Annotated in this window: 54 protein-coding genes (1 of these 54 only partly in view); 33 read left to right on the top strand and 21 right to left on the bottom strand. The window is 68.2% G+C overall.

Annotated features, from left to right (window positions below):
* Positions 1-133 precede the first annotated feature (133 nt).
* The 4 genes from AB0I34_RS31860 (at position 134) to AB0I34_RS31845 (ending at position 4,590) form a co-directional block, all read left to right on the top strand.
* Complete coding sequence (locus AB0I34_RS31860; protein WP_360452260.1) at positions 134-1,102, top strand: amidohydrolase family protein; 969 nt, start codon at positions 134-136, stop codon at positions 1,100-1,102.
* A gap of 180 nt (positions 1,103-1,282) precedes the next feature.
* Entirely contained in the window at positions 1,283-2,623 is a 1,341-nt protein-coding gene (locus AB0I34_RS31855) for an N-acetylmuramoyl-L-alanine amidase (protein WP_360452258.1), read from the top strand.
* 108 nt (positions 2,624-2,731) lie between these two features.
* A complete protein-coding gene (locus tag AB0I34_RS31850) occupies positions 2,732-3,961 on the top strand; it encodes a histidine kinase (protein WP_360452256.1) in 1,230 nt (409 codons plus the stop codon).
* On the top strand, positions 3,952-4,590 hold the full coding sequence (locus AB0I34_RS31845; RefSeq protein WP_360452254.1) for a response regulator transcription factor: 639 nt from the start codon (positions 3,952-3,954) through the stop codon (positions 4,588-4,590). The genes AB0I34_RS31850 and AB0I34_RS31845 overlap by 10 nt, the downstream gene beginning before the upstream one ends.
* Before the next feature lie 9 nt (positions 4,591-4,599).
* Here the strand turns inward: AB0I34_RS31845 and AB0I34_RS31840 are convergent, their stop codons facing one another.
* Together AB0I34_RS31840 and AB0I34_RS31835 are read right to left on the bottom strand one after the other, a co-directional pair.
* Positions 4,600-5,949, bottom strand: coding sequence for an SPFH domain-containing protein (locus tag AB0I34_RS31840; RefSeq protein WP_360452252.1), 1,350 nt, complete (start codon positions 5,947-5,949; stop codon positions 4,600-4,602).
* A gap of 27 nt (positions 5,950-5,976) precedes the next feature.
* Positions 5,977-6,171, bottom strand: a complete 195-nt coding sequence (locus tag AB0I34_RS31835; protein ID WP_360452250.1) for a hypothetical protein — start codon at positions 6,169-6,171, stop codon at positions 5,977-5,979.
* A 120-nt stretch (positions 6,172-6,291) separates the two neighbouring features.
* Between AB0I34_RS31835 and AB0I34_RS31830 the strand changes: the two genes are divergently transcribed.
* A complete protein-coding gene (locus tag AB0I34_RS31830) occupies positions 6,292-6,675 on the top strand; it encodes a hypothetical protein (protein ID WP_360452248.1) in 384 nt (127 codons plus the stop codon).
* Between the two features lie 3 nt (positions 6,676-6,678).
* Positions 6,679-9,099, top strand: coding sequence for a caspase family protein (locus AB0I34_RS31825; protein WP_360452246.1), 2,421 nt, complete (start codon positions 6,679-6,681; stop codon positions 9,097-9,099).
* Here the strand turns inward: AB0I34_RS31825 and AB0I34_RS31820 are convergent.
* Genes AB0I34_RS31820 through AB0I34_RS31805 form a run of 4 tightly spaced genes read right to left on the bottom strand, consistent with a single transcriptional unit; the run spans position 9,065 to position 13,054 of the window.
* A complete protein-coding gene (locus AB0I34_RS31820; protein WP_360452244.1) occupies positions 9,065-9,889 on the bottom strand; it encodes a carbohydrate ABC transporter permease in 825 nt (274 codons plus the stop codon). The genes AB0I34_RS31825 and AB0I34_RS31820 overlap by 35 nt on opposite strands.
* Complete coding sequence (locus AB0I34_RS31815; RefSeq protein ID WP_360452242.1) at positions 9,886-10,818, bottom strand: sugar ABC transporter permease; 933 nt, start codon at positions 10,816-10,818, stop codon at positions 9,886-9,888. Before AB0I34_RS31815 ends, AB0I34_RS31820 begins: the two co-directional genes overlap by 4 nt.
* A complete protein-coding gene (locus tag AB0I34_RS31810; protein WP_360452240.1) occupies positions 10,815-12,101 on the bottom strand; it encodes an extracellular solute-binding protein in 1,287 nt (428 codons plus the stop codon). The genes AB0I34_RS31815 and AB0I34_RS31810 overlap by 4 nt, the downstream gene beginning before the upstream one ends.
* 5 nt (positions 12,102-12,106) lie before the next feature.
* A complete protein-coding gene (locus tag AB0I34_RS31805) occupies positions 12,107-13,054 on the bottom strand; it encodes a PfkB family carbohydrate kinase (protein WP_360452238.1) in 948 nt (315 codons plus the stop codon).
* 204 nt (positions 13,055-13,258) lie between these two features.
* On the opposite strand from AB0I34_RS31805, the gene AB0I34_RS31800 reads away from it, so the two are divergent.
* From AB0I34_RS31800 to AB0I34_RS31750, 11 genes are all read left to right on the top strand, one after another.
* Positions 13,259-14,011: a DeoR/GlpR family DNA-binding transcription regulator gene (locus AB0I34_RS31800; protein ID WP_131355030.1), complete on the top strand. Its 753-nt coding sequence runs from the start codon at positions 13,259-13,261 to the stop codon at positions 14,009-14,011.
* On the top strand, positions 14,008-15,351 hold the full coding sequence (locus AB0I34_RS31795) for a 6-phospho-beta-glucosidase (protein WP_360452236.1): 1,344 nt from the start codon (positions 14,008-14,010) through the stop codon (positions 15,349-15,351). The genes AB0I34_RS31800 and AB0I34_RS31795 overlap by 4 nt, the downstream gene beginning before the upstream one ends.
* 172 nt (positions 15,352-15,523) lie before the next feature.
* On the top strand, positions 15,524-16,057 hold the full coding sequence (gene rpsP, locus AB0I34_RS31790) for a 30S ribosomal protein S16 (protein WP_360452234.1): 534 nt from the start codon (positions 15,524-15,526) through the stop codon (positions 16,055-16,057).
* A 5-nt stretch (positions 16,058-16,062) separates the two neighbouring features.
* Positions 16,063-16,314, top strand: coding sequence for an RNA-binding protein (locus AB0I34_RS31785; protein WP_131356518.1), 252 nt, complete (start codon positions 16,063-16,065; stop codon positions 16,312-16,314).
* A 93-nt stretch (positions 16,315-16,407) separates the two neighbouring features.
* Positions 16,408-16,956 carry a ribosome maturation factor RimM gene (gene rimM / locus AB0I34_RS31780; RefSeq protein WP_360452232.1) on the top strand — a complete coding sequence of 183 codons (549 nt, stop codon included), beginning with the start codon at positions 16,408-16,410 and terminating at the stop codon, positions 16,954-16,956.
* The gene (gene trmD, locus AB0I34_RS31775; protein WP_360452230.1) at positions 16,956-18,155 is read left to right on the top strand and encodes a tRNA (guanosine(37)-N1)-methyltransferase TrmD; all 1,200 of its coding nucleotides are present in this window, start codon (positions 16,956-16,958) and stop codon (positions 18,153-18,155) included. Before rimM ends, trmD begins: the two co-directional genes overlap by 1 nt.
* A 187-nt stretch (positions 18,156-18,342) precedes the next feature.
* Positions 18,343-18,702 carry a 50S ribosomal protein L19 gene (gene rplS / locus AB0I34_RS31770; RefSeq protein WP_131355015.1) on the top strand — a complete coding sequence of 120 codons (360 nt, stop codon included), beginning with the start codon at positions 18,343-18,345 and terminating at the stop codon, positions 18,700-18,702.
* 144 nt (positions 18,703-18,846) lie between these two features.
* A complete protein-coding gene (gene lepB, locus AB0I34_RS31765) occupies positions 18,847-19,476 on the top strand; it encodes a signal peptidase I (RefSeq protein WP_360452228.1) in 630 nt (209 codons plus the stop codon).
* Positions 19,473-20,237, top strand: a complete 765-nt coding sequence (gene lepB / locus AB0I34_RS31760) for a signal peptidase I (RefSeq protein ID WP_131355009.1) — start codon at positions 19,473-19,475, stop codon at positions 20,235-20,237. The genes lepB (AB0I34_RS31765) and lepB (AB0I34_RS31760) overlap by 4 nt, the downstream gene beginning before the upstream one ends.
* 66 nt (positions 20,238-20,303) lie before the next feature.
* Positions 20,304-21,002 carry a ribonuclease HII gene (locus tag AB0I34_RS31755; protein WP_131517714.1) on the top strand — a complete coding sequence of 233 codons (699 nt, stop codon included), beginning with the start codon at positions 20,304-20,306 and terminating at the stop codon, positions 21,000-21,002.
* 76 nt (positions 21,003-21,078) lie between these two features.
* Complete coding sequence (locus tag AB0I34_RS31750) at positions 21,079-21,402, top strand: DUF2469 domain-containing protein (RefSeq protein WP_012922325.1); 324 nt, start codon at positions 21,079-21,081, stop codon at positions 21,400-21,402.
* A gap of 28 nt (positions 21,403-21,430) precedes the next feature.
* On the opposite strand, the gene dprA is transcribed toward AB0I34_RS31750, so the two are convergent.
* The 4 genes from dprA to AB0I34_RS31730 all read right to left on the bottom strand — a co-directional run bounded on the left by dprA (position 21,431) and on the right by AB0I34_RS31730 (position 26,469).
* On the bottom strand, positions 21,431-22,510 hold the full coding sequence (dprA, locus tag AB0I34_RS31745; RefSeq protein ID WP_360452226.1) for a DNA-processing protein DprA: 1,080 nt from the start codon (positions 22,508-22,510) through the stop codon (positions 21,431-21,433).
* 320 nt (positions 22,511-22,830) lie between these two features.
* Positions 22,831-24,408 carry a YifB family Mg chelatase-like AAA ATPase gene (locus AB0I34_RS31740; RefSeq protein ID WP_360452224.1) on the bottom strand — a complete coding sequence of 526 codons (1,578 nt, stop codon included), beginning with the start codon at positions 24,406-24,408 and terminating at the stop codon, positions 22,831-22,833.
* Positions 24,408-24,764 (bottom strand): YraN family protein, encoded by a 357-nt coding sequence (locus AB0I34_RS31735; protein WP_360452222.1) that lies wholly within the window; start codon positions 24,762-24,764, stop codon positions 24,408-24,410. Before AB0I34_RS31735 ends, AB0I34_RS31740 begins: the two co-directional genes overlap by 1 nt.
* Before the next feature lie 76 nt (positions 24,765-24,840).
* Positions 24,841-26,469 carry an amino acid permease gene (locus tag AB0I34_RS31730; protein WP_360452220.1) on the bottom strand — a complete coding sequence of 543 codons (1,629 nt, stop codon included), beginning with the start codon at positions 26,467-26,469 and terminating at the stop codon, positions 24,841-24,843.
* A 136-nt stretch (positions 26,470-26,605) separates the two neighbouring features.
* Here AB0I34_RS31730 and AB0I34_RS31725 point away from each other — a divergent pair, with 136 nt between their 5' ends.
* The 3 genes from AB0I34_RS31725 to AB0I34_RS31715 all read left to right on the top strand — a co-directional run bounded on the left by AB0I34_RS31725 (position 26,606) and on the right by AB0I34_RS31715 (position 28,561).
* Positions 26,606-27,547, top strand: coding sequence for a tyrosine recombinase XerC (locus AB0I34_RS31725; RefSeq protein ID WP_360452218.1), 942 nt, complete (start codon positions 26,606-26,608; stop codon positions 27,545-27,547).
* A gap of 63 nt (positions 27,548-27,610) precedes the next feature.
* Complete coding sequence (locus AB0I34_RS31720; protein ID WP_360452216.1) at positions 27,611-28,090, top strand: Rrf2 family transcriptional regulator; 480 nt, start codon at positions 27,611-27,613, stop codon at positions 28,088-28,090.
* A gap of 69 nt (positions 28,091-28,159) precedes the next feature.
* Positions 28,160-28,561 (top strand): VOC family protein, encoded by a 402-nt coding sequence (locus AB0I34_RS31715; RefSeq protein WP_360452214.1) that lies wholly within the window; start codon positions 28,160-28,162, stop codon positions 28,559-28,561.
* Positions 28,562-28,568: 7 nt separating this feature from the next.
* Here AB0I34_RS31715 and AB0I34_RS31710 read toward each other — a convergent pair whose 3' ends face one another.
* Positions 28,569-29,210 (bottom strand): M23 family metallopeptidase, encoded by a 642-nt coding sequence (locus tag AB0I34_RS31710; protein WP_360452212.1) that lies wholly within the window; start codon positions 29,208-29,210, stop codon positions 28,569-28,571.
* A 299-nt stretch (positions 29,211-29,509) separates the two neighbouring features.
* Here AB0I34_RS31710 and rpsB point away from each other — a divergent pair, with 299 nt between their 5' ends.
* The 6 genes from rpsB to AB0I34_RS31680 all read left to right on the top strand — a co-directional run bounded on the left by rpsB (position 29,510) and on the right by AB0I34_RS31680 (position 34,371).
* The gene (rpsB, locus tag AB0I34_RS31705) at positions 29,510-30,514 is read left to right on the top strand and encodes a 30S ribosomal protein S2 (protein ID WP_360452210.1); all 1,005 of its coding nucleotides are present in this window, start codon (positions 29,510-29,512) and stop codon (positions 30,512-30,514) included.
* A gap of 84 nt (positions 30,515-30,598) precedes the next feature.
* Positions 30,599-31,417, top strand: a complete 819-nt coding sequence (tsf, locus tag AB0I34_RS31700; RefSeq protein WP_131354969.1) for a translation elongation factor Ts — start codon at positions 30,599-30,601, stop codon at positions 31,415-31,417.
* Positions 31,418-31,472: 55 nt separating this feature from the next.
* Entirely contained in the window at positions 31,473-32,234 is a 762-nt protein-coding gene (gene pyrH / locus AB0I34_RS31695) for a UMP kinase (protein ID WP_238163420.1), read from the top strand.
* A gap of 139 nt (positions 32,235-32,373) precedes the next feature.
* Positions 32,374-32,928, top strand: coding sequence for a ribosome recycling factor (gene frr / locus AB0I34_RS31690; RefSeq protein ID WP_360452262.1), 555 nt, complete (start codon positions 32,374-32,376; stop codon positions 32,926-32,928).
* Positions 32,928-33,776, top strand: coding sequence for a phosphatidate cytidylyltransferase (locus tag AB0I34_RS31685; protein ID WP_360452207.1), 849 nt, complete (start codon positions 32,928-32,930; stop codon positions 33,774-33,776). The genes frr and AB0I34_RS31685 overlap by 1 nt, the downstream gene beginning before the upstream one ends.
* Before the next feature lie 4 nt (positions 33,777-33,780).
* Complete coding sequence (locus tag AB0I34_RS31680) at positions 33,781-34,371, top strand: GNAT family protein (protein WP_360452205.1); 591 nt, start codon at positions 33,781-33,783, stop codon at positions 34,369-34,371.
* On the opposite strand, the gene AB0I34_RS31675 is transcribed toward AB0I34_RS31680, so the two are convergent.
* Entirely contained in the window at positions 34,361-35,362 is a 1,002-nt protein-coding gene (locus AB0I34_RS31675; RefSeq protein ID WP_360452203.1) for an LLM class flavin-dependent oxidoreductase, read from the bottom strand. The genes AB0I34_RS31680 and AB0I34_RS31675 overlap by 11 nt on opposite strands.
* A gap of 31 nt (positions 35,363-35,393) precedes the next feature.
* Complete coding sequence (locus AB0I34_RS31670; protein ID WP_360452201.1) at positions 35,394-35,798, bottom strand: MarR family transcriptional regulator; 405 nt, start codon at positions 35,796-35,798, stop codon at positions 35,394-35,396.
* A gap of 61 nt (positions 35,799-35,859) precedes the next feature.
* Between AB0I34_RS31670 and AB0I34_RS31665 the strand changes: the two genes are divergently transcribed.
* Together AB0I34_RS31665 and AB0I34_RS31660 are read left to right on the top strand one after the other, a co-directional pair.
* On the top strand, positions 35,860-36,774 hold the full coding sequence (locus AB0I34_RS31665; RefSeq protein WP_360452199.1) for an LLM class flavin-dependent oxidoreductase: 915 nt from the start codon (positions 35,860-35,862) through the stop codon (positions 36,772-36,774).
* 201 nt (positions 36,775-36,975) lie between these two features.
* Complete coding sequence (locus tag AB0I34_RS31660; RefSeq protein ID WP_360452197.1) at positions 36,976-37,659, top strand: C39 family peptidase; 684 nt, start codon at positions 36,976-36,978, stop codon at positions 37,657-37,659.
* A gap of 36 nt (positions 37,660-37,695) precedes the next feature.
* On the opposite strand, the gene AB0I34_RS31655 is transcribed toward AB0I34_RS31660, so the two are convergent.
* Positions 37,696-38,550 carry an oxidoreductase gene (locus AB0I34_RS31655; RefSeq protein ID WP_360452195.1) on the bottom strand — a complete coding sequence of 285 codons (855 nt, stop codon included), beginning with the start codon at positions 38,548-38,550 and terminating at the stop codon, positions 37,696-37,698.
* A 71-nt stretch (positions 38,551-38,621) separates the two neighbouring features.
* Here AB0I34_RS31655 and AB0I34_RS31650 point away from each other — a divergent pair, with 71 nt between their 5' ends.
* Both AB0I34_RS31650 and rlmN read left to right on the top strand, forming a co-directional pair.
* Entirely contained in the window at positions 38,622-39,524 is a 903-nt protein-coding gene (locus AB0I34_RS31650; RefSeq protein ID WP_360452193.1) for a LysR family transcriptional regulator, read from the top strand.
* 67 nt (positions 39,525-39,591) lie between these two features.
* Positions 39,592-40,713 carry a 23S rRNA (adenine(2503)-C(2))-methyltransferase RlmN gene (gene rlmN, locus AB0I34_RS31645; RefSeq protein ID WP_360452191.1) on the top strand — a complete coding sequence of 374 codons (1,122 nt, stop codon included), beginning with the start codon at positions 39,592-39,594 and terminating at the stop codon, positions 40,711-40,713.
* 5 nt (positions 40,714-40,718) lie between these two features.
* On the opposite strand, the gene AB0I34_RS31640 is transcribed toward rlmN, so the two are convergent.
* On the bottom strand, positions 40,719-41,423 hold the full coding sequence (locus AB0I34_RS31640) for an alpha/beta fold hydrolase (RefSeq protein ID WP_360452189.1): 705 nt from the start codon (positions 41,421-41,423) through the stop codon (positions 40,719-40,721).
* Positions 41,424-41,462: 39 nt separating this feature from the next.
* Between AB0I34_RS31640 and AB0I34_RS31635 the strand changes: the two genes are divergently transcribed.
* Positions 41,463-41,924, top strand: a complete 462-nt coding sequence (locus AB0I34_RS31635; protein WP_360452187.1) for a GNAT family N-acetyltransferase — start codon at positions 41,463-41,465, stop codon at positions 41,922-41,924.
* Here the strand turns inward: AB0I34_RS31635 and AB0I34_RS31630 are convergent.
* Positions 41,917-43,032, bottom strand: a complete 1,116-nt coding sequence (locus tag AB0I34_RS31630; RefSeq protein WP_360452185.1) for an LOG family protein — start codon at positions 43,030-43,032, stop codon at positions 41,917-41,919. The two genes, AB0I34_RS31635 and AB0I34_RS31630, sit on opposite strands and share 8 nt — an antisense overlap.
* A gap of 45 nt (positions 43,033-43,077) precedes the next feature.
* Between AB0I34_RS31630 and AB0I34_RS31625 the strand changes: the two genes are divergently transcribed.
* Positions 43,078-44,367 (top strand): aspartate aminotransferase family protein, encoded by a 1,290-nt coding sequence (locus AB0I34_RS31625; RefSeq protein ID WP_360452183.1) that lies wholly within the window; start codon positions 43,078-43,080, stop codon positions 44,365-44,367.
* Positions 44,368-44,428: 61 nt separating this feature from the next.
* Here AB0I34_RS31625 and AB0I34_RS31620 read toward each other — a convergent pair whose 3' ends face one another.
* The 5 genes from AB0I34_RS31620 to AB0I34_RS31600 form a co-directional block, all read right to left on the bottom strand.
* Positions 44,429-45,340: an amino acid ABC transporter permease gene (locus AB0I34_RS31620; protein ID WP_360452181.1), complete on the bottom strand. Its 912-nt coding sequence runs from the start codon at positions 45,338-45,340 to the stop codon at positions 44,429-44,431.
* Positions 45,337-46,026 (bottom strand): amino acid ABC transporter permease, encoded by a 690-nt coding sequence (locus AB0I34_RS31615; RefSeq protein ID WP_360452179.1) that lies wholly within the window; start codon positions 46,024-46,026, stop codon positions 45,337-45,339. The genes AB0I34_RS31620 and AB0I34_RS31615 overlap by 4 nt, the downstream gene beginning before the upstream one ends.
* A gap of 80 nt (positions 46,027-46,106) precedes the next feature.
* Positions 46,107-46,949: a glutamate ABC transporter substrate-binding protein gene (locus AB0I34_RS31610; RefSeq protein ID WP_360452177.1), complete on the bottom strand. Its 843-nt coding sequence runs from the start codon at positions 46,947-46,949 to the stop codon at positions 46,107-46,109.
* 50 nt (positions 46,950-46,999) lie between these two features.
* On the bottom strand, positions 47,000-47,761 hold the full coding sequence (locus AB0I34_RS31605; RefSeq protein ID WP_360452175.1) for an amino acid ABC transporter ATP-binding protein: 762 nt from the start codon (positions 47,759-47,761) through the stop codon (positions 47,000-47,002).
* A gap of 121 nt (positions 47,762-47,882) precedes the next feature.
* Positions 47,883-49,433, bottom strand: a complete 1,551-nt coding sequence (locus tag AB0I34_RS31600) for an amidohydrolase family protein (protein WP_360452173.1) — start codon at positions 49,431-49,433, stop codon at positions 47,883-47,885.
* A gap of 101 nt (positions 49,434-49,534) precedes the next feature.
* On the opposite strand from AB0I34_RS31600, the gene miaB reads away from it, so the two are divergent.
* Positions 49,535-49,784, top strand: the 5' portion of a protein-coding gene (gene miaB / locus AB0I34_RS31595; protein ID WP_360452171.1) for a tRNA (N6-isopentenyl adenosine(37)-C2)-methylthiotransferase MiaB. 1,223 nt of this gene lie beyond the right edge of the window; the window shows 250 of its 1,473 coding nt (coding positions 1-250); it begins with the start codon at positions 49,535-49,537; its stop codon lies beyond the right edge, outside the window.

The raw sequence follows: 49,784 nt of genomic DNA, 5'->3' as shown, positions 1-49,784 counted from the left end.
TGGGCGGGTGTGGTCCCCCCCCTCGGGCGACCACACAACCGCCCCCCGGGGGCGCCCGCCCGGCTAGACCAAACACCAACACCTCGGCGGTGGGCTGGTCGTCGACCGGCCCACCGCTGCTGATGTCACCACCGTGCACACCGGTGGCTGGATCGTGCCCGGTCTGGTCGACGCCCACTGCCACATCGGCCTGGACCAGCGCGGGGCGGTCGACAAGGAGACGCAGGAGGAGCAGGCGATCGCGGACCGTGCGGCCGGTGCGCTGCTGGTCCGCGACGCCGGTTCGGCCGCGGACACCCGCTGGATCGACGAGCGCGAGGACCTGCCCAAGATCATCCGGGCCGGTCGGCACATCGCCCGCTCGAAGCGGTACATCCGCAACTACGGCTGGGAGATCGAGCCGGACGAGTTGGTCGCGTACGTCGAGCAGGAGGCCCGCCGTGCCGACGGTTGGGTGAAGCTCGTCGGCGACTGGATCGATCGGGATGCCGGTGACCTCACCGCCTGCTGGCCGGCCGAGGCGCTCGACGCGGCGATCGCCCGCGCCCACGAGCTCGGCGCGCGCGTCACCGCGCACGTGTTCGGCGAGCACGCCCTGCCCGATCTGCTTGCCGCCGGCATCGACTGCATCGAGCACGGCACCGGCGTACTGCCGGACATGCTCGACCAGATGGCCGCGCACGGTGTCGCGGTGGTGCCGACGCTCATCCAGCTGGAGAACTTCCCGGAGTACGCCGATCAGGCCGCCGCGAAGTTCCCGGTGTACTCGGCCCACATGCGCGACCTCTACGACCGCCGTCTCGAGCGGCTCCGGGACGCGTTCGAGGCCGGCGTACCCGTGTATGCCGGGACCGACGCGGGCGGGGTCCTCGGGCACGGCCTGGTGGCGCAGGAGATCCAGGCGCTGACCGAGATCGGGATGTCGGGGGAGCAGGCGCTGGCCGCTGGTTCGTGGGCGGCCCGCGAGTGGTTGGGTGCCCCGAGCACCTTTCAGCCGGGCGATCCGGCCGACCTGGTGGTGTACGACGAGGATCCGCGGGCGAACCCGGCGGTGCTGACCCATCCGCGGCTGATCGTCCTGCGCGGCCGGGTGGTGAGCTGATCGGGTGGCATGATCGCGTGATCGGCCGAATTCACGCCGTGACGGGAAAAAATTTACCTGACCCCTGGTCTCGGCGGAAGATTTTGGCTTAGCGTGAGCCCGGGACCGCCGACGCCCCTCGGCGGACCGACCAAGGGAAGGAACCGCCCGATGGGGAAAACCGCCCGAGTACCCAGACACGTGTCCACAACGCTCCTGGCCGTCGCGGCCGCCGGCGCACTCGCGCTGGGCGCCCTGCCGAGCACCGCGGCCGAACCGACGCAACCCTCCGGCTCCGCGGGCCTGTCGTCCGCGTTCGACACCGCCGCCGCGAAGTACGACGTACCGCGTGAACTGCTCGTCGGCGTCGGGTACGCCGAATCGCACCTGGACGGCCACAACGGCCAACCCAGCCAGGCGAACGGCTATGGCGTCATGCACCTGGTCAGCAACGACAAGAACCAGACGATGTCCGAGGCAACCAAGCTCACCGGCCTGCCGGTCGCGCAGTTGTCCAAGGACAACGCGTCGAACATCCTCGGCGCCGCCGCCGTCCTGGACTCGTACGCCGACCAGGCCGGTCTGACCGATCGGTCCAACCTCGGCAAGTGGTACGGCGTGGTCGCGGAGTACTCGCACTCCGCCGACGGGCCGACCGCCCGGCTGTACACCGACGAGGTCTACCGGATCATCGGCGCGGGCGTCCGCGCCGCGGGGGTGACCACCGAGCCGAAGAAGGTCATGCCGGTCCTCGGCGGCTACGCCAAGGTCGCCCCGCTCGGCACCCGCACACCGGCCTCGGTCGCGGCGGTCGACTACCCGGGCGCGATCTGGAACGCGGCCAGCACCAGCAACTACCGGGTCGGCCGGAACGCCGCGATCTCGACCATCGTCATCCACGTGACGCAGGGGTCGTATGCGGGCACGATCAGCTGGTTCAAGAACCCGTCGGCGCAGGTCAGCTCGCACTACGTGATCCGGTCGAGCGACGGCCAGGTCACCCAAATGGTGGCCGAGAAGGACACGGCCTGGCACGTGGGCTCCGAGAACGGCTACACGATCGGCATCGAGCACGAGGGCTTCGTCGATCAGCCCTCCTGGTTCACCGACGCGATGTACCGCTCGTCGGCCGCGCTGACCCGAAACATCGCGGATCGCCGGGGTATCCCGAAGGACCGGGCTCACATCAAGGGCCACGTCGAAATGCCGAACCAGACCCACACCGACCCAGGTCCGAACTGGAACTGGGACTACTACATGGAGCTGGTGAACGGCGGGAACCCGAACCCGCCGGAGTACAACTTCACCACCTACGGCAGCGGCGTCCGGGTCCGCTCGGCCCCCAGCCTCACCGCCTCCATCATCACCGAGCTGCCCGGGCCGACCCAGGTGTTCGTCACGTGCCAGGTGCAAGGCGACCCGGTGACGGCCGAGGGCACCACCAACGACTGGTGGGCCAAACTCCGCGACCAGGGCGGCTACATGAGCAACATCTACATCCAAGACCCGAACCCGAAGCTCCCCGGCGTCCCTGAGTGCTGATCACGACAGGAGGCCCGGGGGATCACCCCGGGCCTTGTGGTGTGCTGGAGCCCGAACAGTAGAGCCTGCTGTACCGACCACGGCGTCCGGTTGGCGCACGATTGAGACATGGTGACCAAGATCCTGTCCCGGGGCATGCCGGCCAGCGGCTATCTGATGGTCCGCTTCCTGAAGTCGCTGGTGCTGCTTCCTACGCTGCCGATCGGCCTGCTGCTGGGCTGGATCATTCCGGACCTCACCGCCGGTCTGGTGCGGCTGGCCAACATCGAGCGGTACCGCGCCGCGTGGTACCTCGGTGTGCCGGAGCCCGAGCTGCTGCCACGGGCAGCGCGCCGCCGGCCGGGCGATGTCGTCGCGCTGTTCAAGGACAAGTCGTTCAAGCGCAGTCTGCGGTGTCTGCTGATGCCGCTGGTGATGATCCCCGAACTGGTGGTTGCGGTCGTCTCGGTGGCCGGAGCGCCCTCGGCACTCATCAGCATGGCAACGTGGCAGTTCAACAACGGCGCCAGCCTGATGGGGCTCGACGTCGACAGCTGGACCAGGGCATTGACGCTCGGTCCGCTGCAAGTGCTGGTCAGTCTGAGCTTCCTCTGGTGGGTAGCGCCGGCCCTGGCGCGCGGCCATGCGAAGGCCGCACTCCACCTGCTTGCGCCGACCGAGTCCCAGTTGGAGACGGCCAGGCTGGAGCAGCGGGTGGAGGAGCTGACCAAGAGCCGGGCTGGTGCGGTGGATTCGCATGGTGCCGAGTTGCGGCGCATTGAGCGGGATCTGCATGACGGTACGCAGGCGCAGTTGGTGTCGCTGGCGATGCGGATCGGGCTCGCCAAGAAGACCATGGCGGACGACCCGGAGAAGGCCGCGAAGCTGCTCGACGACGCCCGCGACGGCGCGGAGCAGGCCATGCACGAGCTGCGCGGCGTACTGCGGACCATGTACCCGCCGATCCTCGCCGACCGCGGTCTGGCCGGTGCCGTCTCCGCACTGTGCGCCCGCTGTCCGCTACCCGTCGACCTCCGGCTGGGTGAGCTCGGTCAAGTGCCCGCGCCTGTCGAGGCGGCGGCGTACTTCGTCGTCGCCGAGTCGCTCACCAACATCACCAAGCATTCTGCCGCTGGACACGTCGACGTACTGATGGAACGGCGGGATGCGGAGCTGTACCTGGTGATCACCGATGACGGGATCGGGGGAGCACGAATCAACGACCGGTCCGACCTGCTCGGCCGGGGGAGTGGTCTGCATGGCATGCTCCACCGGGTGCAGGCGATCGACGGTCAGCTGGAGCTGCGGAGCCCGATCGGTGGGCCGACCACCGTCGAGGTGATCCTCCCGTGCGGGTGATGATCCTCGAGGACAACCCGATCCTTGCCGAGGGCCTCGGTTTGCTACTGGGCAACTCCGGCTTCGAGGTGGCCGCGGTCGCCGCCGACGCGGACGGGTTCGCGAAGGCGATCGCGGAGCACGAGGTGGATATCGCGGTGGTCGACGTACGGCTGCCGCCCACCTTCACCGACGAGGGTCTGCGGGCCGCGATCGAGGCCCGCCGGGTGCGGCCCGGCCTGCCCGTACTGGTGTTCTCGCAGTACGTCGAGGAGGTCTACGCGGCCGAACTACTCGCCGGCGGGAGTGAGGGCGTCGGGTACCTGCTCAAGGACCGCGTCTCCCGGGTCGACGAGTTCCTCGAAGCAGTACGCCGGGTCGCCGCCGGAGGAACCGTGCTGGACCCCGAGGTGGTGAGCCAGTTGATGATGAAGCGGAGCAGTCCGCTGGACCGGCTCACCCCTCGGGAACGCGAGGTACTCGCACTGATGGCGCAAGGACTGGGTAACACGGCGATCGCCGACCGCCTGGTCGTCACCGAAGGTGCCGTCCACAAACACGTCGGCAACGTCTTCCTCAAGCTCGACCTGCCGCCAACGGACGCCTGCCACCGCCGCGTCCTCGCCGTCCTCGCCTACCTCGGTCTCTGACCCAGCCGATCAGGCCGGCTGGTCGGGCACCGACTCGAGCGCCGGCTTGTGGTCCTTCGGGGTGCTGAGGGAGTCGATCAGCTGCTTGGCCAGGGCGAAGCCGGAGCCGCCCATCGTGATCGTCTTGACCAGGGTGTCCTCGATGCCCTGGGCACCGTTCAGCACGACCATGTTGCCGACCTTCTCGAACGAGCCTGCTGCCGCGGCGACGATCTCCGGGTAGGCCTCGGCCAGCTGCTGCGCGACGACCGCGTCGGTGTTGGTGGCCAGTGCCTCGGCCCGGGCCTTGATACCGGCCGCCTCGGCCATCGCCTTCGCCTGGACGGCGGCGGCCTCGGCCTTACCGGTCAGCTCGGTGGCCTTCGCCTGGGCCTCACCGCGGAGCTGGACCTCCTTGGCGTTCGCCTCCGCGGCCGCGATCTGAGCGTCACGGGCAGCCTGGGCCAGCGTGCGCTGCCGGTACGCCTCGGCGTCGGCCGGCTTCAGCACCGACGACTCCAGTTGCTTCTCGGCCAGTGACGCGTTCAGCTTCGCGGTCCCCGTCTCGGCGACGACGACCTCCTGCCGGGCCAGCGCCTCGGCCAGGGGACCGGACTGTGACGCCTTCGAGTTCGCCTGGTCGACCTCGGCCTGGTAGCCGGCCTGGGCGATCGAGCTCTCCCGCACCGCCGCGGCCTTCTTCGCCGCCGCGGCCTGCTCGCGCTCGGTCGCCTCCCGGTCCCGCTCGGCCTGCGCGATCCGGGCCGCGGCCTCGACCGCGGCGGCCTGCGGGCGGCCGAGGTTCTTGATGTAGCCGGACTCGTCGTCGATCTCCTGGATCTGCAGCGAGTCGACCACCAGGCCGAGCTTTTCCATGTCGCCGGCCAGCGAGCCGCGGATGTTCGTGGTCAGCGTCTCCCGGTCGTGCAGCATCTCCTCGACCGTCGTCGAGCCGACGATCGCGCGCAGATGACCCGCGAACAGCTCGTGGATCGTGCTCATCACCTGCTCGTCGCTCTGCTCCAGGAACCGCCGGGCCGCGTTCGCGATCGAGCCGTAGTCGTCACCGACCTTGTACGCCGTCACACCCTTGATGTGCAGCGGGATGCCCTGGCTGGACACGCAGGTGACGGTCAGCGGCGTCGCGCGGATGTCCAGCGGCAACCGCCGTACGGTCTGGAATCCCGGTAGTACCGCGGTGCCGCGGCCCACGACGATCTTGAAGCCGAGGGTCTCGTTGACCTGCTCCTGGCTCGAGTGCGCGCCGAGACCGGAGATGATCAGCGCCTCGTTCGGCTCCGCCACCCGCCAGACCATCCGGAACACGATCAGAAGGACGACCACCGCCACCGCGGCGATGATCACGTACGTCCAGAGCATTTCCCCTCCAGGGAACAGAACGATGAATCAGATGGCGCGAGCGACGTAGACAGTGCGCGGCGGGTCGTAGTCGACGACCACCACCTGCGTGCCCACCTCGATCACCTCGTCGGTCGCGGGGTAAGCGTAGAAGGCCTCGGTGGCACCCCGGACCGGCAGCATGACCTCGCCGACGATCCCAGGTGCGATCCGCCCGATCACGCGCCCCCGTTTGCCTACCATGACGCCCCTCCGACGTACCGCGGCTGCTCTGGGTTCCGCAGCTTAACGCCTTGTGGCCCGGACGCTCGCGGGCGCATGGTGGAGGCATCGACGCGCGGCCTGGGGGCGGGGGGAGGGGTCATGGGCGCGGAGGTACAGCTGGGGGTCGTCGAAGAGGGGTCGGACGACGCACGGCTCGAGGAACTGGCGTTGCTGCTCCGGGAGGAGTTGCTGACGCTCGACGTACGGTCGGTCGAGCCGTACTACGAAGGCGAAGCACCGGAGGGATCGCGGAGTGCTCTCGCCGCGATCGCCGGCATGCTCAGCGTCTCGGTGGCGCCAGGGGTGCAAGCGGTCGGTGCGATCGTGGCGGTGGTCCGCGGCTGGCTGCGCCGGTCCGGCAACGAGCGGACGGTGAAGCTCACGATCGACGGCGACGTGATCGAGCTGACCGGCGCCAGCGACCAGGCCCAGCAGCAACTGGTGGATGCGTTCGTCCGAAGGCACTCCATGGCGGACGGGTGAGAGATGGACGGCAAGAGGGTCGCGCTCGTCATCGCCAACGATCAGTACGACGATCCCGGTCTGCGCAGGCTTGTCGCGCCCGCCCAGGACGCGGCCGCACTGGCGGAGGTGCTGGCGGATCCGTCGGTCGGTGGGTTCGCGGTGCAGGTCCTGCACAACGAGTCCGCCCAGGAGATCCGGTTCGCGGTCGAGGACTTCTTCGCCGATCGCGCGCCGGAGGACCTACTGCTACTGCATTTCTCCTGCCACGGTCTGAAGAACTCTGCGGGGGAGTTGTTCCTGGCTGTCGCCGACACCAAGCCGACCCGGCTCGCGTCGACCGCGCTGGCCGCGGACTTCGTCAACCGGCAGATGGCGGACAGTCGCGCGCAGCGGATCGCACTGTTCCTCGATTGTTGCTACGGCGGCGCGTTCCCGCGTGGCATGGTCGTGCGCGCGTCCGGTGAGGCGCAGGTACGCGACGCCTTCGTCGGTCAGGAAGAGGTCGGCGGTGGTCGTGGACGCGTGGTGGTGACGGCCTCCAGCGCGATGGAGTACGCCTTCGAGGGCGGGCAGCTGGCGACCGCCGCCGCCACGCCGGCGCCGTCGGTGTTCACCAGCGCCGTGGTGGACGGCCTGACGACCGGCGAAGCGGATCGGGACGGCGACGGGTGGGTCGGGCTCACGGAACTGGTCGGGTTCGTCACCGATCGGGTCCATCGGGTCACTCCGAATCAGAACCCGCAGATGTGGACGTTCGGATCGCAGGGCGAGCTGCTGATCGCGCGCAGCCGGGTCCGCCGGATCACGCCGACGCCGCTTGCGCCGGCTCTGCTCGAGGCGATGGAGAGTCCGTTGCCGGCGGCAAGGTTCGGCGTGGTCGACTACCTGCGCGAACGGTTGGACGGCGACGACCTCGGGCAGGCGTACGCCGCTTGGCAGGCACTGCACCGGATGGTCGCCGACGACAGCCGCAAGGTGTCCGAGGCCGCCGGCGAGGCGATCGCCTCAGCCGTCCCGCGGGTCACGCCTGGCGAGGTCGAACTCGGCGAAGATGTGCCGAGCGTTGTGCTTCAGGTCGAGGGGCCGCCGATCGCCCGAACTGCCGTGGCGTCGCCCGGTGCCGCGTGGGTCCGGGTCGAGCAGGACGGCGCGACCGTCCGAGTGAGCGCCGACCCTGCCGACCCCGGCACCCACGATTCCTCGCTCATCGTCGCCGGCCCAACCGGCGAATGCACGGTCCCCGTCCACCTAACCCTCCCCGAAACCAAGCCCGAGCCACCACCACCCCGTCCCGAGCCGGCTGCCGCGTCCGGCGTGGCACCCATCGCCGAGCCTGCCCCGGTTGCCGCGTCCAAGACGGCACCTGTTGCGGAGCCAGCGCCAGCGTCCGAGCCGGAGCTTGAGCCGGCTGCCGCGTCCAACGTGGCACCTGGTGCCGAGCCGGCCCCTGTGTCCGCGCCGGGGCTTGAGACGGCCTCTGCACTGAAGGCGGCACCTGTTGCCGAGCCGGCCCCTGTGTCCGCGCCGGGGCTTGAGACGGCCTCTGCACTGAAGGCGGCACCTGTTGCCGAGCCGGCCGCTCTGTCTGAGCCGGAGCCTGAGGCGGCTGCCGCGTCCACGCCAGTTCCTGTTGCCGAGACGGTGCCCGAGCCGACAGCCAAACCCGTGCCACCGTCTGTACCCTCCGCGGAAGCCGGGCCTGGATCTGCGCCTCCGTGGTGGGCGGTTGCCGTACTGGCGCTTGGTTCGGTGGCGCTCGTCTACCTGAACTGGCCCGGTCCTCTGCATTCGCAGTACCTGTGGAGCGACAGCGATACCGGGTGGTGGGTGTACCGCAGCTGGGGCGACGCTGCGATCCTGGCGTCGGTCTGTGCGGTGGTGGCGAGCCTGGTCGCTCGGTGGTCCGGACCGCTGGCACTCGGTGTCGTCGCCGGGTGTGCTCTCTCGGTACTCGAGGACGGCGTGGTCATCCTCGGCGGAGGCATCTCGGCGGACGAGACCACGCCGTGGGCTCTCTCGACGGTCATCACGGCCGCGATGGTCGCCGTACTGCTGATTGTGCTCCGACCGACCAGTTGGCGGTACTGGCCCGTCCCGCTGGCGGCCGCGGCGCTGGTCGTTGCCGGCGGCGTCTTGATACTGGTCAGCGCCCTGATCCACCACCCCGACGGCTATTCCTGGTTCACGGTCACGAAGCTGGCTCTGATCGAGCCCGTCCTCACAGCGGGGCTGGGTTGGCTCGCTGTGGCCGCGACCGACAAGCGAAGCCGGATCTGGCTGGGTGCGGCGGTGACGACGGTCGCAGTGATGAGTTGCATCTCCGTCATCCCCGCCCTGACCCAGGGCAGCTCGCCGCCGGCCTTCATCACCGCCGTCCTCGGGAACGTGTTGGTCGTGGCCGGCGTGCTCAGCCGCGAACTGCGCCTTCAGTCGCGCCCTTGATGAACTGGCGGGCGAAGAGTGCGAAGACGATGATCAGCGGAATCATCGCCAGCAGTGCACCGGTCATCACCATGCTGTAGTCGACACCGTGGGACCGATTCAGCTGCGACAACGCCACCTGGAGCGTGAGGTGGTCGGGGTTGGTGAGCACGATCAGCGGCCAGAGGTAGTCGTTCCAGGACGCGACGAACGTGAAGATGCCCAGGAACGCCAGCGCCGGCCGGGCCGACGGGAGCGCCACGTGCCAGTACGTCCCCATGAACCCGCAGCCGTCCAGCGTCGCCGCCTCGACCAGCTCGTCGTGGATGGAGCGCTGGAAGTACTGCCGCATCCAGAAGATGCCGAACGCGTTCGCCGCACCCGGGATGATCAGCGCCTTCAGCGAGCCCACCCAGCCGAGCGCGACCATCGTCTGGAACTGCGGGATGGTCGCCAGCTGTGCGGGCAGCAGCATCGTCGCCAGCAGGATCACGAACAACGCGTTCCGGCCCGGGAACCGGAACTTCGCGAACGTGAACGCGGCCAGCGAGTCGAAGAACAGCACCAGCACCGTGGCCGAGACCGCCACGATCGCCGAGTTGCCCATCGACTGGAAGAACGCGATGTTCGTCAGCACATGATGGATGTTGTCGTCGAGCTGCGAGCCGAAGGTGAACTTCGGCGGGAACCGGTAGATGTCCGCCGTGGTGTTGGTTGCCATCACCAACGACCAGTAGAACGGGAACAGCGAGACCAGTGCCGTCACCGCCAGGCCCGCGTGCAGCAGGATCCGTCCACGTCGCCTGATCATGAATCACTCCTGCCCCGGAACAGCCGCCAGTTGATCGCCGTCACCAGCAGCACGAGCATGAAGATGCTCAAGGCAACGGCTGCCGCGTAGCCGTAGTCGTTGGCGACGAACGCCTGGGTGTAGAAGTACATGACCGCGGTCAGACCGCTCTGGCCCGCGCCACCGCTGGTACCGACCATCACCTGCGGTTCGGTGAACGTCTGCAGACCGCCGATCGTCGACATGATCACCGTGAACAACACCACCGGCCGCAGCTGCGGCAGTGTGATCGAGAAGAACGTCCGGACCGGTCCGGCGCCGTCCACCTTGGCCGCCTCGTACTGCTCGGTCGGGATCGCCTGCAATCCGGCCAGGTAGATGATCGTGTTGTACCCGGTCCACTGCCACACGATCATCGTCGAGATCGCGATCTTGATGCCCCACGGCTGCCCGAGCCAATCCTCGGTGGGCAGACCCAGCGACCGCAGGCCGGCGTTGATCAGACCGAAGTTCGTACTGAAGATCGCGCCGAAGAAGATCGCCGCCGCGACCAGCGAGGTGATGTTCGGGACGAAGTACGCGAACCGGTACACGCTGCTGAACCGCACCGCCGAGTGCAGCATCACCGCCAGCAGGAGTGCCAGGCACAGCGTCGGTGCGGTCGACATGACGAACAACACCAGCGTGTTCCACAGCGACAGCCAGAACGTGTTGTCCTCGATCAGGAACTTGAAGTTCTGCAGCCCGACCATCTGCCGCGCCCCGAGCCCGTCCCACTTCTGGAACGCGAGCAGGATCGTGGACGCGACCGGGTACAGCCCGAAGACGACGAACAGGATGTAGAACGGCGACAGGGCCAGGTAGAACCGCCAGTACGACCGGACCGGACGTTTCCGCCCGGATCCCGTCGTACCGACGTCGCTGCGGGGCGCCGTGGCGGTCAGGGTCACTGCACGCCCTGACGTTTGCCGATCTGCTTCGCCTGCGCGACCGCGTCCTTCCAGGCCTGCTCCGAGGACTTGCTGCCGGACTGCACAGTCTTCAGCTGGGTCCCGTACGGCGCTCCGACCGCGGAGTCGAGCGGTGCTTCGTACGCGATCGGGATGGCCTTGGCGGCCGGACCGAACACGTCGATCGGGACCTGACCGCCGAAGAACGGGTCGGCTGCCTTCAACTGCGGCATGTCGTACGCCTTCGGGGCGGCCGGGAAGATCTGAGCGTCGGCGAACGCCTTGGCCTGGTTGTCCGCGCTGAGCATGTACTTGATCACCTCGAACGCGGCGGACGGGTCGGCGGCGTTCTTGGTGATGCCGAGGAACGAGCCACCGAAGTTCGCCGGTCCGCTCGGGGTCGGTGCCAGCCGCCACTTGCCCACGCTGGTCTTGCAGGCTGCCTTCACGTCCAGCGCGACCCACGCCGCACCGGACAGCGCCGGCACCGTGCCCTGGTCGAGTCCGGCGTTCCAGTCCGGCGTACCGCCGAGGGTCTTCGCGTCGACTTTGGTGCTGATCGCCTTCACAGCCAGGTCCCAGGCCCGCCGAATGTGGTCCTGGTCGCCGATGAACTTGTTGTCCTTGTCGATGTAGCGCTCGGTGCCCTGGCTGACGATGATCCCGTACATGTCGGTCGCGTCGGACACGATCAGCGCCTTCGGGTTCTTCGCCTTCAGCTCCAGGCCGGCCGCGAGCAGGTCGTCCCAGGTCTTCAGTTGCGCGGCCACCTCGTCCGGCTCGCCGGGCAGTCCGCCGGCGGTGAAGACGTCCTCGCGGTAGAACAGCGCGGTCGGGCCGATGTCGATCGGGATGCCGAGCAGCTTGCCGTCCAGCGTGGTGGCCTGCTTGACCTTCCACTCCAGGTAATCGCCGAGGATGTCCTTCGCGCCGACGGTGTTCAGGTCGACGAATCGGTCCGCCTGCGGCAGCCAGGAGGCGATGTCCTCGCCCTTGAGCCCGGTGATGTCGGGGATGTTGGTGCCACCGTTGAACGTGGTCAGCAGCTTCTGCTTGAAGTCGTCGCCGATCTCGGAGTACTTGATGTGCTGGTCCGGGAAGTGCGCGATGGTGTCGTCCAGCACGGACTTGCCCAGGCCGCCCGGCCAGCACCACAGCGCGATGTTGCCCGAGGCATTCTTCTTCGTGGACGAGGCGTCCATCCCGGACGAGCAGCCGACAAGGGAACCGCCGAGCACGGCTGCGAAGCCCCCAGCGAGCAGCGTCCGACGTGAGAGCTCCATGGTTCTTACCTTCCTGAGTGGGCGCTGATCAGCGCTTGGAGGTGGTGGTCTTCGGGATGCGCGGCCTGCCACGCCGCCAGGTCCTCCCAGCGGGGCGCCGCGTCGGCACCGCCGAGCCGGGTCACCGACAGGGCCGCGGTGAGCGCGGCGAAGCGCACCCGCAGCTCCAGCGGCAGGTCCCACAGCGTGGCCGCGATGAAGCCGGCGGCGAACACATCACCCGCCCCGGTGGTGTCCGCAGCCTGCACTGGATACGCCGGTACGGCGACCCGCTCGCCGGTGCCGGCGTCGATCGCCAGGGCGCCGGCGGCGCCGTTCGAGACGACGACCTGCGGCACCAGTTCGGCCAGCCGGTCGAGCGCCTGCTCCGGACTGTCCGTCCGGGTGTAGTTCATCGCCTCGTCGGCGTTCGGCAGGAACACGTCACAGTGCTCGAGCTGGTCGAGTACTGCGGGATCCCACTGCTCCGACGGATCCCACCCGACATCGGCGAACACCACGCAACCGGCCGCCTTCGCCTTCGCCAGCCACTCGTTCGGCCAGGGGCCGATGTGGGCGGCGACAGCGCGAGCGGCCGGCGGCGCAGTGATCAGCTCGTCGGCCGACAGCAGGGGAGGGGTGCCCCGGGTGACCAGTGCCCGATCGTTGTCATAGGCAAGGGCCACCGTCAACGGGGTCCGCCAGCCGGCGAGCTTGCGGGAGAGAGTCAGATCGATGCCCTCGTGCGCCAGCCGGTCCCAGACGCTGTCGCCGTCGGGATCGGCGCCGAAGGCCGCGGCCAGGCCCGTGCGCAGGCCGAGCCGAGCCAGTGCGACGGCGAAGTTCGCGATGCCGCCCGGGCTCTCCTGTGAGTCGGTGGCCCACACCTCGGTGCCGGGCCGCGGCGGAGTGGGCAGGCCGAGCACCAGGTCCTGGAAGACCAGGCCGGACACAACCACGTCCAGCGAACTCATCCACGTCCTCGCTTCGCTCCGGGCGCGGATGAGGCACAAGTCACGCTGTGCCTGATGGTGAACTCGCTCCGCTCGTCCACTGCTCCACACTCCTGCACGGTCGATCAAACTCGTGCATGAATCTTGAAACGCTTGCGCAAGATGCGCAATACCTGCCCATAACTTTGACTGAAAATGACGGAGTTTGCGTGATACGGTCTGGGTGTGTTGCCGAAGCAGCGACAGGATCAGATCATCCGCGCGCTCCGGGCCGACGGGGCCGGGGGCGTCAAAGTGCTGGCCACGCGACTCGGGGTCAGCGAGGCGACGATCCGCCGCGACCTCGAGCAACTGCACGCGGAAGGCCGATTGACCCGTGTGTACGGGGGTGCGCTCGCGGTTGACGGTGGAGACGAGCCGTTCGCGGACGTCAACGCCGTACATGCCGCGGAGAAGGACCGGATCGCGCGGCGGGCCGCTGAGCTGGTGAACGATGGTGAGTCGTTGCTACTCGACATCGGTACGACGGCGTTGCGCGTCGCCCAGCATCTGCATGGCCGGTCGTTGACGGTGGTCACCAGTAATCTCGCCGTACTGGAGGAGCTGGAGAACGACGAGCAGATCGAGCTGATCGTGCTCGGTGGGTTCGTCCGGCGGAGCTACCGCTCGCTGGTGGGGTATCTGACCGAGGAGAGCCTGCGGCAGATCCACGTCGACTGGCTGTTCCTCGGCACCAGCGGAGTGCGGCCGGACGGGCGGGTGATGGACAGCACGATGATCGAGGTACCGGTGAAGCGCGCGATGATCCAGGCCGCCGACCGGGTGGTGCTGCTGGCGGACGCGACGAAGTTCCCGGGCCACGGTGTCGGGCGGGTCTGCGATCCGGGGGAGTTGTTCATGGTGGTGACCGAGCCCGGCGCCGACGAGGTGACCCGGGCCCAACTGACAGAGGCGGGCGTACAGGTGGTGCTTGCGTGAGACTGACAATCCTTGGCGGTGGGGGATTCCGGGTGCCGCTGGTGTATCAGGCGTTGCTCGGAGACCGGGGTACGGGCCGGATCACGTCGGTGGCGCTGTTCGACACCGATCGGACTCGGCTGACGTCGATCGCGGCGGTGTTGCGGCAGCAGGCCGCGGGCGTCGCGGACGCGCCGGTGGTGACCGAGACGACTGACCTGGACGAGGCCCTGCGCGGTGCGGACTTCGTGTTCTCCGCGATCCGCGTCGGCGGGCTGGAAGGGCGGACCGTCGACGAGCGGGTCGCGCTGGACCTCGGCGTACTCGGTCAGGAGACAGTCGGGGCCGGTGGGATCGCCTATGGGCTACGCACGGTGCCGGTTACGGTGGGGATCGCCCAGCGGATCGCAGCGGTGGCGCCGCAGGCGTGGGTCATCAACTTCACCAACCCGGCCGGGATGGTGACCGAAGCGATGATCCCGTACCTGGGCGACCGGGTGATCGGGATCTGTGACTCGCCGTCCGGACTGGGGCGCCGGGCCGCGCTGGCGCTCGGGGTGGATCCGTCGACGGCGTTCTACGACTACGCGGGGCTGAACCACCTGGGCTGGCTGCGGGGCTTGCGGTCCGGTGGACTCGACCGGCTGCCGGCGTTGCTGGAGTCCTCCGACGCGTTGTCGTCGTTCGAGGAAGGGCGGCTGTTCGGAGCGGACTGGTTGCGGTCGCTGGGGGCCATTCCGAACGAGTACCTGCATTACTACTACTTCGCCCGCGAAACGCTGGCCGCCGTACAGGCTGTGCAGCAGACGCGGGGCAAGTTCCTGCTGGAGCAGCAGTCAGCGTTCTATGCAGAGACGGTTCGGCATCCGGAGCGGGCGCTGGAGTTGTGGCAGAAGACCCGGGCCGAGCGTGAGTCGACGTACATGGTGGAGAGCCGTGAGGTCGCGGACGCCGGTGAGCGCGACGAGCGGGACATGGCCGCCGGAGGTTACGAGCAGGTGGCGCTGTCGCTGATGCGGGCGATCGCCCACAACGAGCGCGCCTCGCTGATCCTGAACGTGCGCAACCGCGGGGTGCTGCATCACCTGGACGACGACGCGGTGGTGGAGATCCCGTGCACGGTCGATGCAAACGGCGCCCTGCCGGTCACGGTGTCCCAGTTGACCGATCACCAGGCTGGGCTCATCTGCTCGGTCAAGGCGGTCGAGCGCTCGACGATCGAGGCTGCTGTCAGTGGCTCCCGGTCCGCCGCGCTGCGCGCCTTCGCCTGGCACCCCCTGGTCGACTCCGTGACCGCGGCCGGCAAGCTTCTGGAGTCATATGCCGAGCAGCTGCCGGACCTGGCCCGGTTCCGGGCTTGACACCGGATTGGGTGGTGGGGTCGGAATCTGGCACAATGGCCTGCTGAGTCCGTCCAGGTTCGTGCAGCCCTCTAACTCCACTGCCCGGCCGGCCCATTCGAGTGGTCACCCGTTGTCCCCACGACGCTGTGCTGCTCACCCAGACATGTACTCCGAGGGAGACCCCACAAACGTGGCAGTCAAGATCCGTTTGAAGCGCATCGGCAAGAAGCGTGCGCCGCACTACCGCATCGTCGTGATGGACGCCCGGACCAAGCGGGACGGTCGCGCCATCGAGGAGATCGGGAAGTACAACCCGAAGACCGAGCCGTCGTTCATCCACGTCGAGTCGGACCGGGCGCAGTACTGGCTGAGCGTCGGCGCGCAGCCGACCGAGGCCGTCGAGGCGATCTTCAAGGCCTCCGGCGACTGGCAGAAGTTCAAGGGTGAGGCCGCTCCGGCGCCGCTGCGGGTCAAGGAGCCCAAGCGGGACAAGCAGGAGATCTTCAACGAGGCGCTGGCCGAGGCCCACGGCACGCTGAAGACCGAGGCCACCACCGCCAAGAAGTCGGCGGCGAAGAAGGCGGACAAGAAGGACGACGCGCCGAAGGACGAGGCCGCCAAGGCCGACGCTCCCAAGGCTGAGGCTCCCAAGGCTGAGGCGCCTAAGGCTGAGGCCGCCGAGGCCCCGGCTGAGGCCGCGCCGGCCGACGACGCCAAGGCCTGACCATGATGGAGACCGAGGCGCTCGAGCACCTGGTCCGTGGCATCGTGGACAACCCCGACGAGGTCAGCGTCCGGGCCCGGAACCTGCGGCGTGGCCGCACCCTCGAGGTGCACGTCCACCCCGACGACATCGGCAAGGTGATCGGCCGCAACGGCCGGACCGCCACCGCGATCCGCACCGTGGTCGGTGCGCTCAGCTCCGAGTCGTCGATCCGGATCGACTTCGTCGACGAGTTCAACCGGCGTCCGCGCCGCTGACTCGCAGCAGTTCCCCGAAGGGCCGCACCGCACCGGTGCGGCCCTTCGCCATATCCTCGGGTCCATCGTGTCTGTAGAGAGAGGTTTGTGCGGGTGTTGGTGACTGTCGGACGGCTCGGCCGGGCGCATGGGATCAAGGGCGAGGTCGGTGTGGACGTCCGGACGGACGAGCCGGACCTCCGGTTCGCCGACGGCGCGACCCTGGTGACGGACTCGAAGGTCCCGCGCAAGCTGACCGTCGAGGCGAGCCGGTGGCACAGCGGGCGGCTGCTGGTGAAGTTCGCCGAGGTGGCGGACCGGACCGGTGCCGAACAGCTGCGCAACCTGTTCGTGCAGGCCGAGGTGGCCGAGGACGCCCGGCCGGAGGACCCGGAGGAGTACTACGACCGCGAGCTGGTCGGCCTGGCGGTCCGGACCGCGGACGGCGCAGAGGCCGGCGAGGTGATCGACGTCGTCCACCTGCCGTCGCAGGACCTGCTGGAGATCCGGCGTCCCGCGGGCAACGCCGTACTGGTGCCGCTGGTCGAGGAGCTCGTGCCCGAGATCAATCTGGACAAGCAGTACGTCGTCGTGGCCGACCGGCCGGGTCTGCTGGACCCGGAAGGCGCTGACGTGGTTCCGACCGAGCCGGGCGCCGACTGATGAGACTGGACGTCCTCACGATCTTCCCGGAGTACCTGGCCGCGCTCGACGTCTCCCTGGTCGGCAAGGCGGCGAAGAGTGGCCTCCTCGACATCCGCCTCCATGACTTGCGCGACTGGACCCACGATCGGCACCGGACCGTCGACGACACCCCGTACGGCGGCGGTGCGGGCATGGTGATGCGGCCGGAGCCATGGGGAGAGGCGTTGGATGCTGTTGCGCCCCCGGACGGCCCCTCGCAGCCTCGTCTCATCGTGCCGACGCCGGCGGGCCGCCCGTTCACCCAGGAGCTCGCGTACGAGCTTGCCGCCGAGCCATGGCTTGCGTTCGCCTGCGGCCGCTACGAGGGCATCGACGCGCGGGTGGCGTCGTACGCGGCGGAGCGGATGCGCGTCGACGAGGTTTCGATCGGCGACTACGTGCTGAACGGCGGGGAGGTCGCCGTACTCGTCATGGTCGAGGCGGTCGCCCGTCTGCTGCCCGGTGTCATCGGCAACCCGGAGTCGTTGGCCGAGGAGTCCCACTCGGGCGATGGCCTGCTGGAGTACCCGGTCTACACGAAACCGCCGGTGTGGCGTGGGTACGACGTACCCGAGGTGCTGTTGTCCGGCAACCATCGTCTGATCGCGGAGTGGCATCACGACGAGTCGGTACGACGTACTGCGGAGCGCCGGCCTGATCTGCTTGCGGCGTGGGGCGATGCGGTCGCGGGGAAGGACGATCCGGCGTCGGAGGTACGGCTGCTGCCGGCCACGGAGGCGGACGCGGGGGAGATCCACACGCTCCAGTTGGCCGCGTTCCTCTCGGAGGGCCAGATCTACGACGACCTGACCATCCCGCCGCTCTCGGAGGACCCGGCCGCGAGTGTCGAGCGGCTCAAGCAGGGCGGCGTACTCAAGGCTGTGGCCGGCACCAGGATCGTCGGGTCGGTGCAACTGAGCGTGGACGGTGAGGTGGGCCGGATCGAGCGGCTGATCGTCGCGCCGGACTGGCAAGGGCGCGGTCTGGGTGTCCGGCTGTTGCGGGTCGCGGAAAAGCTCGCGCCGGCCGAGGTCACGTCGTACGAGCTGAACACCGGTACGGAGAGTGAGCGGAACCTCGGGCTGTACCGGAAGGCCGGTTACCGTGAGACACGACGCGAGCAGCAGACCGCGAAGGTCGAACTGGTGGTGCTGACCAAGCGTCGGAGGCGACGCTGATTTCGGTTCCGCTGGGCCGGTGTGGCAAGATTGCTCGTTGCTGCCCTTCGGTGCTCCTGCCACAGGGGGTGACCACCGACCGGCAGCACGCGATGAGCTGTGCAACTATGCAGAGCCTCCTGATGACTTCATCATCACCACCGAGATTCGTGGGTGACCTGTGGCACGCGCGAGGAAGAGACACCTGATGAGCAACATCCTGAACGAGCTCGACAACGCGAGCAAGCGCGACGACATCCCCGCCTTCCGTCCCGGTGACACCGTCAAGGTGCACGTCAAGGTCGTCGAGGGCAACCGGTCCCGCGTCCAGGTGTTCCAGGGTGTCGTGATCCGGCGCCAGGGTGGTGGCCTGCAGGAGACCTTCACGGTCCGCAAGGTCAGCTTCGGTGTCGGCGTCGAGCGGACCTTCCCGCTGCACACCCCGATCGTCGAGAAGGTCGAGGTCGTGACCCGCGGCGACGTCCGTCGCGCCAAGCTGTACTACCTGCGCGAGCTGCGCGGCAAGGCAGCCAAGATCAAGGAGAAGCGGGACGTCCCGGCCTCCTGAGCGTCGTAGCGACGACGGTCACCTATGGCGCCGAGCACTGCGACTCGCGCTCGCCCTCGCCCGGTCGCCCGGAGGGCACGTCGCAGTAAGGGACGTCACCGCAGGCTGAAGCAGCGCAACCCGCTGCTCAGCCTGCTCATCGAGATGAGCACCGTCACGGTGCTCGCCCTCGTCATCACGGTGGTACTGCGGCTGTTCGTCGCGGAAGCGTTCTACGTACCGTCGGAGTCGATGTACGACACGCTGACCACGAACGACCGCATCCTGGCCGAGAAGATCAGCTACATGCACCGCGACGTGGACCGCGGCGACATCATCGTGTTCAGGGACCCCGCCAACTGGCTGAACGAGGCGCAGACCGAGCCCGGCCCGTTCCGCCGGGTCGGCGAGTTCGTCGGGATCCTGCCGCGCAGCGGCGAGGGGCACCTGGTCAAGCGGGTGATCGGCGTCGGCGGCGACAAGGTGATCTGCTGCGACCGCTCGGGCCGGATCACAGTCAACGGCATCCCGCTGGACGAACGCGAGTACCTGCTCAAGGACGCGAAGCCGTCCGAGCTGCCCTTCAGCGTGGTGGTGCCGCCAGGCCACCTGTGGGTGATGGGGGACAATCGTGCTGAATCCGCCGACTCCCGCGCCCATATGGGCGGCCCCGGTGGCGGGTTCGTACCGGTCGAGAACGTGGTTGGCCGGGCCTGTTGCGTAATCTGGCCGTCTGACCGGATGACGATGCTGCGTCCTCCGGAAACCTTCAAGAAGCCGGGGCTGAAGAAGTGACCGATACACCGACGAAGACGGACGAGAAACCCGCACACCGATCGGGCTTCGCGGCCGCCGCTCGCGAGTTCGTGCTGATCGTGGTCGGGGCGCTCATCGTCTCGTCGATCCTGCGGGCGTTCGTCGGGCAGATGTTCATCATCCCCAGCGAGTCGATGGAGAACACCCTGCTGGTCGGCGACCGCGTCGTGGTGGAGAAGCTCACCGACGTCAAGCGCGGCGACGTGGTCGTCTTCGAGGACCCGGGCGGCTGGCTCGGCCCGGAGGAGAGCGGTCAGAAGCGTGGGTCGATCGGCCGGTTCTTCGAGATCGTCGGCCTGCTGCCGGACTCCAGCCACGGCCACTTGATCAAGCGCCTGATCGGCATGCCGGGCGACAAGGTCGCCTGCTGCGACGAGAAGGGCCGGCTGCTGGTGAACGGCCAGCCTCTGGACGAGACCAGTTACCTGTACCCGGGCGACGCGCCGTCCCAGATGGAGTTCCAGGTCACTGTGCCAGCTGGGCGCGTGTTCGTGATGGGTGACCACCGGTCTGCCTCCGGCGACTCCCGCGTCCATCTGAGCGACGTGGACGCCAACGGCAACAATCCCGGCGACGCCGCCTTCGTCCCGATGGACAAGGTCACCGGCCGCGCCATCATGATCGTCTGGCCTGCGGGCCGCTGGGGCAAGCTCGGCGTCCCCGACACCTTCAAAGCCGTCCCGGCGCCCGGGCCGGCGCCGGACAAACCCTCGATATCCCTCACCCCACCGCCCAAATGACAGGACCCCGCTCAGCGGGGACGTCGGTGGTCGTGCCTAGTGTGGAGCTGTGATGCGGAGGGCTGCATGAGCGTGTTGCCGCGCGGGAGCACGGTACGGCGCGATGCCGGGCTGTACGGGTACGAACGGGCGCTGCGCCGCGTCGGCCTGGATCCGATCGCCGGTGTGGACGAGGCGGGCCGCGGACCGTGCGCGGGACCGCTGGTCGCGGCCGCGGTGATCCTGCCCGAGGGCAAGCGCGGCCAGATCCCGGAGCTCGCCGACTCGAAGCTGTTGACCGCGAAGGCCCGTGACCGCTGCTACGACGAGATCCGCAAGCGCGCCCTGGCCTGGTCGGTCGTCGCCATCGAGTCCACCGAGTGCGATCGCCTGGGCATGCACGTCGCGAATGTGGAGGCGCTCCGCCGCGCGCTCTTCCGCCTCGACGTGCGCCCGGCGTACGTGCTGACCGACGGGTTCGGCGTCGACGGGCTCGGCGTCCCTGGCCTGGCGATCTGGAAGGGTGATCGCGTGGCCGCCTGTATCGCTGCCGCGTCAATCATCGCGAAGGTGACGCGCGACCGGGTGATGGAGCACTGGGACAAGGTGTACCCGCAGTACGGTTTCGGGATCCACAAGGGCTACTGCACGCCCGAACACCAGGCGGCGCTGGACGAATACGGCCCGTGCCCACAACATCGACGGCGGTTCGAGAATGTCCGCCGCAGTCTGCGACCCGATATGGGACAGAATGTGACCAGTCCCACCGGAGTGGAGAGCCGATGAGCGAGCGCAGCGAGCGCCCAAACAAGCACAGCGCTCTCAGCGCTCATGCCGGAACCGAGCGTTGCGAGGTGGAGGTATGAGCGCTGACGACCTCGAGAAGTACGAAACCGATATGGAGCTGCAGCTCTATCGGGAGTACAAGGACGTCGTCGGGATCTTCAAGTACGTCGTGGAGACCGAACGGCGCTTCTATCTGTGCAACGCGGTCGACCTGAAGGTCCGCACTGAGGGCGGCGACGTGTACTTCGAGGTGACGATGGCCGACGCGTGGGTCTGGGATGTCTATCGATCCGCCCGCTTCGTCAAGAACGCCAAGGTTGTCACCTTCCGCGACGTCAACATCGAAGAACTGGCCAAGTCCGACCTGGAAGTCCCCAAGGACTCCGACTTCGGCCGCTGACCCCGCCGACTCCGACCCCCACCCCACATCAGGGTGGGGTAGGTGTGAGGCGCCAGCCGGTTGGGGTGGGGTGGACGAGGGCGAGGGCGGCGAGGGTTTCCAGGCAGGACTGGGTGGTCGGGAGGTCCAGACCTGCGGTGGTGGCTATGCGGGCGGCGGGCGCTGGGTTGACGACCGGGACGGCGTCGAGGGTGCGACGGACGTCGTGGGGGAGTTCGTCGCTGGGGTTCTTGGGGGCTTGTGGGCGCGGCGCGAGGCCGGTGCCGAGCGGGGAGACGGCCTCGATGATCTCGGCGACGCTCGTGACGAGTACGGCGTCTCGTTCGCGGACCAGCAGGTGGCTGCCTGCGGACATGCGGGACGTGATCGGCCCGGGCACCGCGAGGACGGCACGTCCGCACTGCTCGGCCCAACCTGCGCTGTTCAGCGCTCCGCTCCGGACCGCTGCCTCGATGACGACCGTGCCGAGCGTGCCCGCCGCGATCAGCCGGTTGCGCGCGAGGAACCGCAGCTTGGTCGGTGAACATCCAGGTGGTAGCTCGCTCACCACCAACCCGTCCTCCACGATCCGGCTGAACATCGCGGAGTTGCTCTTCGGATAGCTCGTATCAACCCCAGATGCCAGCACGGCGACCGTCACCCCGGAACCAGCCAGCACACCCCGATGCGCCGCCGCGTCGATCCCGTACGCCCCGCCTGACACCACCGTGATGCCGTTGTCCGCCAGCCCACCCGCGAGCTCCGCCGCGACATGCTCGCCGTACGACGAACACGCGCGAGCACCCACCATCGCGACGGATCGCGCGAGCGTCTTGCGCAGATGCGCCGGCCCTCGGACCCACAGCCCGAACGGCACGCCGGCCCGACGAGTCAGCTGCCCGGCCTCGGCCAGCACCTCCACCTGCTCGGGCCACTCGTCGTCCCCAGGGATCACGAACCGCGCTCCTGCAGCAGCCGCCCGCTCGAGGTCCCGCTCAGGCTGCGCCGCAGCCAGCCGCGTGGACCACCGCTCGGTGCCTGGCGCCTTCCCCCGCAAGAGCTCCCAGATCTCCAGCACCTCCATCCCCGCAAACGCCTTCAAGGCAACCAGGTCCCCGGGCTCCACCACCCGGGACAACCCAACCCGAACGAGCCGCTCCTCATCTCCGCCCCCGCCAACTCCCGCGGTCCCGCCACCACCCGTCCCGCCAACCCCATCCACCGACGCCTCGTCCACCACGTCAGCTCCACCCACCACCCCCTCCGTGACCGCCACCGAGGCACGCGCCTCAGCCGCGGAGGTGCTGGATGCCCGAGGCAACGTCATCGGGGGAGAGCACGTACACGTGCTGCGACGGGATGGGGGCGCAGGCAACTGATTGCCTGAGGTGATGGCAGAGGCCGGTTCATGCGAAGCCAGGTTCCTTGGAGCCGTGCTGCGGGTGAGCGTCATGCGGGGATTCCTTTGAGGGGACGGGTGTCGGAGAGGTCGGTCAGGGGTTCGCCGGTGCGGAGTTGGAAGGCTTCGTGGGTCAGGGCAGCGGTTGGTTGATCGATGCCTTGGAGATCTGCGAGGGTCCAAGCCACTCGGACGACGCGGTCGAAGCCACGGGCGGTGAGGCGGCCGGCGGTGTAGAGGTCCTCGAGGAGTTTGTGGCTGGCGGCATCCAACGGGAACTCGCGCCGCAGCACCGGGCCGGGGACCTCGCTGTTGAGGATCCAGCCGGTCTCGCGGTAGCGGTGCGCCTGCCGGTCGCGTGCCGCCTTCACGCGCTCGGCCACTGCCGCGGTCGACTCGGAGGCCTCGCGGTCGGCGACCCCTCGTGAGGTCGGCAGGATCTGCCGCTGAATGTCGAGGCGATCCTTGATCGGTCCACTGATCCGCTGCCGATACCGCGCCAGCACCTGCGGCGTGCAGTTGCAGATCGCGTTCCCCGCACCAGACATGCCGCAGGGACACGGATTGGCCGCGAGCACGAGCATGAAGCGGGCCGGGAACTTCGCCACAGCCGCCGACCGATGGACCTCGATGTACCCCGACTCCAGCGGCTGCCGCAGCGTGTCGAGCGTCAGCGGATGCATCTCGGGCGCCTCGTCGATGAACAGGATCCCGCGATGCGCACAGCTGATGGCCCCCGGCCGCGGCATGCCAGAGCCACCACCGACAAGACTGGACAGCGACGCGGTGTGGTGCGGCGCGATGAACGGCGGACGCACCACCAGCTCGGCGTCGTTGGTCAGGAGTCCCGCCAGCGAATGCACCGCGGACACTTCGAGCGAGTCGTCCGTGCTCAAGTCTGGCATCAATCCGGCCAGCCGCTCAGCCAGCATCGTCTTGCCCGAGCCCGGCGGCCCGTGCAGGAACAGGTGATGCCCGCCCGCGGCCGCGGCTTCGATTGCCCGTCGCCCCTCGCGTTGACCGATGATGTCGTCCAGATCGACCTCAGGAACCCGGGTCAGCGACTCGGACAGCAGCCGGGGCTCGGCCCGCGGCGGTGCCTCGTCCGGGATCTCGGTGCCACGCAACAGGGCAAGCACCTGCCGTAGCGAGCGCACGCCGTACACCTCGATGCCGGGCACGAGACGCGCCTCGCCCGAGTTCAGCTCCGGGACGACGATGCGCTCGAAGCTGGAACGGGCCGCGGCCAAGGTCATCGCGAGCGCACCACGGACCTCGCGGATCCGGCCGTCCAGGCCGAGCTCACCGATGATCGCGGTCTGCCGCAACGACTTGGCGTCGATCACTCCCGCGGCCGAGAGCAAGGCGAGCGCGATGGCGACGTCGTAATGCGAACCGGTCTTCGGCAGGGTGGCCGGTGAGAGGCCGATGGTGACCTTGCGATCGGGGAATCGCTCCCCGCTGTTCACCACCGCGGCGCGGACCCGATCACGGGCCTCGGACAACGATGCGTCTGGGAGGCCGATGAGCGTCGTCTTGGGCAGGCCTTGCGCGATGTCGGCCTCGACCTCGACCAGATGACCTTCGAGGCCGACCAGCGCGACGGACCACGTCTGTGCGAGCGCCATCAGGCCGCACCTCGCAAGTGGTCGACCTGCGGCGCCGTGTTCTGGTCGAAGAGCACGGCGACGATGTCGATCCGGATCGCGCCAGGTTTGAGCTGGTGGGTCTGCAGCCAGCGACCCGCCAGCTTCCGCAGCGTGGTCAGCTTCCGGTATGTGATCGACTCCAGCGGGCTGCCGTAGTTCAGCCCGCGCCGGGTCTTCACCTCACAGACGACAAGCGTGTCGCCCTCGCGCGCGACAATGTCGATCTCGCCCAGCTCGCAGCGCCAGTTGCGCTCGAGGATGGCGAAGCCCTCTCCGGCCAGATACCTGGCGGCGAGGTCTTCGCCGTACCGTCCGACGACGTTCTTGGTGCGCATCGGTGACCACCTCCGGCAGAGAACATGCCGGGATCAGGCCTCGATTTCGGACCTCACTTTCTGCCTGTGGACAACCTCAGTTGCGCATGTGCTTGCCGCGCGTCGGCTTCTGCGGCGGCGTGCGGACAGCGCGCAACTCGTTCGTCTGCTCGCCAGGCTGCTCGGTGCGGATCGCCTGCAGACCACCGGTCCCAGGGTCGGTGTCGCCGATGTCGTAGTCCCAGCTGTCCTCATTGGCCAGCCGGCTGTGCCAGCGCCCGTACAGCCCGTAGATCGCCAGGCCGATGACCATCCAGACACCGAACTTCGTCCACGTGCTCGTCTTCAGGTTCAGCATCAGCCACACCGTCGCGGCCAGCGACAGCAGCGGGATCAGCGGCACCATCGGCACCCGGAAACCACGCTCCAGGTTCGGCTCGGAGCGACGCAGGGTGAGTACGCCGATCGCACAGAAAGCGAAGCAGAACAACGCGCCGATGACCAGCAGTTCCTCGAGCTCCAGCACCTTCGGGTAGAGCGTCAGCGCCAGTGCCGCGAAGCCGGCAGCGGCCGCCGCGCGGGCAGGGGAGGAGTACACCCGGCTGACCCGTCCGAGGCTCTTCGGCAGCAGACCGTCGCGGCCCATGTTGAACAACACACGGCTCTGCGCGATCAGCACCACCATGATCACTGTCATCAGCGCGAGCAATGCACCCAGATTGACCACCTTCGCGGCCCACCCGACTCCTGTCGCCGCCAACGCCTCGGAGACCGGTGCGCTGCCGCCCAGCTCGCCGTACGGGCGCATTCCGACCAGAACCACGGCCATCGCGATGTAGAGGATCGTGACGGCGCCGACGCCGAGCAGCATGCCCTGCGGGACCGTCTTGCGCGGGCTGCGCGCGTCCTCGGACGCGGTCGCGATCAGGTCGAACCCGATGTAGGCGAACACGATCGAGCTCGCGGCCGTGAAGATGCCCATCATCCCGAACGAACCGAACGACGAGTCGAGGATCCAGCCCAGCAGGGTTGGACTGGCGGTCGCGGGCGCGGCCCGGGCCATCGGCACGAAGGGGTGGTAGTTGTCCATGTTGATGTGCGCCGCGCCGACCACCACGACCAACACGATCACGGCGACCTTCGCGATCACCACCACGGTCAGCACCCGGGCGGACAGCTTCGTACCGGTCACGATCAGCGCGGTCAGGATCAGCAGCAGCAGCGGCGCGACCAGGTTGACCTTCGCATCCGGGCCGAAGAACTTCGCCACGCCGTCGGGCAGTGTCAGTCCGAACCCGTCCAGTGTGGCCAGGAAGTACGCCGACCAGACGCGGGCGACGATCGCGGCCGCGGTGACGAGTTCCAGCACGAGCGCCCAGCCGACCAGCCAGGCCCACATCTCGCCGAAGGTCACATAGCTGAAGGTGTACGCGCTACCCGATACAGGAATCGTGGACGACAGCTCGGCGTAACAGGCCGCGGCCAGCACACAGACGATCGCCGCGATGACGAACGACAAAATCACGGCCGGACCGGCGACTTTGGCCGCCTGGTTGCCGCTGATGCTGAATATGCCGGACCCGATCATCACGCCCAGGCCGAGTACGACCAGATCGCGACGACCGAACAAGCGCGGCAGACGGTGCCGTGCGTCCTCGACTCGAGTGAACGCCGACTCGACCGGCAGGCGCCGGCCTACGGTCTGTCCGTTCGCTGAGGGGGCCATGGTCAGGGGTGCCTCCGTTGCTACTTGGGCAATCGGGCCGAACAGTAGTCGACCGTCGGGCTATCGACCAGACCTCCTCTCCTCGGCCCCCGCGCGGTGCCTTGCGATGCCGCGTCGGCTGCCGCATCGTCGAGGCATGACGCCGGACGATGCCAGCGCGAACCCTTCCTGGCCGGAAGGTTTCACTGCGTTACTGGCTGACTACGAACGGCATCTGGCGGCGGAGAGGGACCTCAGTAGACATTCGGTCAGAGCGTACCGTGGAGACGTCGCGGATTTACTCGAACATTTGATTCGTCTTGGTCACGATGATCTCGAGGGCCTGGATATCCGGGGGCTGCGGTCGTGGCTGGCCAAGCAGCAAAGCCTCGGGAAGGCGCGCAGCACGATGTCGCGCCGCGCCACCGCCGCGCGTGTCTTCACCGCCTGGGCGCAGCGAACCGGACGGATCAGCACGGATCCGGGCGCGTTGCTGGCCAGTCCGAGGCCGCACAAGAGCCTGCCGGGAGTGTTGGGGCAGGCCGACACGCGTGCCGTGCTCGACGCGGCGGCCGTGGCGGCCGACGACGGCGGCCCGATCGGCCTGCGTGACCTGGCGATCATGGAACTGCTCTACGCGACCGGCATCCGCGTCGGCGAACTCTGTGCCCTCGACATCGACGACATCGACACCTCGCGCCGAGTCGTCCGCGTCTTCGGCAAGGGTCGCAAGGAACGCGCTGTCCCGTACGGAGTGCCGGCCTCCGACGCACTGCGGCGCTGGCTCGACGAGGCTCGCCCGCAGTTGGCGCGGCAGGGGAGTGGGCCGGCGGTGTTCCTGGGGGCGCGTGGCGGCCGAATCGATCAGCGAGCGGTACGACGCCTTGTCCACGAGCGCATCGGAGTCGTCGATGCCCCCGACCTGTCGCCGCACGGTCTGCGCCATACGGCGGCGACCCACTTGCTCGAAGGTGGCGCCGACCTTCGCAGCGTCCAGGAGCTGCTCGGCCACGCATCGCTGGCGACCACTCAGATCTACACCCACATCTCCACCGACCGCCTGCGCCGGGCCTACGAACAGGCTCACCCTCGGGCGTGATCTGTCGGGCTGTCCGCGGGTGGATGCGGCGAGCGGGTCCGGGGATGGGGCAGACTGCGGTTCATGCGGGTTTCGGCGAAGTCTGACTATGCGTTGCGGGCGCTGATCGAGATCACCCAACGATGGGTGGCGAACGACCCGTCGGTCGTGTCGGCCGAGGAGCTCAGCCGTGCGCAGGGCATTCCGCATGGGTTCCTCCAAGGGATCTTGGCGGACCTCCGGCGTGCGGGGATCCTGGTGAGTCAGCGGGGACAGTCCGGCGGCTGGAAACTCGCCGTGGACCCGAACGAGATCTCTGTCGCCGACGTGATGCGTGCGGTGGACGGACCGATCGTGAGCATCTCCGGGGTGCGGCCCGAGAGCGTCGCGTACAACGAGCGGGCCGTCGTACTGCAACGGGTCTGGATCGCCGCCCGCGCGAGTCTGCGGGACGTGCTCGAGCACACCACGCTCATCGATCTCGCCAAGAACAAACTCCCTGCCGGCGTCGAGCGTCGCTCCCGCGACGAGGACGCCTGGCAAGCGCGCGTTCCCGGCAGCTGACCTCTCCCCGGGACCCCGATCCGACTGTTACAGTGTGGCCTTATATAAGCCGTGACTACAGGAGGACTGATGGCTGAGCAGAAGACCACCACGTTCCTGATGTTCCAGGACGGCAGGGCCGAGGAGGCGATGAACTTCTACCTGTCGCTCTTCGACAATGCGGAGGTCGTCTCGATCACTCGCTACGGGTCGGAGGGACCCGGCGCCGAGGGCTCGGTGATGCATGCGATCTTCACGTTGGCGGGTCAGCAGTACATGTGCAGCGACAGCCCGGTGCAGCACGGGTTCGACTTCACGCCGTCGATCTCGCTCTGGGTCGACTGTGCGGACGAGGCTGAGATCGACCGGCTGTTCGGCGTCTTGTCCGAGAAGGGCAAGGTGATGATGCCGCTGGGGGAGTACGGCTGGAGCCGGAAGTTCGGGTGGGTCGGCGACCGGTTCGGGATCTCGTGGCAGCTCAACCTGGCCTAGGGATGTCCTAGTGGCGCTTGAGCAGGAGGCCGCCGGCCAGGGTCAAGGCCGCCGCACTGGCGACCACGATCGCGCCTGTCCGGTTTGAGCTTGAAGCCGGCGGTGAGGCGGTCGGGCGCACCGGCTGCGGAGGTGGCGACGCGGTGGTGTGCACCGGCCGCGCCTCGACAGGCCCCGCGGCGCCCGCGACCGGCGGGGAACTGAGGGGGAGTAGGCGGACCGGGCGGTCCGGGAGCAGTGTGAGCGGATTGAGGTAGCGCTTGCCTTCGATCAGGCCCCAGTGAAGGCAGGTCGCGGGTGAGCAGTGTGAGCCGGCGCCCGAGAGGCGGCCGATCACCGTGCTCATGGTGACGGCAGTGCCCACGGTGACCGCCGGAACGACCGGCTCGTAGGTGGTCCGGCGCGCGCCGTGTGACACCGCGACAACGCCGCGACCGGCGAGCTGACCGGCGTACGTGACTGTGCCGGAGGTTGCGGCGCGGACGGGTTGGCCCGGGGAGCCGGTCAGGTCGACTCCGCGGTGGCCCGGGAGCCAGGGTTTGGCGGGCAGTTCGAAGCCGCGGACGACCTCGGGGCGGGGTTGGAGGGGCCAGTTCGCAGGATCCGGGCCTGCGGTGGCGAGGGTCAGGGCGAGAAGGACGAGGTTCATGCCTGGAACATGCCGTCGAAACCCCTGATTTCCGGTGGTGAGTTCGGGACTGTGGACAACCGGGCCCGGTTCGCTTTGGGCCGGGGTGGTCCCGTACACTTCCGGTGGCGTCCCATGTGAGTGGGACGACTACGCATGCCCGCACAACAGCGCGCCTCCCTCGGTCCCGGGACCTCCCGGGTGGGTTGCGTGCCGACGGGCATCAGGCACGGCGGGCCACCCGGTCCGCCGCGAGACAACCGAGACTGCGCCGACCGGATCGAGCGACCCGGGAAAGCGCGACAGGAGGCAACACCCTCATGGCCGTCGTGACCATGAAGCAGCTCCTCGAGAGCGGCGTGCACTTCGGGCACCAGACCCGGCGCTGGAACCCCAAGATGAAGCGCTACATCCTGACCGAGCGCAACGGCATCTACATCATCGACCTGCAGCAGTCGCTGTCGTACATCGACCGCGCCTACGAGTTCGTCCGCAGCACGGTCGCCTCGGGCGGGGCGATCCTGTTCGTCGGCACCAAGAAGCAGGCCCAGGAAGCGATCGCCGAGCAGGCGACCCGGGTCGGCATGCCGTACGTGAACCAGCGTTGGCTGGGCGGCATGCTCACCAACTTCCAGACCGTGAACAAGCGGCTCCAGCGGCTCAAGGAGCTGGAACTGCTCGACTTCGACGACGTGGCGGCCTCGGGCGTCACCAAGAAGGAGCTGCTGCAGAAGCGGCGCGAGCACGACAAGCTGCTCAAGACCCTCGGTGGTATCCGCGACATGGCCCGGGTTCCGGCCGCCGTGTGGATCGTGGACACCAAGAAGGAGCACCTCGCCGTCGACGAGGCGCGCAAGCTGAAGCTGCCGATCATCGGCATCCTGGACACCAACTGCGACCCGGACGAGGTCGACTTCCCGATCCCGGGCAACGACGACGCGATCCGCTCGGTCGGCCTGCTGACCCGCGTGGTCGCCGACGCCGTCGCCGACGGCCTGATGGCCCGCTCGGGTCAGGGTGCTGCCGCTGCCGGTGAGGAGCTCGGCGCCGAGGAGCCGTTGGCTGCCTGGGAGCGCGAGCTGCTGGAGAGCCAGAACGGCACCTCCGAGGCCAAGTCCGCCGATGGCGACGCCGCGAAGGCTCCGGAAGCCGCCGAGGCGCCGAAGGATGCCGCCGCTGAGGCGCCGGCCGCCGCTGCCGAGGAAGCTCCGGCCGCTGTCGAGGAGACCCCGGCTGCTGTCGAGGAGACCCCGGCTGCTGTCGAGGAGACCCCGGCCGTCGACGCCGTGAAGGCCGACGAGGCCCCCAAGGCCGACGAGGCCTGACAGCCCTGAGTCGCCGCCCGGTACACACCGGGCGGCACTCGAGCCCGCCTATCCAGCCGCATCGACAAGACGAGAGAACGAGGAATGGCGAACTACACCGCCGCTGACGTGAAGAAGCTCCGCGACGCCACCGGCGCGGGCATGATGGACGCGAAGAAGGCGCTCGAGACCACCGACGGCGACTTCGAGAAGGCGATCGAGGAGCTGCGCATCCACGGCGCGGCCAAGGCCGCCAAGCGGGGCGCCGAGCGCTCCGCCACCAACGGCCTGGTGGCCGCGGCGGAGAACGCGCTGGTCCAGCTGAACTGCGAGACCGACTTCGTCGCCAAGAACGAGCAGTTCCAGCAGCTGGCCGCCGACATCGTCGCGCACGCCGCCGCCAGCAAGGTCGCCGACGTCGAGGGCCTGCTGAGCGAGAAGCTGTCCGACGGCAAGAGCGTCGCCGAGAACATCGAGGCGCTGGCCTCGGTCATCGGCGAGAAGCTCGAGCTGGGCAAGGTCGCCGTGTTCGACGGCCAGGTGACGGCGTACATGCACAAGCGTGCCGCTGATCTGCCGGCCCAGGTCGGCGTGCTGGTCGAGTTCGAGGGCGACAACGTCGAGGCCGCTCGTGGTGCCGCCATGCAGGCCGCCGCGATGCGCCCGCTGTACACGACCCGCGACGAGGTCCCGGCCGAGACGGTCGAGAACGAGAAGCGGATCGCCGAGGCGACCGCTCGCGAGGAGGGCAAGCCGGAGCAGGCTCTGCCGAAGATCGTCGAGGGCCGGGTGAACGGCTTCTTCAAGGACGTCGTCCTACTCGAGCAGGCGTCGGTCCAGGAGAGCAAGAAGACCGTGAAGGCCGTGCTCGACGAGGCCGGCGTGACCGTGAAGCGGTTCGCCCGCTTCGAGGTCGGCGCCTGAGCTTCGGGATCTTCGAGGGATCAGCAAGACAGCAACGATCGAGGAGGCCGGAATCGTGACGGAAACCCTGGGTACCGAGACGAGTCCGGCCTCTTCGCCGTTCGCGCCGGCCTATCACCGGGTGCTGCTGAAGCTGTCGGGTGAGGTGTTCGGCGGCGGCAAGCTCGGCGTCGACCCCGACGTGGTGAACTCCATCGCCAAGCAGATCGCGGGGGTGGCCCGGGCCGGCGTCCAGGTCGCCGTGGTGGTCGGCGGCGGCAACTTCTTCCGTGGTGCCGAGTTGCAGCAGCGCGGGATGGAGCGCAACCGGGCCGACTACATGGGCATGCTGGGCACGGTGATGAACTGCCTGGCGCTGCAGGACTTCCTGGAGAAGCTCGGTATCGAGACCCGGGTGCAGACCGCCATCACGATGGGCCAGGTCGCCGAGCCGTACATCCCGCGCAAGGCCGAGCGGCACCTGGAGAAGGGCCGTGTGGTGATCTTCGGCGCCGGTTCCGGCATGCCGTACTTCTCCACCGACACGGTCGCCGCGCAGCGGGCGCTGGAGATCGGCGCCGAGGCGCTGCTGATGGGCAAGCAGGGTGTGGACGGGGTCTACGACTCCGACCCGAAGAAGAACCCGGACGCGGTGAAGTTCGACCAGTTGTCGTACGACGACTTCCTCGCCCGCGGACTGCGGGTCGCCGACGCCACCGCGATCAGCCTGGCCCGCGACAACGCGCTGCCGATCGTGATCTTCGGCCTCGAGGAGGGCAACATCGCCCGGGTCGTGCACGGCGAGAAGATCGGGACCATCGTTTCTCCCGGTCAGTAGTCCCCCGGCCGCAGCCGGTACCGCGGCGTACCACTAGGATCGTTCGACACGGGTGGATGTCCGTTATCTGGTAAACCTGCGTTCGTAGGGTATGCAGTGGCCGCGCCGAGGCGGCCCTGAGGAAGCGAGGAATGTCGTGATCGACCAAGCTCTCCGCGAAGCCGAGCAGAAGATGGCGAAGGCTGTGGAGGTCGCGAAGGACGACTTCGCCGCGATCCGCACCGGCCGGGCCCACCCGCAGATGTTCGCGGGCATTCTGGCCGACTACTACGGCAGCCCGACGCCGCTGCAGCAACTGGCCGGTTTCCAGGTCCCGGAGCCCCGGACCGTGCTGATCTCGCCGTACGACAAGGGTGCGATGGCGGCGATCGAGAAGGCGATCCGCGACTCGGACCTGGGGGTGAACCCGGGTAACGACGGTGCGGTGATCCGGGTGGTGATGCCGCAGTTGACCGAGGAGCGGCGCAAGGAGTACATCAAGGTCGCCAAGACCAAGGCCGAGGAAGCCAAGGTCTCGGTCCGCAACATCCGCCGGCACGCCATGGACCAGGTGCACAAGACCGTCAAGGACGGCGACGCGGGCGAGGACGAGGGCAAGAGTGCTGAGAAGCGGCTCGACGGGTTGACGAAGAAGTACGTCGACTCGATCGACGATCTGCTCAAGCACAAGGAAGCCGAACTGCTCGAGGTGTGATGGGCGTCGACAGCACGCCCGCGCCGAGTCCCAGCCCGAGCCGCGCCGGGCGGAATCTGCCTGCGGCCATCGCGGTCGGGGTCGGTCTCGGCGCCCTGATCCTCGGATCGCTGTTCTGGGAGAAGGTTCTGTTCGCCGTCCTCGTGCTGGCCGCCGTGCTGGTGGCCGTCGACGAGATGATCAAGGCTCTGCGTGCGGGCGGCGCGGTGATCCCGAGGATCCCGCTGTTCGCCGGTACGACGGCGATGCTGATGGCGGCGTACTTCTGGGGACCGATGGCGCTGCTGATCGCGCTCGCGCTCACTGTGCTGGCGACGATCTGGTGGCGGATGCCGGGCGGATCGGTCGGGTTCGTCCGGGACGCGAGCGCCGGGGTGTTCCTGATCGGGTACGTACCGCTGCTGGCCGGCTTCGCGATCCTGCTGGTCCAGCCGGAGTCGGACGGCCCGCAGCGTGTTCTGACCTTCTTCCTGGTCGTGGTCGCCAGTGACGTCGGCGGCTACGCGGCCGGGGTGCTGTTCGGCAAGCACCCGATGGCTCCGACGATCAGTCCGAAGAAGTCCTGGGAGGGCTTCGCGGGCTCGACCCTCGCGTGCATCGGTGCCGGCATCGGTTCGGTCGTGTGGCTGCTCGACGGGGACTGGTGGGCCGGTGCGATCGTCGGCGCGGTGGCCGTGCTGACAGCCACGGTGGGCGATCTCAGCGAGTCGATGATCAAGCGCGACCTTGGCATCAAGGACATGTCCAACCTGCTGCCGGGGCACGGCGGTGTGATGGACCGGCTGGACTCGTTGCTGGCCACGGCCCCTGCGGTCTGGCTGCTGCTGCATCTTCTGGTGAAGGGGTGAGTGCATGACGGTGGCGCCCGACGGACGGTCGCTGGTAGGCGAGGTCGTCCGGCTGGACCGGCTGCAGGACAGCGACATCGAGGAGTTGTACGCCGCCATCGGCAACGAGCAGGTGTACGCCGCCGGCTTCGCCGGTGGAATCGCCGGGATGCCGGCCGATGCCGAGGCCATGCGGGCGCAGTGGATCCCGTCATCGGAGCAGCGCTACGCGTACGCGATCCGGTTGGTTGCCGACGGCACCCTCGTCGGTACGTCGAGCCTCGGCGACGTCGATCTGACCAACGAATCGATCCACCTCGGCTGGACCGGCTACGCGCCGGCGGTCTGGGGTACGGCGGTGAACCCGGCGTCCAAGCTGCTGCTGCTCCAGCACGCCTTCGAGGACTGCGGATTCGGCCGGGTGAAGATCCAGACCGGCTCCACCAATACCCGGTCGCAGGCGGCCATCGCCAAGCTCGGTGCGACCCGGGAGGGCGTCCTGCGCCGGGAGAGGCGGCAGGCCGACGGTTCCTTCCGCGACACCGTGGTGTTCTCGATCCTGGTCGACGAGTGGCCCGAGGTCCGCAAGCGCCTCGAGGACCGGCTCAATCGCTGACGGTACGGCGAGTGCCCGCCAGCTCGGCCAGAGCGGTGTACGACGCGACCAGGTGGGCCCGGTCGTAGGTGTTCGTGGTGATCAGCACTTCGTCGGCGGCGGTACGACGTACCAGCCCGCCGAGGGCCTCGTCGACCTGGTCGGGTGTGCCATAGATCTGGCCGCGGAGCGACTGCTCGAAGAGCTCGCGCTCCTTCGCGGTCAGGTCGCCAGGTACCGAAGACTCCAGCGGTGGGAACACCCCGCGCGTGCGCGAGTAGGCACTCGCCCATGCCTCGGGCAACAACAACTGCCTGGCCTCCTCCGTGGTCTCCGCAACAGCAGCAGTCACCGCGAGTACGACGTACGGCCGCGGAGCCCATGTGGACGGCTGGAACTCGGCGCGGTAGTCGTCGACCAACTGGAGCAGTGCCGACTCATCCCTGCCGGCGATGACCAGGGGGAGTCCGAGCGAAGCGGCGAGGTGGGCGCCCTCGCCGACAGCGAGGATGAAGGGTGGGATCCGCAGACCCTCTCCAGGACGAGCGTGGACCTGGTTCTGCAGTGTGCCGGTGAAGTAGCCCAGTAGCTCCTGGACCTGGGCGGCGAAGTCCTCGGCCGCGTCCTTCTCAACGCCCAGGGCGCGGCGGATGCCATTGGTGAAGCCGACGGACCGGCCGAGGCCCATGTCGATGCGGCCCGGGTACAGCGACTCCAGCACTCCGAACTGCTCGGCGACCACCAGCGGCTGATGGTTCGGCAGCATCACACCGCCGGTGCCGACGCGGATCCGGCTGGTGCGGGCCGCGATCGCGGCTGCCAGCACGGTGGGAGCCGATCCGACCACTCCGGGAACGCTGTGGTGCTCCGAGACCCAGAAACGCTTGTAGCCAAGCTCTTCCACCTGCTGCGCGAGCTCGACGGTCGCACGCAATGTCTCCGCTTCCGTCTCACCTGCCCGCGTCCGCGAGCGGTCCAGGACGGAGAGCGGAACCCCAGTGAGAGCAGCCATGACCTCATTTCCAACTGCGGCCGCGCAGCGGTCATTCCCCAAGCAGCAGCCGCAGATCCTCACGGAAGCGGTCGGCATCCGGTAGCGCGGCCAGGAACTCGCGCTCAACCTCCAGCCGCACCCGCTCCGCGTCCTCGAACGTCGACTCGCCCTTGGCGGTGAGCACCACGACGTTGCGCCGCCGGTCCTCCGGACTGCGCCGGCGCTCGACCAGTCCGCGTTCCTCCAGGCTGTCGAGCAGGTCGCCGATCGAGGTCCGGTCGACTCGGAGCCTGGACGCGACCTCCAGCTGCGAGAGCGGCTCACCGGCAACCACTGCGGACAGTACGGCGAGGTCCCGGCCGTTCAGCCCGTACGGGGCGAGCGCTTTGGCCTGCTCGTCGGTGAGCTGCGCGAGGACATGTTTGAGCAGATACCCCAGCCGGTCGGACATCATGAGGCAAATCTACCGCTCCACTGATCGTCAGGGTCGCTGATCATCAGCTACGCTGACGATTATGACTCTGACCTTCGGCTTGAAAACCACCCCGATGCATGTCCCGTACGCCGACATCCAGCGCGTCTGGCTCGAGGCCGACGAGTTCCCGCAGTTCCGCGACGCCTGGTTGTGGGACCACTTCCTGCCGCTCATCGGGCCCAAGGACGGCGACGTACTGGAAGGCTGGACGCTGCTCAGCGCGCTCGCCGCGCAGACGACCCGCCTTCGCTTCGGTCTGCTCGTGACCAGCAACCGCGTCCGCGCGCCCGCCGTACTCGGCAAGATCGCCAGCACCCTGGACGTGATCTCGGGCGGCCGGCTGACCATGGGCCTCGGCGCCGGCGGTACGCATCAACCGCCCGGTGCCGGCGGTATCGCCGGACCGAACCCGGCCATCGCGGAGTACGAGGCGTACGGCCTGACACTGGTCCCGCCGGGGGAGGGGGTGGACCGACTGCGCGAGACCATCGAGATCCTGCGCGGCATGTGGACGCAGGACGTCTTCGACTTCCACGGCCGGTACTACACGCTCGAGCAGAACCGGAACGAGCCCAAGCCGATCCAGCGACCGGGACCGCCGCTCCTGATCGGCGGCTGGGGCAACCGGATGATGCGGCTGATCGCCGAGTACGCCGACATCTGGAACATCAGCGGCCCGCCGCACACCGACTTCGAGGTTCTCGCCGACCGGGCCCGTCGACTCGACGCGGAGTGCGCCCGCATCGGCCGCGACCCGGCCACAGTCAGCCGCTCGCTGCAGCAACTCGTCTCGTACGACGATCCGGCCGCGACCCGATCGATCATCCGCCGGGCGGCGGGGCTGGGGTTCGACCACATCGTGCTCTCGCTGACCCGCCCGTACCCGGATCGGGCGGCACAGTGGCTGGTCCGGGAGATCATCGATCCGGTGCTCGAGCAGACCTCCGCAGCCTGACCTTTCGAGCTGGATGGAAAGGGTTGGTTATTTTTTCACGCCTCCCCGACGTGACTGGAAACCGCTTCTGACCTGGGAAAACACCAGTCGGACCTGGTGCCGGGACGGGTGCTGGAGGGGTTTACAAGCCGGGGAGGCAGGAATGCACTCAGTAATGGGACGACCACGCCCCGGGCGTTCCTGTGAGGCTGAGGAGCTGACATGAGGCATACGACGACGAAACTCAAGGCCGCACTGAGCGGTCTGACCCTGGTCGCGGCAGCAGCGTTGCCGATGGCATCCACTCCGGCGACCGCGGTGCCAACCGCGCCCGCCATCTCCGCCGAGGCCACCGCGGCCGCCAAGCCGGTGCCGACGCTCGGCTACTCCACGCAGGCCCTCAAGACGCTGCCCATCGACTTCCAGTACCAGCAGACCGGCTACTGGTGTGGCCCGGCAGCGACCCGGATCGCCTTGTCCGCCCGGATCTCACCGCCGAGCCAGCAGCAGCTGGCCAACGAACTGCCCACCACCACGAACGGCACGGACTGGATCGGGCAGGTGACGCGGGTGCTCAACAACCACCTGGGCACCGGCTGGTACGAGACCAAGGAGATGCCGAACGACCCGCCCACCCAGGCGCAGCGCGACCTGCTCTGGCGCGACGTCACCCTCGACATCGACAACAACTACCCGATCGTCGCGAACATCGTCGCCCCGGCCAGCAACCACCCGCCGGGTTACCCGAACTACACGATCTACCACTACTTCACCGTGATCGGGTACGACTCCAGCGACATGACTGTGCTGATCGCTGACCCGGCCGGCTTCGCGCCGACCGCGACGTACTGGCTGACCTTCAACCAGCTCGCCACGCTGATTCCGCCGAAGGGTTACTCGGCCTGATCGCCCAGCGGGCTGGAGTGTGACCGCTCCAGCCCGCTACTCGATGGCAGTGGACCGGCTGAGCTGCTCCCACTCGGTCACCTCGGCCAGGAGCGCCTCATGGTGTGCACGGAGTCCGTCGACCGCGTCATTGCCGAGCAGCAGCCGCAGTGGCGGGTTGTCGCTGTCCAGCGCCTTCATGATCGCCGCGACACCCTTGACCGGGTCGTTCGGCTCGGAGTCGAGCAGTTGTCTGGTCGCGGCCCGGGTCGCGCCTGCGGTGTCCCGGTAGATGTCCAGCTCGGCGGTGGCTCGCTTGTTGCGGTTGAACTCGGTCCGGAAGGCGCCCGGCTCCACCAGAAGGACGCGGATCCCTAAGGGCGCGACCTCAGTCGCCAGCGCCTCGGACAGACCTTCCAGCGCGTACTTCGCCGCGTGGTACGCGCCGTACCCGGGATAGGTCTTGAGCCCGCCGAGCGAGCTCATCTGCACGATCGTCCCCGAGCCCTGCGAGCGGAACAACGGCAGGACGGCCTTCGTCACCTCGGCGGCACCGAAGAAGACGACGTCGAGCTGTTCGCGCAGATCCGCCATCGACACCTCCTCGACGGCGCCGAGCACCATCGAGCCGGCGTTGTTGACCAGTACGTCGATCCGGCCGAAGACCGCGATCGTCGCCTGCACCGCGGCCTGGATCGAGGCAGAGTCGGTGACGTCCAGTACGGCCGTACTGATCCGGCCCTGGCCCAGCTCGGCCAGGTCGGCCAGGGTTTCGGGCCGCCGGGCCGTGGCCATCACCCGGTCGCCGGCCGCGAGAGCGGCCAGGACGAGCTCCCGCCCGAAGCCCGTGGAGCAGCCGGTGATCAGCCAGACCCGGCCTTGTTCGTCGTGTGTTTCCAGTGTGTTGTTCACACTTCGAGTCTTCGTCCGGGGCCGCTTCCGGGGCCAACATCGGCTGCCTGGCGCGGCAGTAGCCTGGGCCTGTGACCCCAGAGCTCCGGCAGTTGCGGTACTTCGTCGCGGTGGCGGAGGAGTCGAGCTTCACCCGGGCCGCGGCGCGGCTGACGATCGCGCAGCAGTCCCTGTCGCAGCAGATCACGTTGCTGGAGCGGATGGTCGGTGCGAAGCTCTTCGACCGCGACAGCCGGGGCACGGCGCTGACCGAGGTCGGCGCGGTCTTCCTTCCTGAGGCGCGAGCGGTGCTGGCGCGTGCGGACGCGGCGATGAACGTCGTCGGCCAGGCAGTCCGTGGCGAGGCCGGGCAGCTGCGGCTGGCGTTCCTGGCGACGACGGCGAACTACCTGCTGCCGCCGGTGGTCCGGGCCGTCCGCGAGCGCCTGCCCGAACTTCGGCTGTCGACCGAGGAGACCACGATCAGTCAGCTGGTCGAGGGCATCACCAGCGGCCGGTACGACGTCGCCTTCTCGCGACCACCGCTGGTCGACACGCTGGCGACCCGGACGCTGATCACTGAGGAAGTCTGCGCGGTGCTGCCGGCTGGGCATCCGCTGGCCGGTCGCAGCGAACTGAAGCTCACCGAGTTGGCCGGTGACCCGTGGCTTCTGACTCCGCGGAGCTCCTGGGGGCCGTGGCACGAGTTCTACGACGAGGAGTTCCGGGCGGCCGGATTCGTGCCGAACGTGGTGCACCGCGACTCGAGCGTCCAGGTGCTGCTCGGAATGGTGGCGGCCGGTGTCGGGGTGACCAAACTGGCCCGGTCGGCGCAGAGCCTGCGTCGTACTGGGGTGGTCTTCGTCCCCGTGGCCGGGCAAACCGTCTCGACGGAGATGGTGTGGTTGCCCGCCAACCCGTCGCCGATCCTGCCCGCCGTCCGCGACGTGGTGGTCGAGCTGGCCGAGTTCGGTCAGATCACCACCACCGGCTGAGGGGTGACAGGGGTCATGGGATGTGAATTTGTGAACGGTCGGGGCGGCGGGCGACAATAGGTCGGTTATGACTACCTCCCTTCCCCTTGTTTTCGATGAGCCGCGCCGTGCTAAGAAGCCGCCGCGGCATCTGGCCGATCTCACCGGGGAGGAACGGCGTACGGCGGTGGCCGCGCTGGGCGAGCCCGCGTTCCGGGCCAAGCAGTTGTCGAATCACTACTTCTCCCGGCTGGTGTCCGACCCGGCCGAGATGACCGACCTGCCGGCCGCGACCCGGGACAAGCTGGTGGCCGAGCTGATGCCGCCGCTGCTGACCCGGGTGCGTGACCTGGAGTGCGACAACGGGCAGACCCGCAAGACGCTGTGGAAGCTGCTGGACGGTTCGCTGGTCGAGTCCGTCCTGATGCGGTACACGGACCGCACCACCATGTGCGTGTCGTCGCAGGCCGGCTGTGGGATGGCGTGCCCGTTCTGCGCCACCGGTCAGGCCGGCCTGACCCGGAACATGACGACCGCGGAGATCGTCGAGCAGGTCGTCGACGGTGCCCGGGCGCTGTCCCGCGGTGAGATCGCCGGCGGGCCGGGCCGGGTCAACAACATCGTGTTCATGGGCATGGGCGAGCCGATGGCCAACTACAAGGCCGTGATCGGTGCCGTCCGCCGGTTCACCGACCCGTCGCCGGAAGGCCTCGGGATCTCGGCGCGCGGTGTCACCGTGTCGACGGTCGGCCTGGTGCCCCGGATGAACCAGCTGTCCACCGAGGGCATCCCGGTCACGCTCGCGCTGTCGCTGCACGCACCGGACGACGAGCTGCGCGACGAGCTCGTGCCGATCAACAACCGCTGGAAGGTCGACGAGGTGCTCGACGCGGCGTGGGGGTACGCGCGGCAGACGAAGCGCCGGGTCTCGATCGAGTACGCGATGATCCGTGACATCAACGACCACGCCTGGCGCGCGGACCTGCTGGCGGAGAAGCTGGCCGCCCGTGGCGACTGGGGCTGGGTGCACGTCAACCTGATCCCGCTCAACCCGACCCCGGGCTCGAAGTGGACCGCCTCCGACCCGGCCGACGAGCGCGAGTTCGTCCGCCGCCTCCAGGCCGGCGGCATCCCGACCACGGTCCGCGACACCCGCGGCCAGGAGATCGACGGAGCCTGCGGCCAGCTCGCCGCCGCCAACCAGTCCTGATCCCCTCAGGCCAACTCGCCCAGCAGCTTGGTGAGAGCTGCGGGTTGGGAGAACATCGGCCAGTGGCCGGTGGGTAGCTCGAGCAGCTCCCACGACGGGCTCTTGAGCTGCTCGACGACGTCTGCCGAAGGCGTGGCGCCGTCCAGCAGGCATTTGAGGTACGTCGTAGGCAGGTCGCCGATCGGGTGGGTCAGTCGGGCCGGCTCCGAGATGGCCCGGCCGGGATGCGGCGTACTGCGGGCGACGATCAGGGCTATCGCCTCGTCGGAGAGGTCCTGGTCGGCGTAGTCCTCGGCCGTGAGCGGTGGCCAGAACCCGCCGGACTCGGCCAGCTGCCCCTCGACCCAGGCGCGGCCCTCGGCGGACCAGCCGTCGACGAACGACTTCCCATCGGCGGGGATGTTCGAGTCGACGTACACCACTCGCCGCAGCCGGTCGCCGATCCGCCCAGCCGCCTGGCCGACCGGGATCCCGGAGTAGCTGTGCCCGGCGAGGACGACGTCTCGCAGATCGTGGCTCTCGATCACCGCCACGATGTCGTCGACGTGTTGCTGCTGTCCGACCTGAGCGGCATCCGGACCGTGCCGCTCGGCCAGCCCGCTCAGCGTCACCGGATAAACCCCGTGCCCCTCCGCGCGCAGCCCGGCCGCCACCTCGTCCCACGCCCACGCACCGAGCCACGCCCCTGGCACCAACACGAAGTTCGTCATGCCGCGCACGGTAGACCAAGCCTCCGACAAACTTGGGTCATGCGTGGTGAGGTACGTCAGTACGAGGAGAAGGACCGGCAGGCGGTGCTCGACCTGGCGCCGCGACTGATGGAGGGAGTGGCACGCTGGCGTTCACCGGACGGAGTGCGTGCGGCTGTCACCGGCTGGGTCGTCGAGGCAGTCGGGCGAGCCGCCGAGCCAGGCCGGTTCGTGTACGTCGCCGAGGTGGACGGTGTGGTCGCCGGCTTCGTCTCCGGCGAGCAGCGGACGCACTGGTCCGGCGACCAGGAGCTGTACGTCGGTGAGCTCGTGGTGGCCACGAGTCACGAAGGCGAAGGCGTCGGCCGTGCTCTGATCGACGCCGTGACCGACCACGCACGTCGGCTGGGCGTCACTACGATCACACTCGACACCGGCGCCGCCAACACGTCCGCACGCGGCTTCTACCGCAGCCTCGGCTTCGAGGAGGAGGACGTGAAGCTCACCAGGGTCCTCAGCTGACCAGCGCGGTCGCCTCGTCGATGGTGTCGACCAGGTGGAGTGACGTCGTCATCGCACGTTTCGCGGCCAGGGACTGCAGCAGCGGCCAGACCGGCAGCTTGACGGTCCAGTGCTCGACATCGACGAGGATGAGCGGGATCTGGGTCGCCGGATCGCCGTAGTAGTTGGGTGTCACCGCCTGGAAGACCTCCTGCACCGTTCCGGCCGCGCCAGGGAGGTAGACGATCCCGCCCTTCGCCCGGCTGAGCAGCACGTCCTCCCGCTGGGCATTGGAGAAGTACTTGGCGATCGACGACGCGAACACGTTTGGCGGCTCGTGCCCGTAGAACCATGTCGGGATCGACACCCCGCCGGCGCCGGGGAACTCACGCCGTACCCGGAGCCCCACGGCGGCCCACTCGGCCACTGAGGGCTTGAACGACGGTACGGCGGCCAGCGCGGCCAGTGCGGTGTCGACGGCGGACTCGTCGTACCCGGACAGGGATGCACCGAGGTTCGCCGCCTCCATGGCGCCAGGACCGCCGCCAGTCACCACGGTGCGGCCCGTCCGGGCGAGGCTGCGTCCGAGCATGACGGCCGACCGGTACGACGTACTCCCGCGGGCGACACCATGTCCGCCCATGACACCGATCCACGGCTGGTCGGTGGGCAACTCGTGGAGCGCGTCGGCGATGGAGTGGTCGTGCAGGGCGGCCGCGAGGGTCCGGCTGGTGTCGCCCTTCTCGTCGTGCTGCCGGGACCATGCGTAGATCCGCGCGTCCGGTGTGGCGTCGTACCCGTCCTCGAGGCCGGCGTAGAGCTCCTCGGCGTCGTACAGCGTGGCGCGGTAGGCGTCGAAGGGCAGGGACGGGATCGCTGGGAACACGAGCCCGCCGCCGTCGCGGATCCAGGCGTCGGCCTTCTCCTCCAGCACGCAGCCGAGGAACAGGGCGCCCATCGGGCTCAGCCCGAGCAGCTCCGCCGTCCGGCCGGTCAGGTCGACCGACTGCACCCGCCAGCCCGCCATCGAGGTGGCGCCCGCCGCCACGATCCGGTCGAAATGCCCCAGCGACTCGATGTCCACATGCGGGATGCTCGGCAATGTCACGCAGAGCACCTTAACCGTCATAGAAGCCCACTATGAGCGAGCGACGCGATGGGGTAATGCTTAGGCATGACACATGCGGAGCTCTGGGAGCGTCACAAGGCCGTCATGCCGGACTGGCTCGCGTTGTACTACGAGGAGCCGATCGAGATCGTGCAGGGATCGGGCCGCCGGGTGACCGACGGTCAAGGTGCCACCTATCTCGACTTCTTCGCCGGCATCCTGACCAACGCGATCGGCTACGACATCGCGGAGATCTCCGACGCGGTGCGTGAGCAACTGGCCACCGGTATCGCGCACACCTCGACGGTCTACCTGATCCGCAAGCAGATCGAACTGGCCGAGCAGATCGCGCAGCTGTCCGGGATCCCGAACGCCAAGGTCTTCTTCACCAACTCCGGCACCGAGGCGAACGAGGCGGCCCTGATGCTGGCCACCCAGCGGCGCCGGTCCAACCAGGTTCTGGCGATGCGCAACTCCTACCACGGCCGCGGTTTCGGAACGGTCGCCATCACCGGCAACCGAGGCTGGTCCGCGAGCAGCCTGTCACCGGTCAACGTCCAATACGTGCAAGGTGCTTACCGGTACCGCAGCCCGTTCCGCGACCTGCCCGACGCGGAGTACATCAAGGTCTGCGTCGACGATCTGCGCAACGTCATCGAGACCACGACCGCGGGCGACGTCGCCTGCCTGATCGCCGAGCCGATCCAGGGCGTCGGCGGCTTCTCGTCCGGCCCTGATGGCCTGTACGCCGCCTTCAAGGAGGTCCTGGACGAGTACGGCATCCTGTTCATCTCCGACGAGGTGCAGACCGGCTGGGGCCGCACCGGCGAGCATTTCTGGGGGATCCAGGCGCACGACATGGTGCCGGACGCGATGACGTTCGCCAAGGGCCTCGGCAACGGGTTCGCGATCGGCGGTGTGGTCGCGACGCCGGAGCTGATGGACAGCCTGAGCGCCAACTCGCTGTCGACGTTCGGCGGCAATCCGATCTCCACCAGCGCGGCGAAGGCGACGCTGGACTACCTGCTCGACCACGACCTGCAGGCGAACGCGGCCAAGCGTGGCTCGCAACTGGTCGACGGCCTGCGTGGCATCTCCGAGGAGTTCCTCGAGCTCGGCGACGTCCGCGGCAAGGGCCTGATGCTGGCTGCCGAGATCGTCAAGCCGGACGACAACAGCCCCGACCCGGCCACCACCGCCAAACTCCAGCAGGAGACCAAGAACCGCGGTCTGCTGGTCGGCAAGGGCGGGCTGTACGGCAATGTCCTCCGGATGGCGCCACCGATGACGTTGACCGAGGACGAGGCCACCGAAGCCCTCGAGATCATCCGCGACTCGTTCAACACCCTGCGCTGAGGAGCTTCTCGAGCAAGCGAAAGGGTCCTGGGGAGTTGCTCCCCGGGACCCTTTCGCGTGATCAGTTGGCCGAGGGTGGCCCGTCGCCCGTGGTCAGCGCCTCGGTGGTGCCGACGGCGGACTGGTCGAGCGGTTCGGCCGTCAGCGGACCGCCGGCGGAGCGGCCGCGACGGCGCATCAGGCGCTCGACCCGCTGTGCGAGCACGCTCAGCAGGTAGTTGATGATCACGAAGATCGCGCCGACGACGATCAGCGCCGGGAGCAGGTTCGACTTGTAGTTGCCGATCTGCTCGGCTTTCCGCAGCAGTTCCTCGTAGGTGATGATGTAGCCGAGCGCGGTGTCCTTCAGGATCACCACCAGCTGGCCGACGATCGCCGGCAGCATCGCGGTGATTGCCTGCGGCAACAGGATCATCCGCATCGACTTCCCGGTGGTCAGGCCGATCGCCATCGCGGCCTCGCTCTGCCCCTTCGGCAGGGAGTACACGCCGGAGCGGACCAGTTCGGCGACTACAGCGCCGTTGTACAGCGTGAGAGCGGTGACGACGGCGGCCAGAGCGAGTCGATCCGGCGGGAACAGGTCGTAGTTCGCGTACAAGGCGTACGTGAACAGCATCATCAGCAGCACCGGTACCGCGCGGAAGAACTCCACGACGACGCTGCTGGGCCACCGGATCCAGACCTGGGTGGACAGCCGGCCGACACCGAGCAGGACGCCGAGGACCATCGCGAAGACGACCGAGATCGCGGCCGCGGTCAGGGTGCCGATCAGGCCCGGGATCAGGTACTCGGTCCAGATTTCACCGGTCAGGAACGGCTCCCACTTCGCCGCGGTGAGCTGCCCCTTCTCGTTGAGCTTGTCGATCACGAACCACAGCGCCAGCAGCAGGATCAGGACGCTGGCGACGCCGACCGCGGCGTACAGGCGCTTGGCGCGCGGGCCGGGCGCGTCGAACAGAACGGTGCCGCTCATCGCTTCACCGCCAGTCGCTTCGACATCGAGGTGAACAGGATGCCGATCGGCAGGGTCAGGATCACGAAGCCGACCGCGAAGATGCCGAACACGACGAAGAGCACGTCCGGACGGTCCTCCATCATCACCTTCATCACCGCCGATGCTTCGGTCACGCCGATGACCGAGGCAACCGTCGAGTTCTTGGTCAGCGCGATCAGCACGTTGCCCAGCGGTGCGATGGCGCCGCGGAACGCCTGCGGCAGGACGACGTACCACAGCGTCTTCAGGAACGGCAGACCGATCGCCCGGGCCGCCTCCGCCTGGCCGAGCGGGACGGTGTTCACGCCGCTACGGATCGCCTCGGCCACGAAGGACGCGTGGTACACCGACAGACCGAGGACGGCCAGCCGGAAGTTGTTGTCGGTGATGAAGGTGTTCGAGTCCTTGTTCGCCAGCGAGACGCCGAGCTGCAGGAACAGTCCGAGGTTGCAGAACACGATGACCAGCGTCAACGGTGTGTTCCGGACGATGTTCACGTAGGCGGTGCCGATGATCTGCAGCACCCGGACCGGGGAGACCCGCATCACCGCCACCACGGTGCCGATCAGCAGTGCGAAGAATGCCGACAGCAGCGTGAGGTAGATGGTCGTCCGGAACGCTTGCAGACCGTCGTACTCGGAGAAGAACTCCGATATCACGTCCATGATTCTCCTGCTGGGGAACGAGGCGGAGACCAGCACACCGGGGAGGGACCGCGGACGGTCCCTCCCCGGAGCATGCTAGGTCAGGCGCAGGCGTCGAAAGTCTTCGGCGGGTTGGTGGCCGTGTCCAGCTTCAGACCGGCCTGGCCGAGGTTCTTGTCGAAGGCCTTCTGCCACTCGCCGGAGTCGACCATCTTCTTCAGCGCGTCGTTGACCTTGGTGCAGGTCTCGGTGTCGCCCTTCTTCAGGCCGACGCCGTAGCGCTCGGTCGAGAAGGTCTTGCCGACCACCTTGAACTTGCCCTTGTTGGCTTCCTGTGCGGCGTAGCCGGCCAGGATGGTGTTGTCGGTGGTGAGCGCGTCGATCGCGCCGGCGCCGAGGGCCTCGACACACTTGGAGTAGGTGTCGTACTCCTGCAGCTGCACCGTGTCGGCGAACTGGTCCTTGACCTTCTGCGCCGAGGTGGAGCCGGTCACCGAGCACAGCTTCTTGCCGCCCAGCGACTCCGGTCCGGTGATGTCGGTGTTGTCGGAGCGGACCAGCAGGTCCTGGCCGGCCACCATGTACGGACCGCCGAAGGAGACCTTCTCCTTGCGCTTGTCGGTGATGGAGTAGGTCGCGAAGATCATCTTGACCTGACCGTTGGCCAGCAGCGTCTCGCGCTGGGCCGACGGGGACTCCTTGAACGTGATGTCGCCGTATCCGAGCTCCTTGGCGACGTACCTCGCGACGTCGACGTCCATGCCGGTGTAGTCCGCGCCTTCCTTCAGGCCCAGACCCGGCTGGTCGAACTTGATGCCGATGGTGACCTTCTCGCCACCGCTGGCGCCGGAACCGGAGCTGGCGTCAGTGTCGTCGCCACAGGCAACCAGTCCGGTCGCCGCCAGGCCCGCGATGCCGAGGGCAGCGATGATTCGCTGTCGCATTGTCTTTTCCTCCGTTGATCAGTACTGCGCTGGGACGGCGTTGTGGACGGTCAGTGGGTCAGGATCTTCGACAGGAAGTCCTGGGCCCGCTTGGTCTGCGGATCGGTGAAGAACCGCTCCGGCTCGGCCTCCTCGACGATCTGGCCGTCGGCCATGAACACGACCCGGTTCGCCGCGCGGCGGGCGAAGCCCATCTCGTGCGTGACGACGATCATCGTCATGCTCTGCCCGGCCAGGTCGACCATCACGTCCAGGACCTCTTTGATCATCTCGGGGTCCAGGGCCGAGGTCGGCTCGTCGAACAACATCACCTTGGGATCCATGGCCAGCGCGCGGGCGATCGCGACCCGCTGCTGCTGACCGCCGGACAGTTGGGCCGGGTACTTGTCGGCCTGGGCGGTGACGCCGACCCGCTCCAACAGCCCCCGGGCCTTCTCCTCGGCCTCGGACTTGGACTGGCCGCGCACCTTGCTCGGGCCGAGGGTGACGTTCTGCAGGATCGTCTTGTGCGCGAACAGGTTGAACGACTGGAACACCATGCCGACGTCGGCGCGGAGCCGGGCCAGGGCCTTGCCCTCGCTGGGCAGCGGCTGGCCGTCCAGGGTGATCGTGCCGGAGTCGATGGGCTCCAGCCGGTTGATCGCGCGGCAGAGCGTCGATTTGCCGGAACCGGACGGACCGATCACCACGACGACCTCGCCCTTGGCGATGGACAGGTTGATGTCCTTCAGGACGTGCAGGTCACCGAAATGTTTGTTGACCTCGGTCAGGGCGACCAGACCGGTTTTCGTCAAGGTTCCGGAATCGCTCATGGCCAGAACCTACTGGAGTGGGGGGCACGGACAAACGACCGCCCGGTTCCACGGTGGTAACGATCTGCAACAAAGCGGAGCGGGCTGTGACCGACTGGTCACAGCCCGCATGATCTGCGCTTCAGTGTCCATTAACCCCTGTTCCACAACAGCCACTTGCAGCGATCGCTGCGGCCGACGGCGGCTCCTGGACCGCGGCCTCGACGTCGGCCAGCATGCGCTGACGGGCGGCCGGCGAGATCACCCGGCCGCGAGTGACGACCGAATGGATGCGTCGCGTGTTGCGGATGTCGTTCAGTGGATCGGCCTCCAATACAACGAGATCCGCGATCTTGCGGGGTTCGACCGAGCCGAGATCGTTGCCGAGTCCGAGGAACCTGGCCGGCTCGACAGTGGCCGCGTGCAGGGCCTGTCGCGGGGTGGCGCCGGCCTGGACGAGGTGCTCGAGTTCGTCGTGCAGAGCGAAGCCGGGGACGGAGTACGGCGTACCTGTGTCGGTGCCGGCGAGGATCGGGACGTCGTGGGCGAGAAGTTCGCGGGCGAAGCGCTGCCGCCACTCCCACATCTGCCGCTGGTGCGAGATCTCCTCCGCGGTCCGGTTGGCCTTGTAGAGGTTCTCCATCACGTAGTCGTAGGTTCCGATCGAGTCCGCGCTCAGATACTTCGTGGTCGCCGGGTCGAGGGCGGTGTAGTCGGGCCGGTCCAGCACGTTGTGCATGGTCAGCGTCGGCGTCACCCGGGTGCGGTTGCGCCGCAGCGTGCCGAAGACATCGGCGGCCCGGCTCGGACTGTAGGTGTTCGCGGCGATCCACTCGATCGGGTGCATCTGCCGGAACCACGCGTTGTAGTCGCCGGTCTTCACGCTGATCGCGCGGACCATCCGGCGTACCTCGGCCTCGCGGGTGGAGACGGACAGGCCGAGTGAGTGGATGTGCTCGATGCTGCGTTGGCCGGCGTTGCTGACCTCCTTCGAGGTGAGTTCGTCGGGACCGTGGCCGTGCACCGTTAGGCCGACCTTGCGCGCCTCGTCGAGGATGGCGGCGTACGCCGGCCGGCTGAGCCGCGAGTAGACCTTCACGAAGTCGGCGCCTTCGGCCTTGACCTGGCGTACGGCGGCCCGCGCGGCGGCAGCGTCCTCGACGACCAGGACATGGAGCAGGCTCGGGTCCCACAGGGTCGGATCGCCGTCGATGATCTGGCTGGCCACGACCATCCGCGGGCCGAGCAGCGTGCCGGCGTCGATCCGGTCGCGCCAGTCGTACAGGGCCGGATCGCTGCCGGCCATCTCGCGGACCATGGTCAGCCCGTTGGCGAGGTACAGCGGGAGAGACACCCGCTCGTCGCCCAGGCTGTGCACGTGCATGTCGGCCAGGCCGGGGATGACGAACTTGCCGGTCAGGTCGATCCGGACGGCGCCGCGGGGGACCGGGAGGTTGTGGCCGACGCCGATGATGCGGTCGCCGCTGATCAGGACGGTCTGGTTGCGGTCCCGGCGTCCGGTGGCGACGTCGATGACAGTGGCGTTGGTGAGGGCGGTGATCGGCGTCGTACCCAAGGAGTTCACCGAGGGCTTCGCGAGGGCTGACGCGGTGGTGGCGGTGAAGGAGCCCCCGGCGATCACGGCGGCGCCGACGGCGGTACGGGCGAGGAACTGGCGACGAGAACTGTTCATGCCCCTCACTATTCTCGCCAGGGGCTTGCTGGTCAGGGGTTACAGGGACCCGGTCCCAGGTAGGGAAATGTCTACCGCGGCACGTACTCTAGGTGGCTGTCATGCGTACTTATGAGGTCCGCACCTACGGGTGCCAGATGAATGTTCACGACTCCGAGCGGCTGCGCGGGCTGCTGGAGGACGCGGGCTACGTCCGCGCGCCCGAGGGTGATCAGGCCGACGTGGTCGTCTTCAACACTTGTGCGGTCCGGGAGAACGCCGACAACAAGCTGTACGGCAACCTCGGTCACCTGGCGCCGGTGAAGGCCAAGACACCGGGCATGCAGATCGCCGTCGGTGGGTGTCTGGCGC

It is taken from the genome of Kribbella sp. NPDC050281 (genome assembly GCF_040655855.1).
Taxonomy (GTDB): domain Bacteria; phylum Actinomycetota; class Actinomycetes; order Propionibacteriales; family Kribbellaceae; genus Kribbella.
Note: the sequence above shows the minus strand (reverse complement) of the source record. Positions and strands in the feature narration are given on the sequence as shown.

Excerpts from the sequence above, each read along its gene's own strand:
- AB0I34_RS31635 (WP_360452187.1), top strand. The coding sequence starts at position 41,463 with ATGCGTGGTGAGGTACGTCAGTACGAGGAGAAGGACCGGCAGGCGGTG.
- AB0I34_RS31615 (WP_360452179.1), bottom strand. The coding sequence starts at position 46,026 with ATGGACGTGATATCGGAGTTCTTCTCCGAGTACGACGGTCTGCAAGCG.
- lepB (WP_360452228.1), top strand. The coding sequence starts at position 18,847 with ATGAGCACCGTCACGGTGCTCGCCCTCGTCATCACGGTGGTACTGCGG.
- AB0I34_RS31730 (WP_360452220.1), bottom strand. The coding sequence starts at position 26,469 with ATGGCCCCCTCAGCGAACGGACAGACCGTAGGCCGGCGCCTGCCGGTC.
- AB0I34_RS31720 (WP_360452216.1), top strand. The coding sequence starts at position 27,611 with ATGCGGGTTTCGGCGAAGTCTGACTATGCGTTGCGGGCGCTGATCGAG.
- AB0I34_RS31785 (WP_131356518.1), top strand. The coding sequence starts at position 16,063 with ATGGAGACCGAGGCGCTCGAGCACCTGGTCCGTGGCATCGTGGACAAC.
- AB0I34_RS31835 (WP_360452250.1), bottom strand. The coding sequence starts at position 6,171 with ATGGTAGGCAAACGGGGGCGCGTGATCGGGCGGATCGCACCTGGGATC.
- AB0I34_RS31735 (WP_360452222.1), bottom strand. The coding sequence starts at position 24,764 with ATGCGCACCAAGAACGTCGTCGGACGGTACGGCGAAGACCTCGCCGCC.
- AB0I34_RS31675 (WP_360452203.1), bottom strand. The coding sequence starts at position 35,362 with ATGGCTGCTCTCACTGGGGTTCCGCTCTCCGTCCTGGACCGCTCGCGG.
- AB0I34_RS31665 (WP_360452199.1), top strand. The coding sequence starts at position 35,860 with ATGACTCTGACCTTCGGCTTGAAAACCACCCCGATGCATGTCCCGTAC.
- AB0I34_RS31810 (WP_360452240.1), bottom strand. The coding sequence starts at position 12,101 with ATGGAGCTCTCACGTCGGACGCTGCTCGCTGGGGGCTTCGCAGCCGTG.
- AB0I34_RS31725 (WP_360452218.1), top strand. The coding sequence starts at position 26,606 with ATGACGCCGGACGATGCCAGCGCGAACCCTTCCTGGCCGGAAGGTTTC.
- AB0I34_RS31685 (WP_360452207.1), top strand. The coding sequence starts at position 32,928 with ATGGGCGTCGACAGCACGCCCGCGCCGAGTCCCAGCCCGAGCCGCGCC.
- AB0I34_RS31670 (WP_360452201.1), bottom strand. The coding sequence starts at position 35,798 with ATGATGTCCGACCGGCTGGGGTATCTGCTCAAACATGTCCTCGCGCAG.
- AB0I34_RS31600 (WP_360452173.1), bottom strand. The coding sequence starts at position 49,433 with ATGAACAGTTCTCGTCGCCAGTTCCTCGCCCGTACCGCCGTCGGCGCC.
- AB0I34_RS31755 (WP_131517714.1), top strand. The coding sequence starts at position 20,304 with ATGAGCGTGTTGCCGCGCGGGAGCACGGTACGGCGCGATGCCGGGCTG.
- AB0I34_RS31825 (WP_360452246.1), top strand. The coding sequence starts at position 6,679 with ATGGACGGCAAGAGGGTCGCGCTCGTCATCGCCAACGATCAGTACGAC.
- AB0I34_RS31625 (WP_360452183.1), top strand. The coding sequence starts at position 43,078 with ATGACACATGCGGAGCTCTGGGAGCGTCACAAGGCCGTCATGCCGGAC.
- AB0I34_RS31610 (WP_360452177.1), bottom strand. The coding sequence starts at position 46,949 with ATGCGACAGCGAATCATCGCTGCCCTCGGCATCGCGGGCCTGGCGGCG.
- trmD (WP_360452230.1), top strand. The coding sequence starts at position 16,956 with ATGAGACTGGACGTCCTCACGATCTTCCCGGAGTACCTGGCCGCGCTC.
- rlmN (WP_360452191.1), top strand. The coding sequence starts at position 39,592 with ATGACTACCTCCCTTCCCCTTGTTTTCGATGAGCCGCGCCGTGCTAAG.
- AB0I34_RS31660 (WP_360452197.1), top strand. The coding sequence starts at position 36,976 with ATGAGGCATACGACGACGAAACTCAAGGCCGCACTGAGCGGTCTGACC.
- AB0I34_RS31715 (WP_360452214.1), top strand. The coding sequence starts at position 28,160 with ATGGCTGAGCAGAAGACCACCACGTTCCTGATGTTCCAGGACGGCAGG.
- AB0I34_RS31750 (WP_012922325.1), top strand. The coding sequence starts at position 21,079 with ATGAGCGCTGACGACCTCGAGAAGTACGAAACCGATATGGAGCTGCAG.
- AB0I34_RS31640 (WP_360452189.1), bottom strand. The coding sequence starts at position 41,423 with ATGACGAACTTCGTGTTGGTGCCAGGGGCGTGGCTCGGTGCGTGGGCG.
- AB0I34_RS31850 (WP_360452256.1), top strand. The coding sequence starts at position 2,732 with ATGGTGACCAAGATCCTGTCCCGGGGCATGCCGGCCAGCGGCTATCTG.
- rpsB (WP_360452210.1), top strand. The coding sequence starts at position 29,510 with ATGGCCGTCGTGACCATGAAGCAGCTCCTCGAGAGCGGCGTGCACTTC.
- AB0I34_RS31805 (WP_360452238.1), bottom strand. The coding sequence starts at position 13,054 with ATGAGTTCGCTGGACGTGGTTGTGTCCGGCCTGGTCTTCCAGGACCTG.
- AB0I34_RS31605 (WP_360452175.1), bottom strand. The coding sequence starts at position 47,761 with ATGAGCGATTCCGGAACCTTGACGAAAACCGGTCTGGTCGCCCTGACC.
- rplS (WP_131355015.1), top strand. The coding sequence starts at position 18,343 with ATGAGCAACATCCTGAACGAGCTCGACAACGCGAGCAAGCGCGACGAC.
- AB0I34_RS31830 (WP_360452248.1), top strand. The coding sequence starts at position 6,292 with ATGGGCGCGGAGGTACAGCTGGGGGTCGTCGAAGAGGGGTCGGACGAC.
- AB0I34_RS31680 (WP_360452205.1), top strand. The coding sequence starts at position 33,781 with ATGACGGTGGCGCCCGACGGACGGTCGCTGGTAGGCGAGGTCGTCCGG.
- AB0I34_RS31710 (WP_360452212.1), bottom strand. The coding sequence starts at position 29,210 with ATGAACCTCGTCCTTCTCGCCCTGACCCTCGCCACCGCAGGCCCGGAT.
- tsf (WP_131354969.1), top strand. The coding sequence starts at position 30,599 with ATGGCGAACTACACCGCCGCTGACGTGAAGAAGCTCCGCGACGCCACC.
- AB0I34_RS31820 (WP_360452244.1), bottom strand. The coding sequence starts at position 9,889 with ATGATCAGGCGACGTGGACGGATCCTGCTGCACGCGGGCCTGGCGGTG.
- AB0I34_RS31840 (WP_360452252.1), bottom strand. The coding sequence starts at position 5,949 with ATGCTCTGGACGTACGTGATCATCGCCGCGGTGGCGGTGGTCGTCCTT.
- AB0I34_RS31740 (WP_360452224.1), bottom strand. The coding sequence starts at position 24,408 with ATGGCGCTCGCACAGACGTGGTCCGTCGCGCTGGTCGGCCTCGAAGGT.
- AB0I34_RS31620 (WP_360452181.1), bottom strand. The coding sequence starts at position 45,340 with ATGAGCGGCACCGTTCTGTTCGACGCGCCCGGCCCGCGCGCCAAGCGC.
- AB0I34_RS31630 (WP_360452185.1), bottom strand. The coding sequence starts at position 43,032 with ATGACGGTTAAGGTGCTCTGCGTGACATTGCCGAGCATCCCGCATGTG.